A 57,671-nucleotide genomic window follows, 5' to 3' on the forward strand; every position below is an offset into this window, starting at 1 on the left:
GCGCGACGGTGTGACGGTGGTGATCTCTCCGCTGATTGCCTTGATGCGCGATCAGGTCCGAGGCCTGCAGGAGGCCGGGGTTGAAGCCGGTGCGCTGACCTCGGGCAACACACCCGAAGAAACCGATGCCGTGTGGGAGGCGCTCGAGGCCGGGCGGCTCAAGCTGCTCTACATGGCGCCCGAGCGTCTGGCGGCCGGTTCGGCACTGGGCATGTTGCGCCGGATCAATGTCAGCCTGATCGCTGTGGACGAGGCACATTGCGTAAGCCAATGGGGTCACGATTTCCGCCCCGACTACCTACGGATCGGAGAGCTGCGGCGCGCCCTGAACGTACCTCTGGCCGCGTTCACTGCCACGGCGGATGCCGAAACGCAGGACGAGATCGTCGAGAAACTGTTCGACGGCACCGCCCCGCGCAAATTCCTGCGCGGGTTCGACCGGCCCAACATCCATCTGGCCTTTGCCGCCAAGGATGGACCGCGCAAACAGATCCTCGATTTCGCCGCCGCGCGCAAAACCCAATCCGGCATCGTCTATTGTGGCACACGCAACAAGACCGAGGTGCTGGCTAAGGCTCTGCGCGACGAAGGGCATTCAGCCTGTCACTATCATGGCGGTATGGACCCCGAGGACCGGCGTATCGTCGAAACCCGTTTTGCGCGCGAGGACGGGCTGATCGTTGTCGCCACTGTGGCTTTCGGGATGGGCATCGACAAACCCGATATCCGCTGGGTCGCCCATGCGGACTTGCCGAAATCCATCGAAGCCTATTACCAAGAGATCGGCCGCGCCGGGCGCGACGGAGGCCCGGCTGAAACCCTGACTCTATTCGGCCCCGACGACATTCGCTTGCGTCGGTCTCAGGTGGATGAAGGCCTCGCCCCGCCCGAACGGCGCATGGCGGATCATGCGCGTCTGAACGCTCTGCTGGGTCTGGCCGAGGCGCTGGTGTGCCGTCGTCAGACTCTGCTGGGCTATTTCGGAGAAACGGCCGAGCCCTGTGGCAAGTGCGATCTCTGCGACACCCCGCCCGAGGTTTTTGATGGCACAACCCCTGTCCGCATGGCGCTGTCGGCGATCCTGCGGACTGAAGAATGGTTTGGCAGTGGCCATCTGATCGACATCCTGCTCGCCAATGAAACCGATAAGATCCGTGCGCGTCGCCACGATACGCTGTCGACCTGGGGTATCGGTAAGGACTGGTCGCGCCCGCAATGGCAGGCGATCTTTCGGCAAATGATGGGCCATGATCTGGTCCGCCCGGACCCCGAACGCCACGGCGCCCTGCGCATGACCGAGGCAGCTAAGCCGATCCTCAAGGGCGAGGCGCAGATCAATCTGCGCAAGGATACGATCCGCAAAGCCACACGCCGCCCCGCGGTCAAGGCGATGGTGGCCGAAGAAGACGCGCCGCTGCTCTCTGCCCTCAAGGCCAAGCGCCGGGCGCTGGCCGAAGCCCAGCGCGTTCCGGCCTATGTCATCTTCCCCGACCGCACCCTGATCGAAATGGCCGAGAACCGCCCGCAAACACTGGATGACATGGCCCGGATCGGAGGAGTCGGGGCCAAGAAGCTTGAACGCTATGGTGACACCTTCCTTGAGGTTATTGCCGGGGCCGTCGAAGCTGTCCACCCCGCCCGCCGGAAGCTGGCCGGGCGCGAGCAGGGCGAGATCTATGATCGCCTGCTTGAGGTGCAGTCGCAGTTGTCCCGCGGGCCAGAGGGGATCGACAAGCCGCTCAGTTGCACGGCCTCGCAACTGGCGAAGGTGGCGCAGTTGCAACCCGATGACTCGCGCGGGGTCGAACAGGTGTTGGGCGATCGTCGTCACGAAAGGTTTGGGGCGGCCTTTCTGGACGTGCTGCGGCAAGCAGGGTAGGTCGTTTCACGTTTCAAAGGCGTCAAAAGACGCGACCTCTCCCTACGGTCGACCTCGCCTTTTGACAAAATCTCTTTTGGTGAAACGTAAAACGACCTAGATACCCCAGGACAGGCAAGGAACGAGGGCGGATATGCTGGTAGTGATTTCCCCGGCCAAGCGGCTGGACTGGGCAGAACGGGATGTTGAGGCCACGCAGCCCGACTTTCAGGACGATGCGATCCGTCTGTCCAAGACCGCGCGCAATCTGACACTGGGCGACCTCAAGAAACTGATGGACCTCAGCGATGATTTGGCCCGGCTGAACCGGGACCGCTATCGCGCCTTCACCGACGCGCCCAAGCTTGAGGCCACCCGCCCCGCCGCATTGGCCTTTGCCGGTGACACCTATCAGGGGCTAGAGGCAGCCTCACTGGACGCTGATGAGATGGCATGGGCGCAGGACCACTTGCGGATCCTGTCCGGCCTCTACGGTGTACTTCGCCCTCTGGACGCGATTCAGCCCTATCGGTTGGAAATGGGCAGTAAGCTGAAAACTCGGCGCGGAAAGAACCTGTATGAATATTGGCGCGATCAGCTCAGCAAAGCACTGAATGCGCAAGGGGCCGAGGTTGGCAGCGAGGTCCTGGTTAACTGTGCCAGTCAGGAATATTTCGGGGCGGTCGATCTGAAAGCGCTGAACCTGAAGATTATCACTCCGGTCTTTATGGAAGACAAAGGTGGCACGCCAAAAATCGTCAGCTTTTTTGCCAAGAAAGCGCGCGGTGCTATGGCGCGGTACATCATTCAGAATCGCCTGACCGATCCGGCAGGGTTGTTGGATTTTGACAGTGGCGGCTATGAATACCGCCCCGATCTGTCCGAGGGCGACAAGCCCGTTTTCGTGCGTCCCTACACTTTGTAGAAGGTAGTAAGCGAGGGGCCAGCCCGCCGACATTGAGGCTTGAACCAATGGCGCACCAATGACGGCTCCCCGAGATATTTTTAGCTAGATGAAGTAGGGATCCCTTTTTAGGGCCTCCGCCGCTCCTTAATCGGGCTTGGGCGTTACAGGTTCAGCGCCCTCGGGGCAATGCTCCAGGATCATTTGCTGGATAAAGTTCTTGTGCAGCGGTTTGGTCAGGTAGTGATCCAGACCGGCCTCCAGAATGCCTTGATCATCCCCCGCCATGGCATGCGCCGTCAAAGCGACGATTGGTACGTGACGACCGGTTTCAACCTCGCGGCGGCGGATTTCGGCGGTGGCTTGTTTGCCATCCATCCGGGGCATCGAAATGTCCATGAAGATCAAATCGGGTGAAAACTCCTGATAGAGGTCAACGGCCTCTTGTCCGTTATCTGCGAAACGCAGGTCGATGTTCAGATCCTTAACCATTTTCTTCAGGATAAGCTGGTTGGTCCGATTATCTTCGGCCGCCAGAACGCGCATAACGCGGTTCCCGTTTGGGTGAGTCTCAGGCTCGGGCTGCGGTCGGGTATCTGGCTGCGATGCAGGGTCCCCCAAAGCAATCAGTCGGATGTATAGCTCAGACCGAGGAATGGGTTTTTGCAGAACACCTTCGATCAGGTGCCGTGCAGGGCTGGCGTGAATGACGCCCGGATTGGTAGACATGATGACCACTGGCAATTCAGTCCAGCCGCGGTCGTGCAGGATGGTCGCAAGTTCCATCCCGTCCATGTCGGGCAGGTCATGATCGCATAGCAACAGATCAATCGAGGGGTCCAGTTTCGACAGCGCTTCCCCTCCGGAAGCGCAGACCGTGACCTTTGCCCCAAGGCGCCTTAGTTGCTTGGCGAGGATGGCCCGGTTGGCGGCCATATCCTCGACCAGCATCACGTGTTTCAGGTGTCCTTGCAGTTCGGGCGGGGAGGGTTGTGGCCCGTCGGCAGTGGGCAGAGACACCCGGAAACCAAAACACGATCCTTGCCCAACTTCGCTTTCGACCCAGACATTGCCCCCCATCATGGTGATCAGGCGTTTGGTGATCGCGAGGCCCAGCCCTGTGCCTTCGAATTGGCGATTGCGCTCATCTTCGACCTGATTGAACTCACCAAAAATATGGTTGATCTTGTCGTCCTCAATCCCAATACCGGTGTCTTCGATGGCGATGTGAACGTCGCAATCCTGGCGGTCCGGGTGGGGAACACCGGTAACCCGGATCAGCACATGCCCCTCGCTGGTGAACTTGACGGCATTGCCCACTAGGTTGGTCAAAACCTGCCGCACGCGCCCCGGATCCCCCACGAACAGTGTCGGCAGGAAGAGATCATAATCCACCAGCAGCGTCAGGCCCTTGTCGCGCACGCTGGGCTGAAGCAACATCGCAACCTCAAGGATGCAGCGTTCGAGATCGAATTGCTCGGGGTGCAGGATCAGCTTGTCCGCTTCGATTTTGGAATAGTCCAGCACATCGTTGATGATGACCAGAAGCGCCTCGCCTGAGTTGCGGATCGTGTTGACATATAGACTCTGTTCTTCATCCATCGGCGTTTCGGACAGTAACTCGGTCATGCCAACGATGCCGTTCATGGGCGTGCGGATTTCATGGCTCATATTCGCCAGAAAGGCCGATTTGGCGCGGTTCGCAGCCTCGGCGCGGTCGCGTGCGGCCTGCAATTCGGCCTCATGCCGAACGGATGCGGTGATGTTCAGGGCAAGACTGACCACACCTCCGCCGCTGCCACGCTGGTCGATCAGGCGGATATATTGACCATTCCACAGTTGGATCACTTCGGGTGGCGGATTGGCCCGTGCCCAGCGTCTCTGCATGCGGGCCTGCCAGTCCCCGGTCTTTTCCGCGCCGGTGTCGACGATGCCTTCGTTGGTCAGAAGTTCGAGAATGCGCGTGTAAGGGATACCCGGCGCGACTTCATCCAGACCTTCGAACACGCTCAGATAGGCGGTATTGGCCCCGATCAGACAGCTGTCATCGTCGAAAAAGGCAAAGCCGTCCTGAATGGTCTGGATCGAATGCCACAGGCGGCGCTCGGCCACTTCGACCTTGGCATGGGCCTCGATCAGGTCGGATTTGACCTTTTCATTCTCATCCCGAACCGTTTCAACCTCGGCCTGGGTTTCACCAATGCGCTTGGTCAAAGCCATCGCGTGACGGCCCAGTTTGCGGTTGGCCGAGGACAGCTCGGCCTGTTTCAACGCCAACATCCGTTCCGCCGCCAGGCGCGCGCGCCGTTCCTGTGCCAGTTTTTGTGCGAGGCTCATGATGCGTGATTCCAGTCTGCTCTACCGTCAGCATCCGGGCAATCGGTGAAAAAGTGTTTAAGCCGTTGCCTGAGGGGCACCGCACGTGTCAAATTGACTCCAAACAGGAGGTCACAATGCACCGCTTTGTATTTTTTTCAATAACTTACATCATTTCCACTTTCGCCCTGACCCTGGGCGCTCTGGCCCAGACTGCCGTGCCCGAGTTCCGCTATATCACGACCCGAGATGCGGATTTTTACGGCTCGGATCTGGATGCGCTGTTCGATACGGATCTAAAGTCCTGTATCCGCGCGTGTTCGGCCAATCAGAGCTGCACGGCCTTTACCTATAACACTCGGTCGGATGCCTGTTTTCCCAAAAGCGGTGTGAACCGGCAGGAGCCTTATCAAGGCGCGGTGTCGGCACAGAAAGCATTCACCCCTGAACAGACCCTAATATTGGGGAAAACGCGCGCTGAGGCCCTCACATTCTTTAGCCAGAAAGACCTGAACGAAGCGTTTCAGCAGGCCCGCGATCTTGGGTTTCGTCACTCTGCCGGAGGGCGTGACCTGCAGACTTTGCTGGAGTCGGCACGGAACGCAGATACGGATCGGCTTGCGATGTTGTGGACTGGGGCGGCCGTGACCCTCAGCGATGCGTCCGACCTATGGGTTGAATACGCCCGCCTGCTGCTGCGCCTGAACCCGAACGGATATCAGGAGCAGCAGGAGTTCCGCACCCGCGCGTTGAACGCCGCCATCAACGGATATCTGCGCGCGGACACACAGGGGGCCCAAATCGCGGCGCTGATGGTGATGTCGGACGCGCTGGAAGCGGTCGAACGCGGGCGAGATATGGTATCGGCGCTGCGGCTGGCCGAACAGGTGCAACCGCGTGAGGATGTCCTGGCGGCTTTGGATGATGCCATCGGAAAATACGGCTTCCGCATCATCGACAGCACGGTGGAAAGCAACGCCGCCGCACCGCGTATCTGCGTTGAGTTCTCGGAACCCTTGGTCAAGGCGGGGGTCGATTACGACCCGTTTGTTCAGCGCAGTGACGATGGGCTGGTTGTGCAGGTCGATGGCAAAAGCCTTTGCCTTGACGGCGTTTCGCATGGTCAGCGCTATCGCTTTTCCCTGCGCGAAGGGCTTCCGGCGGCCTCGGGTGAAGCCCTGAACCGTACTGTCGAACTGACGCACTACGTGCGTGACCGTGCTCCGTCTGTCCGGTTTCCGGGGCGCAGCTATGTGCTGCCGAAATCGGCGGATGCGGCCTTGCCGGTTGAGACGGTCAACACGGGCTCTCTGGAGCTGACCTTGCGACGCGTCAGCGACCGCAACCTGATCCGGGCGGTCCAGCAGGATTTCTTTGGCCGCCCCCTCAGCGAATGGCAGGAACGTGAGTTTTCGGACGAGATTGCCGAGGATGTCTGGACCGGTACCGCCGAGATCGCAAACGAACTGAACCAGAGCATGACCGCCCGCCTGCCCATGGCGGAGGCGATTGCCGATCAACCCGCTGGGATCTACGCCCTGACTGCACGCGTCCCCGGGGCCGATCCCTATGATGAGCCTGGCGCAACACAGTGGTTTGTGCTGACCGACCTGGGGATCAGCACGGCTCTTGGCACCGACGGGCTGCATGTCACCGTACGCGGTCTGCACGATACTACCCCGCGCGAGGGGATCGAGGTCTCGCTGGTCTCAAATGCCAACGCGGTGATTGCCAACGCGCAGACAGATGCCAGCGGCTACGCGCAGTTCGAAGCGGGCCTGACCCGCGGCAAAGGCGCAAGCGCACCTGCTTTGGTGATGGTCGCTGATGGGGATTCCGATTTCAGCTTCCTCTCTCTGACAGACCCTGCTTTTGACCTGTCGGATCGCGGGGTCGAAGGGCGCGCGCCTGCGGGTCCTGTGGATGTGTTCCTGACCACCGACCGGGGCGCCTATCGCGCCGGAGAGGTCATCCACATCACAGCCCTGTCGCGCGACAACACGGCTCAGGCCATCGAAGGCCTGCCCCTGACCGCCATTCTCTATCGCCCCGATGGGGTGGAGTATCGCCGCGCGGTCTCGGATGGCGGTGTTGCGGGCGGCCATGTCTTCAGCCTGCCCGTCGCCCCGGATGTGCCGCGCGGAACGTGGAAGATCGAGATCAAGTCCGACCCCAAGGCCGACGCTCTGGCCCGTCAAACCGTGTTGGTCGAGGATTTCCTGCCCGAGCGCATCGACTTTGACCTCAGCCTGCCGGACGCCCCTCTGCGCCCCGGCGATACGCCGCCCTTGCGGATCGACGCGCGCTATCTGTTCGGCGCGCCGGGGTCGGATCTGAGCATTGACGGTCAGGTCATCGCCCGCCCAACCGACGCCGTTCCGGGCTTTGAAACCTATCGCTTCGGCCGCTACGATGCCGAGACCTCAACCAAAAGCACCTATTTCGGTGATGCGCAGACGGATGCCTCTGGGCAGGCCTCGATTGCCATCGAAATTCCTGTGCTAGAGACGAATGGCAAACCTCTCGAAGCCGAAATCATCGCCCGATTGACAGGCGGATCAGGCCGCCCTGTCGAACGCCGCCTGACGGCTCCGGTCCACCCTGCACAGTCGATGATCGGCATTCGGCCCCTGTTCGAGAACGTGATCCCCGAAGGCACCGAAGCCGCGTTCCAAGTCATCGGGCTGTCCCCGGACCTGACCGCTGAACCCATGCGCTTGCGTTGGACGTTGAACAGACTGGAAACCCGCTACCAGTGGTATCAGCTCTACGGCGATTGGAATTGGGAGCCGACCACACGCCGCACCCGTATTGCCACAGGCGAGATTGAAACAGGAGCAGAGCCTCTGAACCTGTCGCAACCGGTCGACTGGGGGCAATACGAACTGGTGGTCGAACGCCTCGATGGCACTTACGCGGAAACCGCCGTGGAGTTTAGCGCGGGCTGGTATCAGGCGGCGGATGCCTCAACCTCGCCCGACCGGCTGGAGATGTCGCTGGACCGCGACAGCTATCGCCCGGGTGAGACGGCGCAACTGCGGATCGTGCCGCGCATGGCGGGCGTGGCGCAGATCGAGGTCCTCTCGAACCGTCTGATCCACCGCCAAATGGTCGACGTGCCAGCGGGCGAAACCGTGATCCCGATCGACGTGACCGAGGATTGGGGTGCGGGGGCCTATGTCACCGCCACCGTGATCCGCCCCATGGATGTCGCAGCCGGTCAGAACCCGGCACGAGCGATGGGCCTGGCCCATGCAACGGTTGAGCCTGTCGGGCGTCTGTTGGATGTGAGCATTGACGTGCCGCAGGTGACCTCTCCCAGAACGACACAAAAAGCCCTTGTTAGGGTCGAGAATGCGCCCGAAGGTGAGCCTGTTTGGCTGACCCTGGCCGCCGTGGACGTGGGTATTCTCAACCTGACCGGTTTCGAAAGTCCCGATCCTCAGACGTACTATTTCGGCCAGCGCCGTCTGGGTGTGGACCTGCGTGATGTCTATGGCCGCCTGATCGACGGCATGAACGGTGCAATGGGCACGATCCGATCTGGTGGAGACAATTCGGGGATGCAGAGGCAATCCCCTCCGCCCACACAAGACCTGATGGCCGTTTTCAGCGGCCCGGTTCAGGTGGATGCAAACGGAGAGGTCGAGGTCGACATCCCTCTGCCCGCCTTCAACGGAACCGTACGGCTGATGGCGGTCGCCTGGTCGGCGGCAGCCGTCGGACAGGCCGAGGCCGAGATGATCGTGCGCGACCCCGTGGTCGTCACAGCCAGCCTGCCCCGGTTTCTAGCCCCCGGCGACCAAAGCCGGATGTTACTTGAGATCGTCCATGCCGATGGCCCATCAGGTGAGATTGGACTGGGGCTGACCACCTCATCCGGGTTGGAGTTGGGAACAGCCCCCGCCAGCTTTGTGCTGGAGGATGGCGGCAAGGCGGTGTTCGAAATCCCGCTTCGCGCGCTTGCCGTCGGAGACCCGGAAATCAGCGTGGCGATCACGACGCCGGATGGCCGCGACTTGTCGCAAACTCTTCGGATGCCAGTGCGCGTAAACGACCCTGTTGTGGCTCAAACACGGCGGTTTTCGCTGGGTACGGGCGACAATTTCCTATTCACCCAGGACGTGTTCGATGGCTTCCAGCCCGGCACCGCAAAGGCGATCCTGTCTGCAGGCGCTTTGGCAAAGTCCGACACGCCCGCCCTGCTGGATCAGCTGAATCGCTACCCCTATGGCTGCACCGAGCAAATCACCAGCAAGGCCCTTCCGCTGCTGTACCTGTCGTCCGTGGCGCAAGCGTCGGGGCTGGGTGACGGGCCAATTGTGGATCAACGCATCGGCGACTCGATCCGTAGTATCCTGACCCGGCAGGCCCCGAACGGAGCGTTCGGCCTCTGGCGTGCAGAAAGCGGGGATTTCTGGTTGGATGCCTATGTCACCGACTTCCTCTCGCGCGCCCGAGCGCTAGGCCACCCGGTGTCGGACCGCGCCTTCGCGCAGGCCATGGATAACCTGCGCAACCGCGTGAACTATGCCCCGGATTTCGACGAAGGCGGTGAAGATATCGCCTATGCGTTGATGGTGCTGGCCCGCGAAGGCGCAGCCTCGATGGGTGACCTGCGATACTATGCGGATACCAAGGGTGACGCTTTCGACACCCCTCTGGCCGCCGCGCAACTTGGGGCGGCGCTGGCGTCCTACGGAGATCAAACCCGTGCCGATGCCATGTTCGCCCGTGCGGCCCAACTGCTGCAGCGCCGACCCGCGCAGGAGCGCTACCTGTGGCGAGTCGACTACGGCACAGATCTGCGGGATGCCGCCGGTCTTCTGACCCTTGCGGTCGATGCGGGCAGTCAAGCCGTGGACCGGGACGCGCTGATCCAACGTGTCACCTCAGGCCACGCGCATTTGTCGACACAGGAGGCCTCATGGTCGCTGCTGGCCGCGCATGCGCTTGTATCAGACCCATCCGACTCGGGGTTGATGGTAAACGGCGCGCCGGTCTCGGGTCCTTTCGTTCAGGTGCGTGAGACAGGGTTTACAGATGACCTGAACATCTCGGCCACCGCAGCCAACCCAACCGATATCACGCTGACAGTGACGGGCATCCCAACCACTCCGCCCGAAGCCGGAGGCACGGGGTACGCCATAAACAGAGCCTATTATTCGCTGGAAGGCGAACCTCTGGACCTGTCCACCTTCACTGCCGGTGACCGCTTTGTAACCGTTCTGACCGTCACACCGTTCGAGAGCGGTGGAGCCCGGCTGATGATCAATGACCCACTGGCGGCGGGAATCGAGATCGACAACCCCAACCTGTTGCGATCAGGCGATGTGCGCGCGTTGGATTGGCTGGTCCTGTCCGACGCGACCCATACCGAGTTCCGCGCAGACCGCTTCCTGGCGGCTGTCGATCTGTCCGGTGGCGAGACGGTGACGCTGGCCTATGTGGCGCGCGCCGTCACGCCCGGCGCGTTCCACCAACCGGCCGCCTCGGTCGAGGATATGTATCGCCCGCAAAACCGCGCGCGAACGGAAACCGGGCGGGTTGAGGTGCGGTGATCCTTCGCCTTCCATATCGGCGCAAGGGGTTCGCGCCGGTGCTGCTGGCGTTGGCCTCTGCGCTCTACCTGACCGCCTTTGCGCGCGACCGGTTGGATGCGTGGGTAGACGAGACCGTCCTGCCACCTGTACTGGCCGAAACCTCAGTCGAAGTCAGGGACCGGGACGGAGCGCTTCTGCGGGCCTTCCCGGTCGAAGATGGCATCTGGCGCATGCGCCCCGGCCCGGTTGATCCCGCCTTTACCGAGATGCTGATCCGGTATGAGGATAAACGGTTCTGGTCGCATTCCGGCGTCGACCCTCTCGCATTCCTCCGCGCGGCTGGCCAAGCCCTATGGAACGGACGTACCGTTTCCGGTGGATCAACCCTAACCATGCAGGTCGCGAGACTGATCGAAGACGGCTCAACCGGGCGCTGGAAGGGCAAAATTCGCCAAGTTAGGGTTTCAATGGCGCTGGAACGGCGGCTGAGCAAGAAGCAGATTCTAAACCTCTACCTGACTCACGCCCCCTATGGTGGCAATCTGGAAGGCCTCCGCGCAGGCAGCCGTGCATGGTTTGGAAAAGACCCGGCGCGGCTGACCCCCGCGCAGGCAGCCCTGCTGATTGCCCTTCCCCAATCGCCCGAAGTCCGACGCCCGGACCGTGCCCCCTTGGCCGCCCGAAACGCGCGTGACCGGGTTCTGAAGCGGATGCAGTCTTATGGAGTTTTGACCGAATCTGAGATGCACAGCGCGCTGACGGAAGATATCCCGGATCAGATGCGCGCATTTCCCCGTTTGGCCCCTCACCTCACAGACCGAGCGCGGCGCGAAAACCCGGGATCAGAGGCTTTGGATCTGACACTGGATGCCGGGCTGCAGGAACGGCTGGAGCCTCTTGTGGCGCAGGCAGCGGCGCGAGCGGGACCGCGTATTTCGGGGGCTTTAATCGTGGCTGATCACCGCAGCGGAGAGATTCTGGCCTCGGTCGGTTCTTCGGGCTACCAGGACGCGCGGCAAGGGTTCGTGGATATGACCCAAGCGCTACGCTCTCCGGGGTCGACGCTGAAGCCTCTGGTTTATGGGTTGGCCTTCGATCAGGGGCTTGCCCATCCCGAAACGCTGATCAGCGACAGCCCGGTGATGTTTGGTCGCTACGCGCCACGCAACTTCGATGGCGTCTTTCGAGGCGATGTGCGGGTTCGGGACGCGCTGCAAATGTCGCTTAATATTCCAGTTGTACGCCTGACGGATGAGCTTGGGCCTGCGCGCGTGATGGCTGCCCTGCAGCAAGCCGGTGCAGCCCCACGGCTGAACGGAGGCACCCCGGGCCTTGCCGTTTCATTAGGCGGCATTGGACTGAGCTTGCACGATCTGGTGCAACTCTACGCCACGCTGGCCGCAGGTGGGCGACGGCCAACGTTGCGCCATGACGCCTTGGCGGACCGCACTGAGACGCCTCAGGTTCTGTCAGATGTCGCAGCATGGCAGGTGAGCGATATTCTGGCCGGTCTTGCCCCTCCACCAAGGGCCGCCGCGTTTGGCTTAGCGTATAAGACCGGCACGTCTTACGGGCACCGAGATGCTTGGGCGATCGGCTTTGACGGTCAGCACGTGATCGGCGTCTGGCTGGGGCGCGCGGATGGCACTCCGGTCCCCGGTGCCTTCGGCGGAGAGCTGGCGGCCCCTCTGCTGTTTGAAGCCTTCGGCCATCTGAAACCGGCTGCTACCCCGCTGCGCCCACCACCGCCATCGACCTTGATTGTGGGGGCCGCCGAACTGCCGCAACCCCTACAACGCTTTACGCCCCGAGGGGCAGTGTTCGACGATAACCCAAGCGCCCCGGACCTGATCTTTCCGCCCAATAACTCTGTGTTAGAGACGGGTGGAGGCCCAGTGACCGTCAAACTGCGTGGCGGAATTGGGCCGTTTTCGCTTCTAGCGGATGGCGTTCCGGTGTTGACGGGGCAACGGTATCGCGAGTTCGAAATTCCGAACCCGGGTCGCGGGTATTCCGCGCTCGTGGTGGTAGACGCCCACGGCGCATCGGATCGGGTGTTGGTTCGGATCGACTAAAGCGTTTCGGATTTTACCTCAATCATCAAGTGACACGAATGTCCCGAGAACGCTGAAAGCGTGGCAGAGTATTCGAGTCGCAGGTCTGACCCCAAGCGATCTAGCGACGGCCTTCGCGCAGCCATCCGCCCAGCAAGAACCCACCGGCCAACAGCAGAACCAGCCATGGCGGCAGCAGCCCGGCTTGAGTAACGTCCCGCGTCTCATAGGCCTCGCGCGGGGTCAGACCGATCCAGCCACGCCCCGCCGCCGGACGCCCAGCGCGGACGTTGCGGATTGAAGGTAAGCCCTCTTCCAGCCGGATCACACCACCGCGCATGGCGGCGATCACAGGTTCAAGCACGTCGCCGGTTGCGATAGTGCGCTCAAACTCTTTCGGGGCCGCAGGCCCAAGGCCTATCACGGCCATCAAATCGCCTTCCTGCAGCCGATAGAGGCCAATCTCCGGCCCGAAATACTGCGCCTCGAACCGTCCGGGTGAAACCTCTTCAAGGGTGATCTCAAGCGTTTCGCCATTGGGCCGGGTGATCGTGACTGGCCCGACCTCTTCTTCGAGAGTCTGGCGAATGATACGCATCGACTGGCCGTTGGCCTCGGCCCAAAGCGCCTCTTCTTCAAGCTCGGGCTCTTTCATCATCCAATGGGCCAGACGTCGCAGCAATTCCAACTGAGGCCCACCGCCTTCAAAACCGCGGCTCCACAGCCAGGCGTGGTCTGACGCGAGCAGGGCGACCCGCCCTTCACCCACCCGGTCCAAAACCAAAAGCGGCCGGTCCTCAAGGCCGGTCATCAAGACCTGGCCCGAGCGTTCGTTCACATCGATCTGGCGCAGCCACGCGCCCCAATCCTCGGAATCGCCCAGATTGGTGGTCACAGGGTGCCGATGCCCCAGATCACTAACCATGGGGACGTAGCGCTCTTCGATCACCCGTGCCGTCGGTTGCGCCGGAAGACTGCCCGCGAGAGGCGAGCGGAAGATGCTGTCCGCGGTGGCGAAATCGGGGCCAGCGGCAATCAGCACAGCGCCGCCACTGTCGATATATTCTGCCACGTTATCCAGATAGATCGCAGGCAGGATGCCCCGGCGTTTGTAGCGATCAAAGATGATCAGGTCGAAATCGTTGATCTTCTCCAGAAACAGCTCGCGCGTCGGGAAGGCGATCAGCGAAAGCTCATCCACCGGGACGCCGTCCTGTTTCTCGGGCGGGCGCAGAATGGTGAAATGCACCAGATCGACCGAGCTGTCGGATTTCAGCAGGTTGCGCCAGGTGCGCCCGCCGGGATGCGGCTCGCCCGACACCAACAGAACGCGCAGCCGGTCGCGCACGCCGTTCATCTGGATCAATGCAGTATTGTTGCGATCGGTCAGCTCACCATCGGCCTCCGGGACCGTGAATTGGATGACGTTCCGCCCGCCATGCGGCAGAGAAATCGGCAGTTCGACATCCACGCCAATGGGTATACGGAACTCCTCTGGCTCGCCCCCATCAACCGAGATCTCAAGCGGTGCGCTGGTGGCCCCGCCCGGAGCCGCGCCGCTGTCTTCAACGCGCAACGTCAGGGTTACGGGTTCACCGATGATGGCAAAGGCAGGTGCATTGCGGACGATGAGCCTGCGGTCCCAGTCGCTCTCACGCCCGGTCTGCAAAAGGTGCAGAGGCGCGGGCAGGTCGGGCGCTTGATCAATGTCATGTACGATCCCGTCTGAGACCACGAGGATACCGGCCACCCGCGCGCGCGGCTCCTCGGCCAGGGCCGCATTCACAGCGGCCATCACCTGTGTGCCTTCGTCGCCATCGCCGTCGCCCACGCTGATGCGGCGCAGTTCGGTATTGTCGCGCGACTCGATCTCGGCCGCCAAGGCCTCAGCCGCTTGGGCAGTTTGGTCGGCTCGGTCCGAGAGCGTCTGGCTTGCGCTTTCATCCTCGATCATCAGGACGATATCTGTCAGCGGCGCGCGGTCTTCGATCTGGTATACGGGACCGGCAAGCGCGGCGATCACGACCAAAGCGGCCAAGCCACGCAACGCCCAGCCGGACAAGCCGCGCCAAACGGCCAGTATTATCCCGCCAACCGCTATCGCGGCGACAACCGCCAGAATGGGCCACGGGACCAGCGGATCAAATATAACGGTTCCGGTCATTGTCCCAACCTGTCCAGCAGAGCAGGCACATGGACCTGATCGGATTTGTAGTTCCCGGTCAACACATGCATCACCAGATTGACCCCAAAGCGATTGGCCAACTCTCGCTGACGCTCCCCCGCATAGCCACGCCCTACCGGCAGCAGGGCCTGCCCGTTGCGATCCACCGCCCAGGCCCCGGCCCAGTCGTTGCCGCCGATCACCACGGGCGTCACGTTGTCGTTGAGGTTGCGGAAGGGCATACCTTCGATCTGTTCCGCATCCAGCGGGGCGGCCTCGACCCAGACATCGGTTCCGGCGTAGCGTCCGGGGAAATCCTGCAGAAGATAGAAAGTTCGCGTTAGCACGTGATCGTTCGGAATCGGCTCTAACGCGGGGATATTTAGCGGCGCAGCCAGTTGCTGCAGCTTGCGCCCATTGGGGCTGGAGGCACCGAAACCCGCGATATCCGCATCGCGCGTGTCAAACAGGATCATACCGCCCGACCGCAGATAGGCATTCAGCTTGGCATAAGCCTCATCCGACGGGCGCGGCTGATCCTGCGTGATGGGCCAATAAAGCAGCGGGAAAAAGGCCAACTCGTCCCGTTCCAGATCAACGCCAATCGGCGCAGCGGGTTCGACCGAGGTGCGGTAGTTCAACGTCTGAGCCAATCCTCGCAACCCAGCCTGTGCGATATCGTCCACCTGGCTGTCGCCGGTCAGCACATGAGCCAAAACCAGTTCATGGGTCGCGGCGAGGGCAAAGTCGGTCTCATCGGGCGACTGTGCCTGCGCCTCGGGCACGAGCAACACGGCCCCGATAGCAACCGCTGCCGCCTTGGCCAGACCCAATCGGCCCGACAAGGCCAGAGACGCGATTACGTCCACGGTCAATAGGATCAATGCGAGGCTCAGCAGTATTCCTCCCAAGGGCGTCTCGGTTGAGGCCTCCTGCCCACGGATCGGCACATCTGCGGGCCAGACAACGGGGCCGAGCGTCGTCTCCTCCGACAGCACATTCCGCGCCAGCTTTTGCTTCCCACTTTCATAGAGGCCAGGACGAAGGTCGGGCCCAATCTGGCCTGACACCAGTTCAACCCCATCCACGCCCGCCAGCGTACCGGCATCGGACAATGCTCCGAACCCATCCATGATCTGGACCGGCTCCCACGTGGTGCCCTCTAATTGCGCGACCTGACGCGATTTCGCGGCCGAGGCGACGGCCAGACGGTCCAGCATTTCCACGAACAGGCCAGACAGCGGCAGGCTGGACCATTCCGCATCGGCGGTCACATGGAACAGGACAACCTGCCCCAAGCCAAGCGCCTTGCGCGTGACCAGAGGTGTACCGTCCGACAGTGACGCAATCACGCGATCCGCCAAGTTAGGGTCTGGTTGCGCCATGACCTGAGTGGACACGGTCACGTCGTTTGGTATCTGCAACCCGTAGAAAGGCGAGTCCTCGGGGAAAGGCGCCAGCGTCTTGGATTCCCCCCAGCTCATCGCGCCGCCTACGGTACGCCCGCCGCTGCGCAGACGAACCGGTAACAGCGTATCCTCTTCATCGCGACCCAGATCGCTCGCCGCCATGCGGGGTCCTGCAAATCGTAGCAACAGACCGCCCTGTTCAACCCACTCGATCAGAGCAACCTCTTCCGGGCCCGAGATCTGGGCGACGTCCGACAGCACAATTACATCGGGATTTGCAGGTAGAACCTCGGGCAGGCCGCCCTCAACAAAATCGGCGGTGGGGATCAGAACCTGCGTCAGGTAGTGCAGCGGCGACAGCAGCTCCAACCCTTCGCGGTTGAGGGTTCCTGCAATCAGCGCGACTTCGCGGCGCCGCAGACTGTCATCAGTCAGCGTCACCGCCCCGGCCGAGCGCTGACCCTGCAACTCAAACCGTGTGATCCGGGCGCGCAGCTCAGACGGCAGGGCGAGGTCAATCTGGGCTTGGGTCTTTCCGGCTGCGAAAGTCATCTCGGCTGATTGTAATACCCGCGCCGTGCCGGCAGGGTCACGGCCTTGCGCCAGAACGGTCACACTCCCCTCCGGGCCCGGTTCGGCCCGCAATGCGGTCAATTGAATGATGCCGTCCTGATAAACGGCAGGCAAAAGCGCCAGCGCAGCCGCGTTCGAGCGGTAGACGGTGACTTGCCCTCGGGACTGCAGTTCAGACACTAACTCAGTGTGTTTTTCATAACCCAAGCGGTCGCTAAACCAATGCGTATCAAACCCGCCTTCGACCTGCTCCAGCGCGGCGATGACTTGATCAACCTGATCCTCGGTCGGCTGCCATGGGTTCGGAGCAAGGCCCGGCAAACGATTGCGCCAAGCTTCGGCCGCCTGAAACACGGGCGGTTCCGGCTCGGTCAGGCGCAGGATCGAAACGGGGCGGCCCGCGCGTCCGGCCTCGGTCAATTGCGCGTCGATCTGGTCCAGCGTTGACGACCAGCGCGTGGCCCCGGCCCAGCTTGCATCCAGCACCAGCATCAGGGGGCCAGTGCCCGTCTGATCGCGCGACGGGTTCAACACGGGACCGGCCAAACCGATGATGATCGCCGCCGCCGCCAGCATACGCAGCAAAAGCAACCACCAGGGTGTCCGGTCCGATACGCTCTCATCGTCCTTGAGGCCGAGCAGAAGTGTGACCGCCGGGAACATCCGACGGATCGGCGCGGGTGGGACAGCGCGCAGGATCAGCCACAGTATCGGCAGGGTCAGCAGACCCAACAACATCCATGGCGCTGTGAAGCCGATGCCCGCCAAAACGGTCATTGAACACCCCCGTCTAACACGCGATAGAGCCACAATAGAGCCGATTGCGCGCTTTCTCCGGTGTGGTGCAGACCCAACTGCCAGCCGGTCGCGCGGCACAGATGTGTCAGCGCATCCTTGCGCGCAGCGAGGCAGTCCAGATACCGGTCGCGCAGCTCTCCGGCCTTCAGCGTTTCATGCCGAACGGTGCCGCCGACGCTTTCAAAAATGGTGCGGCCCGCGAAGGGGAATGTCTCCTCCCCCGGATCGAGGACTTGCAACAAAACGCCCCGAACGCCGCGATCTGCGGCTTTGGTCAGGGCCAGCTCAACCTCATCCATCGGGCCAAGAAAGTCCGAGATGAAAACCGCACGGGCGTGAGGGATCATCGCGCGGTGTTCCGGCGGGGCGTAGTCGACCTCCGAGTCCTCGGACCATGCCTCGGCCAGCCTAATGATCTGCGCATTCCCGCGTCGGGGTGGCAGGGTTGTACCCGTCAGGCCAACACGCTCACCCCCGCGCACCAGAAGGATCGCAGTCGCCAGACCCAACAGCCTGGCGCGATCCGCCTTGGAGGGCAGCGCCTTATCCGACGTAAAGCGCATCGAGGCCCCCTGATCGACCCACAGCATGACCGATTGCGCGATCTGCCACTCGCGTTCGCGCACGAATTGCTGATCCCCGCGTGCCGAGCGGCGGTGGTCGATCATCCGGCGGCTGTCTCCTATCTGGGCGGGACGATATTGCCAGAAGTCGTCCCCCATGCCGGATCGCCGCCGACCATGGTCACCTAGTAGAACAGTGCCGGCCAGATGCTCGGCACGCGCCAAAAGCGGCGGCAGCCGGGACGCCTCGGCCTCGGATCGTTGACGAAGGGTCAGCGCAGCATTCACGCCGCAGCCTCAGTGCGGATCAGGCCAGCAGCTGTGCTGTCGATCAGGTCGGCAAGGCTGTCGCCCCGCGCACGTGCCGCAAAGTTCAGAGCCATCCGGTGGCTGAGAACCGGGCGCGCCATATCCAGAACGTCCTCGGCATTCGGGGCAAGACGCCCCTGCAGCATCGCCCGCGCCCGCACGGTCATCATAAGCGCCTGCGCCGCACGCGGACCGGGACCCCAAGCAACGGTTTCAGCGACACGAGCCGAGACGCCCGCTTCCTCGGGACGGAACGCGCGGACCAGATCGAGGATCAGTTCCACAACGGAATCCCCGACAGGCATCCGGCGCAACAGGACCTGAGCTGCCAACAGCTCTTCCTTGCTGAAAATCTGATGCGCCTCGTCCTCGGCCACGCCGGTGGTGGCCAACAGGATATCCCGCTCGGTCTGACGATCGGGGTAATCTACGTCGATCTGCACAAGGAAACGGTCCAGCTGAGCTTCGGGCAGCGGATAGGTGCCCTCTTGCTCAATCGGGTTCTGCGTTGCCAACACGTGGAACGGCGTGCCCAGCACGCGGTCTTCGCCCGCCACGGTCACTGTGCGCTCCTGCATCGCCTGCAGCAAGGCCGACTGTGTCCGGGGGCTGGCGCGGTTGATCTCATCCGCCATCAGCAACTCGCAGAAGATCGGCCCCGAAATAAACCGGAAATGACGGCTGCCATCATCGGCTGTATCCAGAACCTCGGACCCCAAAATATCGGCGGGCATCAAGTCGGGCGTGAACTGAATACGGTTGCCATGCAGGCCCATAACGGTCGACAGCGTCTCGACAAGTCGGGTTTTTCCCAGACCCGGCAAACCGATCAGCAAGGCATGCCCCCCGCACAGCAGCGCCGTCAGGGTCAGGTCCACAACCCTCTCCTGCCCGATGAAGCGGCGAGTGATCGAGGATTTCGCCTCTTGCAGCTTGTTTTCCAACGCTTCGATCTCGGACACGAGGTCGGCAGGTTCGGACATGACTTTCCCTTCCGTGGACTATTATAGATGAAGTCTATCGCGCTGAGAGGAAATGGCAAAAGCAATGAGCGGACAAAAACCTGTGAAACCTTCCCTTGACGGTCTTGCGGCCTCGATCAAAGCGACCAAAACCAAGGGTTTACCCCCCGTTCACCTCTGGAATCCCCCTTTTTGTGGTGATCTGGACATCCGGATCGCCAAAGATGGCACTTGGAGTTATTTAGGCTCGCCCATCACCCGTTTCGAGCTTGTGAAGCTTTTTTCCTCGATTCTTAAGCTGGAGGACGGGAAATACTATCTGGTGACCCCGGTCGAGAAGGTGGGAATCACTGTCGAGGATGCGCCGTTCATCGCGGTCGACGTCGATGCCTCGGGCGAGGGTGAGGCGCAGGCTCTGACTTTCACCACCAAAGTTGGCGATATCGCGGTGGCCGGGCCGGATCATCCGATCCGCGTTGTCATGGACCCGCAGACCCAGGAACCCTCTCCATACATTCTGATCCGCAACGGGCTTGAGGCCCGGATTGACCGCAAGAGCTTTTACCGGCTGGTCGAGATGGGTACCCATCATGAGGACTGGTTCGGAGTTTGGTCCGAACAGCGCTTCTTTCCGTTGATCAAGTCAGAAGACCTGCCGGACTAAGCCGCCTTTGCAAATTTCCGATCCTGCGCCAGCACTACGGCCACCGCAACGACCCCTGCGCCCAAAGCGCGGGTCCAGTTCCACTCTTCCCCCAGCACCAGCATGATCAGCATCACGTAGAACGGTGCGATGTTGATGTGGAACGAGGCCAAAGCAACGCCCAGTTTCCCAACGGATCCGACAAACAGAACTTGGCTGAGGCCCATAGACACCAGAGCATAGATCCCAAGCATTCCGATCTGTTGAACATCAATCTGCGCCGTTGGCATGACATCCATACCCACTTGGCGTGCCCCGAAAAACAGCAGCAAAGCGACGACTAAGCCGCCGAAGAACGTAATTGTGCTGCGCCCGGTCTGGCTCAGCTCGGGAAAATCCCTCGCCGTTGCCATAGTCGCCCAGCAGAACAACCCGGTGGACACGATGGCGCAGATCGCGCCCAAACCCAATTGCGCGGGCGCCACTGCACTGGTCGCGATCAGACCGCCAATGATGGACACCACAACGCCCAGCGCGAAATTCCAGCGCAACCGTCGTGCCCCGGTTGCCAGTTCGATCAGAGTGGCAAACAATGGCGCGCAGGAGGCAATGATGGCGACGGTCACAGGATCTGTCAGTTTTTGCGCCACGATGATCAGGAACATACCGGCCCCGAGTGTCCCGCCAACAAGCATCGCATGACCCCAACGGGCGCGTAAAACCCGGCTTGGCCCGTCGATCAGAAACCACAAAGGCACCATGACCGCCACTGCTAGCGCCAGGCGCGCCACGAACAGCGCGACCGGAGGCCAGGTCTGCAGCAACACTTCGGCCGCAGGAAACCCCGCTGCCCAGGTCAGCATGGACGCCACAGCCAAACCGTTTCCAGACAAGGCCGAGCTGCGGCCAGTGGACATAGGAAGAGTGTTCCCGCGCACAGGATCAGGGCTCATCGCCATGGGATCGGACCTTCTGTTGGAACGGCGCAGAAAAATGATTCGCCGTGTTAGCCCAAACATCTCTGGATTTGAGCCTGCCTTCTTGTCGATTTTCGACAATCTGTCGTTTTCAATCCCTTTCCTCGAAAATCGGTGGAGACTAAGCTTGGGCGGATCACCGACCCAAAGGCCTCTCATGCCCAAATTCGCCGCCAATATCTCTCTGCTCTTTACCGAACTCCCATATCTGGAGCGGTTCCAGGCCGCGGCCGAGGCGGGTTTCAAGGCCGTCGAAATCCTGTTCCCCTATGAGCTGGCCGCGAAAGAGACCCGCCGTGCCCTTCTGGCCAACGGGCTGGAGCTTGTACTGATCAACGCGCCTCCGCCAAACTACACGGGGGGTGAGCCGGGCTATGCCGCCGTGCCCGGCGGTGAGGCGCGGTTCCAATCCGATATCCGCCGCGTCTTGCGCTATGCCGAGGTGCTCAAACCCGGCCTGATCCACATCATGTCCGGCTATGCATCGGGGCCTGAGGCGCTGGATTGCTTTGTTCGCAACCTGCAATGGGCCGCCGATACAGCCCCCGGCCAGACCTTCACCATCGAGCCGCTGAACCAAGTGTCCCAACCCGACTATTTCCTCAACGACTACGATTTGGCCGCGGAGGTTTTGGACCGCGTGGATCGCCCCAACCTGGGCCTGCAATATGACAGCTTTCACGCACAGATGATCCACTCGGATCCGCTGGAGATTTGGGACCGCTTTCACAATCGCGTCATCCACGCCCAGATCGGCGCAGCACCCCACAGGTCCGAACCGGGTAGCAGCGAACTGGATTTTCAGACCCTGTTCAGGGCGATGGAGGTCTCTGGCTATGAAGGATGGGTCAGTGCGGAATATACTCCCTCAACAGCTTTGACGAGCTCATCCCTGGATTGGATGCATAAGGCAGTTCTTGCCAATGCAGATCTCTGAACCGCAGATGGGGTCGTCTGTTGTACCGTAGATACCAAGGAAGCGCCTTATGATCCCTGCCCGCTATGCCCGCGCCGTGTTCAGCCTGATCATGTCCGGGTTGATGTCCTGCATCGTCACCGGGATCGCAACAGTCAAAGCCATCGGATTTGGCCCGTCCACTCTTAGCGATTGGATGGCCTCATGGGCCTTTTGCTGGCCCATCGCCTTCACCGTAATCTTGCTGTTTGGCCCAACCGTGCAACGGTTCGTCAACCGCATGGTCAGGCCACAGGACTGACCCGCTGCGAAGAGGGTCCGCCGGGCCTGATGAGCAGCGCCTTTTAATGCGCTTCGGCCCAGTTCGCCCCCTGACCGGCATCCACAACCAGTTTCACATCTAGCTTCACGGCAGGGTCCGAGGCACCTTCCATCACATCCCGCGCAACGCCAATCACCTCATCCACCGCTTCATCGGCGACTTCGAACAGCAATTCGTCGTGGACTTGCAGCAGCATTTTGGCCGGCAGCCCATTGATCGCCTCAGGCATCCGCACCATCGCGCGCCGTATCACATCTGCCGCCGTCCCCTGAATCGGAGCGTTAATCGCCGCCCTACGCGAGAATCCAGCATGAGGCCCCTTCGCGTTGATCTCAGGCGTATGGATCTTGCGTCCGAACAAGGTTTGCACATAGCCATTCTCTTTGGCGAAAGCGACCGTGTCGTCCATATAGGCTCTAATACCTGGGAAACGCTCAAAATAGCGGTCGATAAACCCTTGCGCCTCGGCCCGCGGGATACGTAGGTTTCGCGCCAGGCCAAAGCCCGAGATGCCATAGATCACACCAAAGTTGATCGCCTTGGCCTGACGGCGGATATCCGGCGTCATCTCATCCAACGGTACATCAAACATCTCGGACGCCGTCATAGCGTGAATGTCCAACCCGTCGGCAAAAGCCTGTTTCAATGCCGGTATCTCAGCGATATGCGCCAGAATCCGCAGTTCGATCTGGCTGTAGTCGAGGCTGACCATCACATTGCCCGGCTCGGCGATGAACGCCTCACGAATGCGGCGGCCTTCCTCGGTCCGGACGGGAATGTTCTGCAGGTTTGGATCGGTCGAAGCCAAGCGGCCCGTGTTTGCCCCAGTGATCGAATAAGACGTATGCACGCGGCCCGTATCGGGGTTGATATGGGTCTGCAGCGCATCCGTGTAGGTCGACTTCAACTTCGACAGCTGCCGCCAGTCCAACACCCGGCGGGGCAACTCATGCTCAGTCGCGAGGTCCTCAAGAATATCGGCCCCGGTCGAGTACTTCCCGGTCTTCCCCTTCTTGCCGCCCTCAAGGCCCATCTTGTCGAACAAAATTTCACCCAACTGCGCGGGCGAGCCGACATTGAAGTTCTCACCGGCCAATTCGTGAATTTCAGCCTCTAAACCGGCCATTTTCTGCGCAAAGGCGTTCGACATCCGACTGAGGACATCGCGATCCACCTTGATACCGTGCATCTCCATTTCTTTTAGAACCGGCACCAGCGGGCGTTCGAGCGTTTCATAAACTGTCGTCACCTGAACCTGATGCAGCTGCGGCTTGAACAACTGCCAAAGGCGCAGCGTGATATCCGCATCCTCAGCCGCGTAGGCCGTGGCCTCATCAATTGCGACCTTGTCGAAGGTGATCGCCGATTTGCCCGACCCCAGCAACGGTTTGATCGGGATCGGCGTGTGGCTCAGATAGCGCTCGGACAGAGTATCCATCCCATGCCCATGCTCACCGCCATGCATGGCGTAGGACATCAGCATCGTGTCATCGATCGGAGCGATCTCGATGCCATAGCGCGCAAAGATCTTGGCATCGTATTTCATGTTCTGCCCGATCTTGAGGATCGAGGGGTCTTCAAACAGCGGTTTTAACAGTGTTAGAACCTCATCCAACGGCATCTGCCCCTCGGCCAGCGCATCCGAGCCGAACAGATCATCCGCCGATCCGTCGCGGTGGGTCAGTGGAATATAGCAGGCCTTTCCGGCTTCGATACAAAGCGAAATACCGACCAGATCGGCGATCATTTCGTTCAACCCGGTAGTCTCGGTATCTACGGCAACCCAGCCGCGTTCATAAGCCTGATCAATCCACTTCTGCAAAGCGCCTGCGTCCCGCACGCACTCGTATTTCGACGCGTCAAACGGGATCGCCTCGGCAATAGTCTCTTCCGCGACTGGCGCGGGCGCATCGGCGATGACTGGAGCCTCGGCCCCCAGCTTGTCGGCAATCCGTTTGGTGAGGGTGCGGAACTCCATTTCCGCCAGAAAGCCCAGCAAGGTGTCGGGGTCAGGGTCCTGAACCTCAAGGTCGTCGAGAGTGAAATCCAGCGGCGTGTTCTCATCCAACTGCACCAACCTCTTCGACAGCTCGATCTGATCCCGCTTTTCGATCAGCGTCTGGCGGCGCTTGGGCTGTTTGATCTCTTCCGCGCGGTCCAGCAGTGTTTCCAGATCACCATATTCGTTGATCAAAAGGGCCGCCGTCTTGACGCCGATCCCAGGGGCCCCCGGCACGTTGTCAACGCTATCCCCAGCCAACGCCTGTACATCAACCACGCGATCCGGGCCAACGCCAAATTTCTCGACCACGCCATCTGTGTCGATGCGTTTGTTCTTCATGGCGTCCAGCATCTCAACGCCGCCGCCGACCAACTGCATCAGATCCTTGTCCGAGCTGACGATGGTCACGCGCCCACCAGCCTCACGCGCCTGAACGGCCAGCGTCGCGATGATGTCGTCGGCCTCATAGCCCTCAAGCTCTTTGCAGGCGATGTTGAAGGCCTTCGTCGCCTCACGGGTCAGGGGCATCTGCGGGCGCAAATCCTCGGGCATCGCCTCGCGGTTGGCTTTGTAGAGGTCATAGAGATCGTTGCGGAAGGTATGCGAGCCCTTGTCGAAAATCACCGCCACATGGGTCGGCGCGTCAGGGCCTGAATTTCCTTCGACATATTTCTGCAGCATGTTGCAAAAGCCCGACACAGCGCCAATCGGTAAACCATCCGACTTGCGCGTCAGCGGAGGTAGCGCGTGATAGGCCCGAAAAATAAAGGCCGATCCGTCGATCAGATGCAGGTGACATCCTTTTCCGAAATTGCTCATGCGCGTGCTCCCTGTCGGTCAGGGATGGTTCTGCCACAGGGCCGCGCGACTGACCAGTGAGGAACGTCAGTTAACCGCCAAAGAGGCCGCCAAACACATCCGAGAAACTGTGAAGCAGCGCCATGATGACCAGCGCGCCTAGGAAAGCAAAAAACGCCATCGCGAAGAACTGAAACAGGATAGCGCCGACGCCAATACTCACTCCGGCGATGGCAGGCCGCATCCGTTCATGGCGCAAAATGCCAATAACAGAGACGACAATGGCCAAACCGCCCAGCATGGCGACACCGATTTGCAAGAAATCGTCCAGATCGCGGGTTTGGGCGACAGGTTCGGGCTGCTCGAGACCTGCAGCGGCGCGCAGGGTGGATTTCCCAAGCTCGGCTGCCAGCTCCCCCAGTGACACGCCGGTGGATTGCTGCGGCGCGAAAGGCCCGGCCCAAAATACGAACAGCGCGGCGAACAAGGCCATCGCTGCAAGACAAAACCCGGTCCAGCCGAACACTGGGTTGGCAGTCTCAGTTGCAGTCATGTCGGTCATCACAATCACCTGCGTTGGTCTCAGCGAGAGTTACCATGACAAACGCGGCGAGATTGGGGCGGCACCCGTTTGGGCGAGCAATCAGTTTTGCTCTGTGCCCTTCAAGACATATTTGCAATCGCAATAGGGGCATTCGACCCATCCGGTGTCTTCCGGAATCTGCAGCCACACCCTCGGGTGTCCCAAAGCGCCTTCGCCGCCATCACAGGCAACACGAGAAGTTTCCACGATCTTCGTTTCCGGCGCTTCGATTGTCACGGCTGGCGATCCTTCACTGGTTGTCGGCCTCGCGGGCATGCATTAGGTGCGTTTATGAGCGATGAGCAAACCGGGGGCAAGAGCCACATGAGCAATGCGGCAATCAGGATCGAAGGGCTGCGCAAGACCTATCGCGGCGGCAAAGGCCAGCCCGAGAAACACGCGCTGAAGGGCGTTGACCTGACCGTGCCACGCGGGTCGGTCTTTGGCTTGCTGGGTCCCAACGGGGCGGGGAAATCGACCCTGATCAACATCCTTGCCGGGTTGGTGGTAAAATCTTCCGGCCATGTTTCGATCTGGGGATATGATCAGGACAAGAACCCACGCTCGTCCCGTGCCGCCATCGGTGTCATGCCGCAAGAGCTGAATCTTGACCCCTTTTTCACCCCCCGAGGCGCGTTGGAGGTTCAAGCCGGTCTCTACGGTGTGCCCAAGGCCGAACGCCGCAGTGATGAGATTCTGGAGTTGGTGGGCCTCAGCGACAAGGGCGAGGCCTATGCCCGCACACTGTCCGGCGGGATGCGGCGTCGACTGTTGCTGGCCAAGGCACTGGTGCATCATCCCAAGATTCTGGTGCTGGACGAGCCGACAGCGGGCGTGGATATCGAGCTACGCCAGATGCTTTGGGCCAATGTGCGCAAGCTGAACGAACAGGGCATGACCATCATCCTGACCACGCATTACCTGGAAGAAGCGCAAGAGATGTGCGACGAGATCGCCATCATCAATCACGGTGAAAAGATCACCCAGGACAGCACGGCCAACCTGCTGGGCCGCATGGACAGCCGGACGATGGTGATCGCCCCTGACAGCCCCGTCACCGCTTTGCCCACGACAGATGGTGTCGAGGCCACGCTGCGCGACGATGGCAGCCTTGTGCTGCAGTATCGCAGCGCCCAGACCAGCGCCGAACAGGTTCTGGAATCAGTTCGTGCCGCCAATATCCGCATCCGCGACGTCCGAACTGAAGAAGCAGACCTCGAGGATGTGTTCCTTGCGCTGACCTCTTCGCGTGCGGATGACACCCCGGCCGAGGATCAGGATCAGCCGCGCCGGGGCATGCACCGGGTCAAGCTCTAGGCCCGGTCGATCCGCGCTTGATAGCAATTGTTCCGCGCTGATCGAACGTGAATATAAGCGATGTCCGGTCTGGCAAAGATATCAGCGATTTTGGCTCCGATCTGGTCGGTTGGCGTGATGACACCCGTGCCGTAGACGATCCGATCATCCTCACCATAGCCCTTTATCAGGTAGTCGGGGGAAGAGGTCAGAATCTCGGGCAATTCATCGCCTTCGTAGCGCTCGCATGGTTTGGCGCACAGGAAGATCGGGCCGGTTTCTGCATAGGGATGTGGCTCTAAAAAGGGTCTGTGCGCTAAAATCAGCATGTCCTGCCCCTCAGGGATGTTCTGCAAGCAATGGCGACAGGGGTTGCCTGCGCCGGTGGAAATAGCCCGCTCAGGCGTGGCACCGTAGGCATCTGGCCCACCCGCCTGCAGGGCGCGGACTTCTTCAGTGGGGAGTGCGGTGATCTTGAACATTTCGGGTCTCCTTTTTTCCCGACCATGCCCTCCTGATCTGCCGCAAGCGACCCGGTTCCTGCGCAAAGGACTCGAAAAAGAACAAAACGTGAATATAATAGTGAATCGCCATGTATGCCGAGCTGTCGATCACGTCAAACTTCACCTTCCTCACCGGGGCCTCTCACCCCGAGGAGTATATGGAACGTGCCGTGACCCTGGGCCTGCCCGCCATCGCCATTGCCGATGACAACTCGGTCGCCGGGATCGTCCGTGCCCATACAAGGGCGCGCGAGATTGCCCGCAAGGTGCGTGAACGGCTGGAGTGGGAGGCGCAGAACACGAGCCTAGGCCCGCCCTGCCCCGATCACATCCCCAAACCGCCGTCCTATCCGATCCACGCGGTCCCCCGCCTGATCCCGGCAGCGCGGCTGATCTTCACCGACGCGCCCACCGTCACCGCTCTGCCCCTGAACCGGCAAGGCTGGGGAAACCTGTGCCGCATCCTGTCCAAAGGCCGCCTGCGTGCGGAAAAGGGCGATTGCATCCTGCACCTGTCCGACCTGCTGGAGTTTTCCGACGGCCTCCACCTGCTGCTCTGGCCACAAGCAGACCGGTCAAAGAGCGGCGCGAGCGCGTGGCGGACACAGGCGCAACAGTTGACGCGCCGCTTTGCTGGGCGAATGCATCTGCTGATGCACCCTCGATATGATGGTGCAGATAGTGCGTATTTCTCTTTGTTAGATACTGAATCAAAGCAACTCGATATCCCCACCCTCGCCAGTGCCGCGCCGATGATTCACCACGGCGCACGCCGCAAGCTGGCCGACGTCCTGACCGCCATCCGCCTGCGCCGCAAGGTGGATGAGCTGGGTCGCGACGCGCTGGCCAATGGCGAACAGCGGTTGCGCTCCGAGGGGGAAATGCTGCGTATCTTCAAAGGTCATGAAGGGGCTGTCACCCGCGCCCATGACCTCAGCGAACAGCTCGCCTTCTCGCTGGATGAACTGCGTTATGAATATCCCAGCGAAGGCAGCGAACAGGAAACCCCGACCGAACGCCTGCACCGCCTGGCGCATGAGGGGTTGAAATGGCGCTATCCGGCAGGTGCGTCCGAGAAGGCGAAAAAGATGCTGGCCCATGAACTGACGCTGATCGGCAAGCTGAAATACGAACCCTATTTCCTCACCGTCCGAGATATCGTCCATTTCGCCCGCTCGCGCGACATCCTGTGTCAGGGACGCGGTTCGGCGGCCAATTCGGTGGTCTGTTTCTGCCTCGGCATCACCGAGGTCAGCCCCGAGATGGGCACGATGGTTTTTGAGCGCTTTGTCTCCGAGGCCCGCGACGAGCCGCCCGATATTGACGTCGATTTCGAACACGAACGTCGCGAGGAGGTGATCCAGCATATCTACGACCGCTACGGCCGCGAACGCGCGGGCCTCTGCGCCACGGTTATTCACTATCGCGGCAAGCGTGCCATTCGTGAGGTCGGCCGCGCCATGGGTCTGACCGAGGACACGATCTCGGCCCTGTCTTCACAGCTCTGGGGCTTTTTCTCGACCAAAGGGCTTGAGGCGCATCGGATGCGCGAAATCGGCCTCGACCCTGAAGATCGACGGCTAAAACAGACTCTAATGTTGGTCTATGAGATCGACGGCTTCCCCCGTCATCTGTCACAGCACGTGGGTGGCTTCATCATTACCGAGGGGCGGCTGGACGAGCTTGTCCCCATCGAAAACGCCACGATGGAGGGGCGTACGGTCATCTGCTGGGACAAGGACGATATCGACTCCTTAGGTATACTGAAGGTCGATGTCCTCAGCCTCGGGATGCTCACTTGTATCCGAAAGGCGTTCGATCTGATCGGACAGCATCATCAGACCAGCTATACCCTCGCCACCCTGCCGCCCGAGGACCCCGAGGTCTACGATATGCTGTGTAAAGCAGACTCTATTGGGGTGTTTCAGGTAGAAAGCCGGGCGCAGATGAACTTCCTCCCCCGGATGCGGCCACGCAATTTCTACGATCTGGTGATCGAGGTTGCTATCATCCGCCCCGGCCCGATTCAGGGCGACATGGTCCACCCCTACATCCGCCGCCGGAACGGAGAGGAGGAGGTCAGCTTCCCCTCGGATGCACTGGGTGATGTGTTGGGCAAAACACTAGGCGTGCCGCTATTTCAGGAACAGGCGATGCAGATCGCCATTGTCGGCGCGGGCTTCACCCCGGAACAGGCGGACCGGCTGCGACGCTCACTGGCGACCTTCAAGAAACATGGCAATGTCAGCGAGTTCCGCGCTCTCTTTTTACGCGGGATGAAACGCAACGGTTACGAACAGGATTTCGCGGAGCGCTGTTTTTCCCAGATCGAAGGGTTCGGATCTTATGGTTTTCCCGAAAGCCACGCGGCCAGCTTTGCGCTGCTGGTCTATGCCTCGGCTTGGATCAAATGCCACCATCCGGGCATCTTCGCCTGCGCGCTGCTGAACTCGCAACCGATGGGCTTCTACGCGCCCGCCCAGATCGTGCGGGATGCCCGCGAACACGGGGTTCAGGTGCGGCCAGTCTGCATCAATGCGAGTTTCTGGGACAATGTGATGGAACCTGATGGCCATGGTGGGCTGGCCCTACGGCTGGGGTTCCGCCAGATCAAGGGCCTCAGCGAGGAAGACGCCAGTTGGCTGACCGCCGCACGGGGCAACGGCTACACCCAAGTGGATGACGTCTGGCGTCGCGCAGGGTTGGGGCCATCGGTGATCGAACGTTTGGCCGAGGCCGATGCCTTCGCTGCCTGCGATCTGACCCGGCGCGAGGCTCTGTGGCAGGCCAAGGCGATTGCGACCGCGAAGCCTCTGCCGCTGTTCTCACAGGATCTGGAAGGCGAGACGCTGGATGAACCCGAAGCCTACCTGCCGCAGATGACATTGGGCGAACAGGTGGTCGAGGATTACGTCGCCACCCGCCTCAGCCTGAAGGCACACCCAGTGGCCCTGATCCGGCACCTGCTGACGCCCGAGCCGCGCGACAAAACCACACCTGTTGCCTGACCTCCGCCCCAGATATGTCTCGGGCTAGAGTCGAAATCCGAGACCATTATGACCAGACCCATCTTGCCCCCGCGCTTTCCCGCGACACCGGACCAGATCAACGCGCAGGTCCACGCCTTCTATGCCCGCGTGCGCGAGGATGCTGTTCTGGGACCGGTGTTCAACAAGCACGTCCATGACTGGCCCGCGCATGAGGACAAGATCGCCGCCTTCTGGCGCAACGCCATCCTTTTTGAGCGCAGCTACAACGGCAATCCGCAGCGCGTCCACAGCGAAAGACCCGACGTGCAGCCCGAGATGTTCGCGCACTGGCTGGACCTGTTCGAGGAGGTCGCCACCCAAACCCTACCCGCTGAGATCGCCACCCCTTGGGTCGCGCTGGCACGGCGGATCGGTGTGGGGATGAAAGCGGGCGTGCAATCCGCCCGACAGCCGAAGGACGCGCCGCCGATCCTGCGTTGATCTCACGACATGGCGGCTTTGCCGTGTTAGCGGTAAAATAGGGGCTATGCGGTCCGGGAAAATGCGTCTACTCAGGGAAAAGACAGCCCATTTGGCTGCGCCGGCTTAAAGCCACCACACCGACATCGCCTGAGGCCAGATCATGAGCACTCAAAACACCACCCTCCGGGGACTTGGTTTCGCGTTTCTGGGATTCGCGGTTTTTGCCAGCCATGACGCGCTGATCAAAGTGCTGGGCGGCACCTATTCGGTGATGCAGATCATCTTCTTCGCCACGTTGTTTTCCTTTGTGCCTATGGCGGTGACGATCCTGACAGACCGCACGACCGGGAATTTCCTGCCACACCACCCATGGCTGGTCCTGCTCCGGTCGGCACTGATGGTTACATCCATGGTGTGCGCTTTCTATGCCTTTTCGGTCCTGCCTCTGGCCGAGGTCTACTCGCTGCTGTTTGCCTTCCCCCTGTTCGTCACAGTGCTATCGATTCCGATTCTAGGAGAGGTCGTGCGTTTCCAACGTTGGGCCGCGGTTGGCGTCGGCCTGATCGGCGTTCTGATCGTCCTGCGCCCTGGCGCAACGGATATCACCCTTGGCCACATGGCCGCCCTGACAGCCGCGTTTTGCAGCGCGTTAGGCTCTGTCTTGGTGCGCAAGATCGGGAATGAGGAACGCTCGGCCGTGCTGATCCTCTACCCGATGCTGCTGGCCATCGTGGTCATGAGCTTGATGCAACCGGCAGTCTATCAACCGCCATCGCTCCTACATCTGGCGATGATGGCGCTGGTCGGCGTGTTCTCGGTGATCGCGCAACATCTGATCATCCTGGCCTATCGTGCCGCGCCAGCGGGCGTTGTGGCCCCCAGCCAGTACAGCCAGATCATCTGGGCCACCTTGTTCGGCATGATCTTCTTTGGCGAACACCCGGACGGCTGGGTCGCGGTCGGCGCAAGCGTCATCATCGCCTCGGGCATCTTCGTCGTCTGGCGCGAAAGCCGGTCGAACACCACCTCGGCTAACACGCCGGTTCTGCGCGTGCGATCACCAAGGTCAGATACGGGCGCATCGCGACCCGGCGAATGAAAAACGGCGCGCCAGACAGCGCGCCGCTTTGGCGAATTCAACTGGTTTAGAGCCTTAGTAGACAACCACCGAGCGGATGCTCTCGCCTTTGTGCATCAGGTCGAACCCATGGTTGATGTCGTCCAGACCCATGGTATGGGTGATCATCGGGTCGATCTCGATTTTGCCTTCCATGTACCAATCGACGATCTTCGGCACATCGGTCCGGCCCCGCGCGCCGCCAAAGGCGGTGCCGCGCCAGGAACGGCCCGTGACCAGCTGGAACGGACGGGTCGAGATCTCAGCCCCCGCAGGTGCCACGCCGATGATGATCGACTCACCCCAGCCCTTATGCGCCGCTTCCAGAGCGGTCCGCATCACGCCGACGTTGCCGGTCGCGTCGAACGTATAGTCTGCTCCGCCTTTGGTCAGGTTGACCAGGTAGGGCACCAGATCATCTTCGACCTCGGTCGGGTTAACGAAATCCGTCATGCCGAATTTGGTGGCCATTTCGACCTTCGACGGGTTCAGGTCGACACCGACGATCTGGTCAGCTCCGGCCAGGCGCAGGCCCTGGATCACGTTCAGGCCGATACCACCCAGACCGAACACGATGGCACGGCTGCCGATTTCCACTTTGGCGGTGTTGATCACAGCGCCGATGCCGGTGGTGACGCCGCAGCCGATGTAGCAGATCTTATCGAAGGGTGCGTCCTCACGCACTTTGGCCAGCGCGATCTCAGGCAGGACTGTGTGGTTGGCGAAGGTCGAGCAGCCCATGTAGTGCAGGATCGGATCGCCATCCAAGGTCGAGAAGCGCGAGGTGCCATCGGGCATCAGGCCCTTGCCTTGAGTCTCACGGATTGCCTGACACAGGTTGGTCTTTGGATGCAGGCAGTATTCACACTCCCGACATTCGGGTGTGTAGAGCGGGATCACATGGTCGCCCGGCTTCAGGCTGGTGACGCCCGGGCCGACCTCGACCACGACGCCTGCACCTTCATGGCCCAGAATGGCCGGGAAAAGGCCTTCGGGATCTGCGCCGGACAGGGTGAATTCATCGGTATGGCAGATGCCGGTGGCCTTCACTTCGACCAAAACCTCGCCCGCCTTGGGGCCTTCGAGGTTCACCTCCATCACTTCCAAAGGTTTGCCAGCCTGAACGGCGACGGCTGCACGGGTGCGCATGGTGCTTGTCTCCCAGTCTTGTTTGACCCGACCCTGCGTCAAATGCAGGGTGTTTTCAACTGCACTTTCATGGCAGATTGGCTAAACATTTGATATTGCAGAAACGACATTGTCATACTGGGGAACGCCAATGCACCGATTTATCCCGATCCTGATCCTTCTGGCCGCCTGTGCCGAAACCTCTACCTTGGACGGAGCAGACCTTGAGCCCGAGGCTGCGCCTGTCGATCTGGCCTTCTGCAAAGGCGATCCGTTTGCCGATTCCATCGGCCAGCCGGTTTCGACCATTCAGGCCAGCCTGCCCGAGCGCGCGCGGGTGTTAGGACCCAATGACATTGCGACACAAGACTACCGCATCGACCGGCTGAATGTCTTCGTAAACGGGGCGGGCATCATTCAGCGCCTGACCTGCGGGTAAGCGTGGACTCCGGCGCTGATTCTCGGATAAGAACAAAATGGGAACATTTTGATGTCTGCCGATGCCAAAACGCCGAATACTTTCACTCTGGTTTCCCCGTCTGGGGGCTGAACGGCTGATCCGCGCCGCGCGGGGGCTGCATGTCGGGCCTTTGGCCGTAGTGGCTGAGCAGTCGAACATGCAGGTGATCACTTCACTGAACGCTGAGGCTCAGGCCGCCGGGCTGCAGGTGGGCCAGCCGGTGCGCGATGCCCATGCCATGTGCGCGTCCCTGATCACGCGGCACCGCAATGCCCCGGCCGAGGCCGCGTTCCTGACCGCTTTGCGCCGCTGGGCAGGCAAGTTCAGCCCTTGGGTCGCCGAAGAGGCTCCGGACGGGCTAATCGTTGATCTCTCGGGCTGCGCGCATCTGTTTGGCGGGGAAGAGGCCTTGCTGCGCGTGCTTGAGGTCGACTGCGCCGATATGGGCCTGAGCGTGCAGATGGGCATTGCCGACACGCTGGGCGCGGCCTGGGCGCTGGCGCGCTATGCCGGGCAAGAGGCCATCTCCGACCGCAACGGCGACGCCATCAGCCAAGAGGCCCGCGCCACCCGTGCCCGAGCCAGCAAGCGACGACACTGGACCAAGGGCGGGGTCGCGCCGCAGGTGGTGGCCTTGGGCGGCGGGGCGCGGATCGCCGCGCCGGGGCAGTCTTATGGCGCGCTCAGCCCACTGCCCATCGCGGCGCTGCGGCTCGAGGATCAGGTGGTCGCGCAGCTGAACCGTCTGGGCCTGCGGCGGATCGGGGATCTGCTGGGTCAACCGCGCGCCTCCCTCGCCCGCAGGTTTGGGCGGGGGCTGGTCTTGCGGCTGGATCAGGCGATGGGCAGCGCGCCCGAGCCGGTTTCTCCGGCCCGTCCGCCGCATCACTTCGCGGTGCGGATGACTCTGCCCAACCCGATTGGGCTGGTCGAGGATGTGATGGCTGCCATCGACCGGGTTCTGCCGACGCTGTGTGCCAAGCTGGAAGAAAAGGGCCGTGGCGTCCGGACCCTACGGCTGGAGGCCCATCGTGCCGATCAGGCGGCCGAGGTCATCGAGGTTGGGCTGGCCCGGCCAACTCATAACAAACATCGCATTCGTCCTTTGTTAGAGATGAAAATCGACAAGATCGACGCGGGCTATGGCATTGACATGCTGCGGCTTGAGGCGGTGCAGACGGAACCCATCCACGCCCGCACCATCGCCGGTCATGCCGAGGCCCGCCGTGTGGCCCGCAACCGGCTTGAGGGCAACACCGCCGTCGAAGACCTTATGGCCAAACTGGGCGCACGGGTGGGGCTGGAGGTCATTACAAGGCGTCACCCCGCTGCTTCACACATTCCCGAGAAAACCGCGCAAGTGCTAGCAGCGGCATGGTCCGAACCGGCGCGAGACTGGCCTGCGCCACCACGCCCGCGCCCCCTGCAGATGTGGCAGCCCGAGCCGGTGATGGCCCCGGAAACCCCGGATGTGCCCTCCGCCTTTCGCTGGCGCGGGCGTGATTGGCAATTGGCACAAGCCACCGGTCCGGAACGGATCGCGCCGGAATGGTGGCTGGATGATCCCAACTGGCGCAGCGGTGTGCGCGATTACTGGGTTGTGGTGACCGAACAGGGGGAGAGGCTCTGGCTGTTTTATGGCCACGGCGGCACCATGTCCGCAGGCTGGTTCTGCCAGGGGCAATTTGGCTAGAAGCCCAAATTAGGGTCTATTTTCCGCGATAAATCAGGATGTCGGGCAGATAGTCCAGCAACCGGATCACCCAGGAAAACGGAGCTGGAAAATCGGTGCGGAACCGGCGGCGCGCCATCGCTTTGATCACACGCTCTGCCGCATCCTCGGCCGACATCAGCATGGGCATCTTGAAGTTGTTCTTCTCGGTCAGGCGGGTTTTGATAAAGCCGGGATTGACGATCCGAACCGTCACGCCCGTACCCGCCAGATCAAACCGCATGGTCTCGGCCAGCGAGACCAAGGCCGCCTTGCTGGCCGCATAGCCCACCGCCGCAGGCAAACCGCGATAGCCGGACAGAGAACCGATCAGAGTGATATCCCCGCGTCCGGCGCTCACGAAGCCCGGCACGGTTTCACCCAACACCCGAAGGGCACCGGTGTAGTTCACGTCGGTCATCGACAAAACCGCCTCGGTATCCCAATCACCGGTCCGCATCGGCTCATAGGCTCCGGCGTTGTAGACAAGACCATCGACCTCTCCGACTTCAGCCACGGCACGGCGCACGGCCTCAAGATCGGTCACGTCAAAAGGCACCGCACGCGCATTGGGAAGGGTTGCGCAGATCTCGGCCAACCGATCCGCATTGCGCGCAGACAGGACAAGATGCGCGTCGCGCTCGCTGAGCGCTTGCGCCAAAGCGCACCCGAGCCCTTCGCTCGCGCCTACAATCCAATACGTCTTTCCTTCGAAACCGGTCATGCCTGCCCTATCGTGGAACCATGAAACGACGCCTCACGCGCGGTTTCGGTTCTGCTTCAGCTATCATGTATATTTTACGACCAAGCCAACCGGTCGGATCATCCTCAGCTGAGGGAATTTTGCCACGAAGTCACAATATAGTGCGTTGGGAAATATAATCTAACCTGATTGATCCGCGTCAGAACCTGCTACGTATCCCTAGATAGATGTCGCACTTAAGGGGATCACATGTTCGACGAAACGCGAGGCGAGCGCAAGAAAATCGCAGTCATAGGTGCAGGCATTTCAGGACTTTCCGCAGCTTACTACCTTTCAGAACAGCACGATATTACCGTTTACGAGGCCGAGCCGCGCCTTGGCGGGCATGCCCGAACAGTGATGGCGGGTAAGAACGGAGACCAACCGGTCGATACCGGCTTTATCGTCTTCAACTACGCGACCTACCCCCACCTGACCAAGCTGTTTGATGAGCTGAACGTCCCCGTTGAGAAAAGCGAGATGAGCTTTGGCGCGACCATCGACAATGGTCGTATTGAATACGGGTTGAACACGCTGCGCACTCTGACAGCCCAGAAACGCAACCTGCTGCGCCCGTCTTACTACAAGATGATCTCGGACATTCTGCGCTTCAGTAAAGAGGCCCCGGATGCCGCGAAGGATGATGACACAACCATCGGAGAACTGGTGGACCAGATGCGTCTGGGTCATTGGTTCCGCCACAACTACCTCATGCCGATGTGCGGCGCGATCTGGTCTACGCCGGTTGAGTTTGTGGATCAGTTCCCGGCCCGCTCGCTGGTGCAGTTCTTCCGCAACCATGCACTGCTGGCCAGCGGCCGCGCCAACCAGCATCAGTGGTACACAGTCAAAGGCGGAAGTATCGAGTATGTGCGCCGAATCGATGCCGCGCTGCGGTCGCGCGGATGCGACATCCGTCTGGCGGCTCCGGTAGATAACGTACAGCGGAATGAGACCGGCGTAACGGTGACTAGCCAGGGCCACGCCGATCAGTTTGACGAGATCATCCTTGCGACCCACTCGGACCAGTCGCTGGCCATTCTGGGCGACAATGCCACGGCGGATGAGGCCGCGGCCCTTGGCGCGATCCGCTATCAGCACAATCACGCGATCCTGCATTGTGACGAAAGCCAGATGCCAAAGCGGCGCGCCTGCTGGTCCAGCTGGACCTATCGCTCGCAAGCCGGGGATGTCGGCGTGACCTATTGGATGAACCGCTTGCAGAACATCCCGGACAGCGATCCGCTCTTTGTATCGTTGAACGCGTCTTCGCAAATTGCCGAGGACAAGATTTATGACCAAGTCGAGTTTGCCCACCCGGTTTTCGATAGAGCCGCGCTGAAAGCGCAGGGGCAAATTCGCGACATGCAGGGACAAAATCACACCTGGTACGCCGGAGCTTATAACCGGCACGGGTTCCACGAAGACGGGATCGCCAGCGCGATGCATGTCGTCGACCGCTTGCGCGGCGCCCCGCACATAACCGGAGCTGACAATGGCATTCTTGAAAAAGATCCGGCCATCCATGTGGCCGCCGAATAGACCTACTTTCCGCGCAGCACTACTGTCTCTCGCCTTGCTTTCGTCAGGTGAGGCAGTGGCATCGCCTCTGTCCAGCGAACTGAGCGATCCCAAGCTTTTGGGCAGCTCGACGTTTAGGTTCTTGGGCCTGCCTGTCTATGACGCCAAGCTATTCACGCCTGCTGGAGCGGCATTCAATTGGACCGAGGATTTCGGGTTGCAACTGACTTATCGAAAAAACCTCGCACAAAAGGCTCTTGTAGAGTCGACGCTGGATGAGATGGCAAGGCAAGGCAATCCCGCGCCGACAAAAGCCCAGCTAGAGACCTGTTTTCAGGCGGTCAGCAAAGGTGACAGCTATCTGGCCATATCTGAAGGACCTAACAAAGTTGGGTTTTGGCGCAATGGTGCACAAACCTGCACACTAACCAACACCGGCATCAAGAAATCGTTCATGTCGATTTTTCTTGGCGACAACACTCGGTCCGCCAGTTTTACACGGCAGTTGAAGGGACAGTGATGCTGTATCCCCGGGTCAGCCTTTATGCGCTGATGCTCGCTGCGGCGGGTATCCCGCTCTATATTCACCTGCCGCGCTTTGCGGCGGTGAATTTGGGCATTGGCCTTGGGGTGATCGGAACCGTGCTGTTGGTGATCCGGCTGGTCGATCTGGTGCAAGACCCGCTGATCGGCTGGGCCATCGACCGCTGGCCAGGTGGGCAGCTGCTGTTTGCCGCTCTGGCGGCGCTTGGGCTGGCAGTTGGGTTTCCGCTGCTATTCGGCCTGCCGGACGGGGCCAGCGTCGGCGCGCTGGTCGCCATCCTCGTCCTGCTATTTTCGGCCTACAGCCTTGGCACCATCCTGCTTTATGGCCGTAGCGCAACTTTGGCCAAACAGGCCGACCCGCAAGAGCTGATGCGCCTCGCCGCCTTCCGCGAAGGCGGGCAACTGACCGGAGTCGTTCTGGCCGCCAGCGCTCCGGCCCTCTTCGTTGCCTTCGGCGCGCAGGGACAGGGCTATCCCGCTTTTGGCCTGTTTCTGGGCGCGCTGGCGCTCCTAACCCTGATCGTCACCATCCCGATATGGCGACGCACACCCATCACGGGCGAGGGCATCTCATTCACCGCGCTCGGACAATCCGGCGCCCTCCGCCTGTTGGTTCTGGCGCTGATCAACAGCCTGCCGGTCGCCCTGACAGCCACGCTGTTTCTGTTCTTCGTCGAGGACAAACTGCAACTTTCCGGTATGGCCGGCCCATTACTGATCCTGTTCTTCCTGAGCGCCGGGGCTAGCGTGCCCCTCTGGGCGCGACTCAGCAATCGGATCGGCCCGAAACAGACCCTGATGATAGCCATGCCGCTTGGCATCGCTTCCTTCATCGGCGCGGCCACCCTCTCGGCTGGAGAGCTGACCGCCTTTGCCGTGATCTGCCTGGCCTCGGGCGCAGCCGCAGGAGCGGATATCGTGATCCTGCCCGCCATGTTTTCCGTGGTGCTGACACGCGCGGGGCTGAATGCCTCGGCCGCATTTGGCATCTGGTCTTTCGCTGGCAAGCTGGGCCTCGCGCTCGCTGCCTTTTTCACCCTGCCCCTGCTGGAACGCAGCGGTTTTTCACCCGGTCAAGCCAACTCGGCACAGGCTCTAAACACGCTCACATTCGCCTATGCCCTGCTGCCCTGCATCCTAAAGCTGGGCGCATTCGGGATGGTCTTGACCCTGCCTACGGAGGTCCCAGCCAAATGAATACGCTTGTTGTGATTTTGCTCGCCATCCTCGTTATCGTGGCGGTCAAAAGACGGTTCCTGAGCTTTCGCTCACAATCCCCGGCTGACTATTCGGGAACGGGGCCAGAGTTTTCCCTGACCAAACACCTGAACGGAGATATCCTGTCCGAGGGGCTGATCTATGGCCCCAACGGCAAGATGTCGAACAGCTTTGTTGCCCGAATGGTCGGTGAATGGGATGGAAACACGGGCACTCTGGCAGAGTGGTTCACCTATTCCAACGGTAAACAGATGACCCGAAAGTGGTATCTGACATTGGGCACCGGCAACACGTTCACGGCCACGGCAGACGATATCGTCGGTGAGGGCAAAGGCGTGATCTCGGGCTCGACCGTCAAGCTGTCCTACCGGATCATCCTGCCCGAAGACGCCGGAGGGCACACGCTGGACGTCACCGACTGGATGTACCTGACCGAAAACGGAGCGATTATGAACCGCTCAGAGATGCGCAAATTCGGCCTCAAGGTGGCGGAACTGGTGGCAACCATGCGACCCGCTCCCGAGGTGCAGACCGCACATGTACCCGGCGCAAACGGGTATGATGCGGACGCTGAAAACAGGCCGCTGCAATGACCCGGTTGCGTTTTCTGATCTCTCTGATCGCAATCGCCAGCCTGACACTGCTTGCGGCCTGCTCGGCCAAACCGCGGGTACCCAAAAGCTTTCTGTCCGATCGGCAGCTGAACCTCGAGGAGTTCTTCGAAGGCAAGACCGTGGCCTATGGTCAGTTCCAAGACATTCTGGGCAATGTACCGCGTCGTTTCACGGTTGAGATCGACGGCACCTGGGACGGAGAAACCCTGACCCTGGTCGAGGATTTCGTCTACGATGATGGCGCAACCGAACAGCGCATCTGGACCCTGACTAAAACCGGCGACGACACCTGGACCGGCACCGCGCCGGGCGTGTTGGGTGTTGCTGACGGGATTGAGCGTGGAGATACGTTCAACTGGAAATACAAGATCGACCTGCCGATCAAAGAGGGCACCATGCGTGTGAACTTTGACGACTGGATGTGGCTTCTGGAAGATGACCGTCTGCTGAACCGCGCCTATGTTTCGCGTTTTGGCGTCCGTATAGGCGAGGTTATCCTGTTTTTTGAGAAACTGTGACGGCCCGACGGGGCCTCGGCGCGCTGATCCGGCTGCTCCGCCCTGTCGCGTTCATAGAAGATAAACTCGTCAACCCAACCGAATATCTTGTTCGACTCGGGCTGACGCGCCTCAGAGGGCGGTGGCGCGGCCTTGGCCTCCACCTGAGCACGCTCAACCTCGGCCCACAAGAAAAACAACCCGCGCCGAGTGCCATTGAGATGCTCGGGTATTTTGACCCACACCACCTGTGAAGATTTGCCTGATTTCTGCTCGATTTTTGCCCCCGGGTTTTTTTTGACACCCTTTGGCTAAAGGATAGCAAATCTAGCTGAATCTGCCAATTTTTTCGAATCGCGCAGGCGGAAATCCACTAAGAAGTCGCCAATTAACACGTTTGAATATAAGTGAAATTCTCGCAAGCAACCAAAGGTGGTGCTACTGACGGACACCGCCACCTCGGGCGCCTTCCGTTTTGCGTGAGTTAAAGCCGATCCTCAAAAACCTGGTATTGACGCACAAGTGTTTCGCTTGGGTGCTAGCCTCCCGTCCGAGACCAAAAGCACTCTCATCCATTCCTTCGATCGTTCTGAAAAAGTGGTGAGCCGTGCAGGATTCGAACCTGCGACCCACTGATTAAAAGTCAGTTGCTCTACCAACTGAGCTAACGGCCCACTTTTTTGTCTGGATCTTTGCGATCCGTGGCGCTCTTTAAGGCATTTTCCCGACCGGGTTCAAGACCTTATTTTGCACCTCGTTTCGCCAGAGTAATCAGTGTTTCCGGCGACCCGATAGGCGGCCTAATTAGGCAGGTGACGCAGGGGGGTCAAGCCCTTTTTTCACGAATCGTCACCACAGGGTGGATTCATCGCAGGACCAACGTTATATGCCCGCCATGCAACAGAGACTCGATACCAGTTTGCCCTTCATGAAGATGCACGGGCTGGGCAATGACTTCGTTATTGTCGACGCGCGCGCGCAGGCGACGTCGATCAGCGCTGCATTGGCAAAGGGAATCGGGCACCGCCAGTTTGGTGTGGGATTCGATCAGTTGGCCGTGATCGAAAACGGAGCGGCTGACGCGCATCTCGTGTTCTACAACGCGGACGGGTCGACCTCGGCCGCTTGCGGGAACGCCACACGGTGTATCGCCCGTTTCCTGATGAAAGAGAGCGGCAAAACAGACCTGACACTGACGACCGAACGCGGCACGTTATGCGCGCAGGATGCAGGCAACGGCCTGACCTCGGTCAATATGGGGCAGCCCCAGCTAGATTGGCAGGAGATACCGCTGGCTGAAGAGATGGACACGCTGGAACTGCCGATTGAGGGCACACCCTCGGCAACAGGCATGGGCAACCCCCATTGCACGTTTTTCGTGGACGACGCCGAAGCGATTCCCCTGGCCGAGTTTGGCTCGCGATACGAACACCACCCTCTTTACCCCGAACGCACCAATGTGCAGGTGGCGCAGGTGATCGGGCCGGACCACATCCGTATGCGCGTCTGGGAGCGTGGGGTGGGCATCACGCTGGCCTCAGGGTCCTCGTCCTGCGCTACAGCCGTCGCCGCGGCCCGGCGCGGTCTGACGGGGCGCAAGGTTCAGATCAAGCTGGACGGCGGCACAATCTGGATCGACTGGCGCGATGATGGCGTCTGGATGACCGGGCCGACCTGCCATGTGTTCTCAGGCAATTTGACCCCGGAATTCCTGAGGTCACTGGGATGAGCGCCCCCAAATTCACCACTCTGGGCTGTCGCCTGAACGCCTATGAGACTGAGGCAATGAAAGAGCTGTCTCAGCAAGCGGGTCTGCAAGATGCGGTGATCGTGAACACCTGCGCCGTGACAGCCGAGGCAGTTCGCAAGGCCCGGCAAGAGATTCGCAAGCTCCGCCGCGAAAACCCCAACGCGCGCCTGATCGTAACCGGATGCGCCGCGCAGACGGAACCGCAGACCTTCTCGGCCATGGACGAAGTTGATGCGGTGATCGGCAATACCGAGAAGATGCAGCCCGACACCTGGAAAGGCATGGCGGCTGATTTCATCGGCGAAACCGAAACCGTTCAAGTCGATGACATCATGTCGGTCACCGAAACGGCAGGGCACCTGATCGACGGGTTCGGCACCCGCTCACGCGCCTATGTGCAGGTTCAGAATGGCTGCGACCATCGCTGCACCTTCTGCATCATCCCCTATGGCCGCGGGAACTCTCGCAGTGTGCCGGCTGGAGTAGTCGTGGATCAGATCAAACGGCTGATCGACAAAGGCTATAACGAGGTTGTCCTGACCGGCGTTGACCTGACCTCATGGGGCGCGGATCTGCCCGCTCAGCCCAAACTGGGCGATCTGATCATGCGCATTCTGAAACTTGTGCCCGATCTGCCGCGACTGCGCATCAGCTCGATCGATTCGATCGAGGTGGACGAAAACCTGATGCAGGCCATCGCGACCGAGCCTCGACTGATGCCGCATCTGCACCTGTCACTGCAGCATGGCGACGACCTGATCCTGAAGCGGATGAAACGCCGCCACCTGCGCGATGACGCCATCCGTTTTACTGAAGAGGCACGCAGCCTGCGCCCCGACATGACCTTTGGCGCCGACATCATCGCTGGCTTCCCTACGGAAACCGAGGCGCATTTCGAAAACTCCTTAAAACTGGTCACGGACTGCAACCTGACCTGGCTGCATGTCTTTCCCTACTCCAAACGCGAAGGCACGCCAGCGGCGCGAATCCCACAGCAGGTCAACGGCAAGATCATCAAGGACCGCGCCGCGCGCCTGCGCATGGCCGGAGGGGCGCAGGTCGCCAAACACCTATCAGCCCAGATCGGCCAAACCCATCACATCTTGATGGAAAACCCGCATATGGGTCGCACCGAACAATTCACCGAGGTCAGTTTCTACACCCCCCATCCCGAAGGTCAGATCGTGACCGCGACGATCACAGGGCAAACAGCAACCCAGCTTCAAGCCTGATCCACTCTTCATCTGGCCAAAAATATCTCGGGGTGAATTGGCCGTAGGCCAAGAGGGGCTGGCCCCTCTGCTCCTTCAAAAAGAAAAACCCCCGCAACCTGAAAGGCGCGGGGGTTTTCAATTTCAAAAGCTCAAAAGCTTCACTGCTCGCGCAGCTTGCCCTTGTGCGGCGCCCACAGGCGCTTGTTTACCAGATATAGCAGCACCGACAGGACGGTCAGGAAGATCACGCCGACGAAACCAGCGTTCTTGCGGTCGGTCAGCTTAGGCTCCGCAGCCCACATCAGGAAGGCTGCGACGTCTTCGGACATCGCTTCGACGGTGGCCGCGTGGCCATCGGCGAATTCAACCTGATCTTCGGACAGCGGCGGGCCCATCGAAATCCAGCCTCCGGGGAAGGCCTTGTTTTCGTAAAGGATCGTGCCTGCCTCTTCCTTCTCCTCACCAGTGTAGCCGTCCAGCAGAGAAGCGATGTATTCCGCGCCACCCATGCCTTTGACCAGCTGGTTGATGCCCAGACCGTAGGGGCCGTGGAAGCCCGCGCGGGCTTTGGCCATCAGGCTCAGGTCTGGCGCGCCAACGCCGTTATTCGCCGGGAAGTGGTCAGTCGGGATCGCCGGGCGGAAATCGTCCAATTCGGGGTCGAAAACCTCGAAATTGTCCGCCGCATAAGTGATCACCTGCTCTTCACTGTAACCCAGCGCTTCCAGATCGCGCAAAGGAACGTATTGCAGGCCGTGGCAGGCCGCGCAGACTTCGGTATAGACCTGAAGACCGCGTTGCAGCTGGTTCTGATCCCAAGTTCCGAACGGACCCTCAAACGAGAAGTCGAAATCCTCGATATGAGTGTCATAGTCGCCTGCCGCAAAAGAGGCGGCAGGGGTAAGGGCCAGGGCAAACGCAGCGCCGATTGCAAGTTTCTTGAACATGTTTCCGGTCCCTCTTCTTACTCGGCCGGCGTGGCGTCGGCGTCAGCCTTGCCATAATGCGCGTTGAAGTCTTCTTCGATGGTCTCAGGCGGAGCCAGAGGTTTCTCGATCACGCCAAGCAGCGGCAGGATTACGAGGAAATACGCAAACCAGTACGCAGAGGCGATCAGCGAGAAGGTCGCGTAGGGTTCTTCCGCGGGCATCGCACCCAGCCACATCAGGGCAAAGAAGTCGATGATCAGCAGGTAGAACCACCATTTGAACATCGGACGATACCGACCCGAACGCACGGTCGAGGTGTCCAGCCAAGGCGCCAGCGCCATGGCCAGGATCGCACCGAACATCGCCAGAACACCGAAGAATTTCGCATCAATGATGCCGCCGGTGATGAAGCTGGCGAACTGAACAACCCAGACCTCGCCGGTGAAGGCGCGCAGGATCGCGTAGAACGGCAGGAAGTACCATTCGGGCACGATATGTGCAGGCGTCACAAGCGGGTTGGCCTCGATATAGTTATCGGGGTGGCCCAGATAGTTCGGCATGAAGCCCACGATGGCCCAGAACACGACCAGGATGACCGCCAGAGCGAACAGATCCTTGATCACGAAATACGGCCAGAAGGGCAGCGTGTCTTTCTCGGCCTCGGCTTTCGAACCGCGACGTACTTCAACACCCGTGGGGTTGTTGTTGCCGGTGGTGTGGAAGGCCCAGATATGCACGATAACCAGCGCCGCAATGATGAACGGCAACAGATAGTGCAGCGAGAAGAAGCGGTTCAGCGTGGCGTTATCCACTGCGGGTCCGCCCAGCAGCCATGTCTGCAGCGCATCACCCACAAACGGGATCGCACCAAACAGACCGGTGATCACGGTCGCACCCCAGAAGGACATCTGACCCCAGGGCAGAACGTAGCCCATGAAGGCGGTGCCCATCATCATCAGGTAGATCAGCATACCGATGATCCACGTGATCTCACGCGGGGCTTTGTATGAGCCGTAATAGAGTCCACGGAACATGTGAATGTAGACCGCGACGAAGAACAGCGACGCGCCGTTCATGTGCAGATAGCGGATGAAATAACCACCATTCACGTTACGCATGATGTGTTCGACGCTGGCAAAGGCCAGATCGACATGCGGCGTGTAGTGCATAACCAGCATGATGCCGGTAACGATTTGCAGCACCAGGCAGAAGGCCAGAACGATGCCCCAGATCCACATCCAGTTCAGGTTCTTGGGTGTGGGAATCATCAGGGTGTCGTACATCAGGCCGACGATAGGCAGGCGGCTATGCAGCCACTTTTCGCCGTTTGACTTCGGCTCGTAGTGATCGTGGGGAATGCCGGACATAAGTTAGGTCTCCCTTAGCCGAGTTTAATGGTTGAAGCGTCGACCCACTCGACCGGAGGGATCGGCAGGTTCTCAGGCGCGGGGCCTTTGCGGATCCGGCCTGCCAGATCGTAGTGCGAGCCGTGGCAGGGGCAGAACCAGCCGCCAAAGTCGCCTGCATCACCCAGAGGCACGCAGCCCAGGTGGGTACAAACGCCCATCTGAACGATCCACGCGCCCTCTGCCTCGCCTTCGGGCGATGGCATGACGCGGTTGGCGTCGGTCGCGGGTGCATCTGCGTTGATGTTGAAGTTCCGGGCCAGCGGGTCAGGCAGGTTACCTACCGCTTCTTCGTCCTGCTGCTGCGCTTCAGCGATTTCAGCACCGGTGCGGTGACGGATGAAGACCGGTTTACCCAGCCACTTGACCGTCAGCTGTGTACCCGGCTCAACCCCGCTTACATCCGTACGGATCGAGGACAGTGCCTGCACATCCGCCGACGGGTTCATCTGATTGATCATAGGCCATACCGCAGCACCGGTCGCTACGACCCCTGCGCCGCCCGCGACGTAGTACAGGAAATCTCTGCGGGTGCCTTCGTGGTCTTCTACGTGGGACACGAGGTTTTCTCCGATTGTCTAGCGCCCGTGCGAACGGGCCAATAGCTGGAACCCGGCACGGATGCCGGGTCTTAGCGGAATTCTCTACCGAGCAGAATAGTATTCGTCCAGCGGTGTTGAATGCGCAATACGCCGCATCTGCGTAATTTATCATCGCGCAGGGCAGTCTTTTTGATGTTTCTCGCCCTCATGTTTCAACGGCGCGTCGAATCAGCCCCATTTGATTCGCGCCCAATGACTCCGATCTGACCAGGGACCCCGCCAAAGGCGAAAAGCTCTACAACCGCTGCTCGGCCTTCCACGCGATCATCAAAGATGGCGAGGTTCTGGTCAAAGGCGGCATCACAGGCCCCAACCTATACGGGGTCGTGGGCCGCACCGCCGGATCCGAGAACGACTATCGCTATGGCAGCGAACGCCTGCCCATCGGCATGTTCACCGACGACATGATCCGCGCCGGTGACGCAGGTCTGGTCTGGACCGAGGAAAACATAGCCGCTTACTCCGAGGACCCGATCGGGTTCATCAAAGAGTTCCTGCAAGACGATACCGCCCGCCCGAACATGAGTGTGAAGCTCAAGAAAGGCGCGGACGACATCGCAGCCTATCTGGCGACATTCAGCCAGTAAGGTTTACGTCACAGGCTGCGTGGCGACCATGCTCGGACGCGCGTCAAACTCGGCAAACCAGGTTGCGAGGGCATCATTGCCCTTGCGCCAGCCCCGCGCGTCATGGCGCAGATCCAGATAACCCAGCGCGCAACCCACGGCCACCTGCCCCATGTCCAGCGGACCCGACAGATGTGCCATCCAGCGCTGGTTCAACACGGCACAGGCGCGCTCGACCTTGACCCACTGCGAATCCACCCACTCATCCCATTGCTTGTCTTCGGGACGCAGCCGGCTTTCATAGGTCATCAGCAGCGCGGCATCCAGAATGCCATCTGCCAGCGCCTCAAGCGTCAAAACATCCCAGCGCCGCGCACCTTCGGGGTAGAGCTGTCCCCCGGCGCGGTCATCCAGAAAAGCGCAGATCACGCGACTGTCGAACAGGGTCGGGCCATCGGGGCGCTCTAGCGCAGGAACCTTGGTCAAAGGGGCCTTGCCTATCAAGGGCGCGGCCGGGGCCAAAGGCGTACCTGCCACCGTTTCCAACTCAACATCCTCTAGCTGTTCTGTTTCATGCAACAAAACCATGACTTTACGGACATAGGGCGAAGTCAGACTGTGATAGAGTTTCATGCGCGCGCTCCTTTGTTTGGGCCGAACTTACAACAGGGTACAGAAAACAAAAGCCGTCATTTGCCTGAGGGCTCCACAGCGCGCATCAGCGCCTGCAGGGCCTGCACTTCCGAGCCGATTCCAAACGTCCCGACCTGCTCTGCCGCCCGCATCCGAACGTCATCAGGTTTGTTCTGGTTCAGCTTCCACGTGCCCTGAATATCCTCAACCCGCATCCGGCAGGGCAGAATCATCCGCATCATCCGCTCCAGCGCGTCGCCCTCCATCTTGCTGCTGTGCCAGGGCGGCTTCGGGCGCAGCCTTTCTTCGAAAAACGCCGACTGCCGGTCCAACAGGTCCCGCATCTCCTCCGCCGGGCGCAGTTCCAGAATGCCGGTTAGGTGAACGGCGACATAGTTCCATGTCGGCACCTGATCGCTCACCTCATACCAATCGGGCGACACATAGCTGTCGGGCCCCGAAACTGCGATCCGGGCTGCCTGCGGCGCCTTCAGCAGCCGAACAATCGGATTCGACCGGACAAGATGCAACTCAACCACCAAGCCATCCTCAGACAGTAAAAACGGTACGTGGCTGATCAAAGGCGCGGCCTCAGTAGACACAGCCAAAACGCCAAAGGCGCGTTCGCGGGCAAACGCAATATGTCGGCTGATCTCCTCAGCGCGAAATGCGGGATTCGGGTGCATGAGATTCCTCCTGCCAAATCTCTTGCAGAGGAGGCCCAATCTATGCAAGGTCCGCCTCGTTCTCAGGGCGGGGCGAAATTCCCCACCGGCGGTATGCGGGCGATGACCTGTAAGCCCGCGAGCGGCCTCGCCGTGTTCACGAAGGGGTGTCAGCAGATCTGGTGAGAGGCCAGAGCCGACGGTTAAAGTCCGGATGAAAGAGAACGTGCCAGATGCGTCGGTGAAACGGCGTGTCTGCTCGTGATCGCCTTGGGTGAAGTGTCTGTTTTGCTAAGGAGATCATGATGACACACACCCGCTATGCTTTCGTCAAAGCCAACTGGCATTCCGATATCGTTGACCGCGCGCTCGAAGGGTTTCTGGAGCTCATCCCCGCCGATCAGGTTGACGTGTTCGACGTCCCCGGCGCGTTTGAAATGCCCCTGATTGCACGCGATCTGGCCCAAACCGGCCAATATGCAGCTGTCGCCTGTGCCGCCTTCGTGGTTGATGGAGGCATCTACCGGCACGATTTCGTGGCCCAGGCCGTGGTTGACGGCCTGATGCGCGCAAGCCTCGACACCGGCGTACCCGTCCTGTCGGTCTCGCTGACCCCACATCAATATCAGGAAACCGGCCACCACAACGCCATCTACCGCGACCACTTCGTGCAAAAAGGGCGCGAGGCCGCCAACGCCGCCCTCAACATCACGAAAACCCGTCAAGCGATCAACGCAACCTGATCCTTCTTCTGTTTGAAAATACCTCGGGGGAGGCGCGCTTGCGCGACGGGGGCAGAGCCCCCTCCCCCAATATCAAATGCAAATTCGCTTGAGGCCAAAGGCTCTCCCCGCTAATCACAACCCCGCAAAGGAGCCCGCCCCATGTCGATGAACAGCTTTGGACACCTCTTCCGCGTCACCACCTGGGGCGAAAGCCACGGGCCCGCCTTGGGCGCGACGGTCGACGGCTGCCCTCCGGGCGTGCAGATCGACGAGGCGATGATCCAGCACTGGCTGGACAAGCGCAAACCGGGGCAAAACAAGTTTACCACCCAGCGGCGCGAACCTGATCAGGTCAAAATCCTCTCTGGCGTGTTCGAACGCCAAACCACCGGCACGCCCGTTCAGCTGATGATCGAGAACACCGACCAGCGCTCGAAAGACTACGGTGATATCATGGAGAAGTTCCGCCCGGGACATGCCGATATCACCTACTGGCAGAAATACGGCATCCGCGACTATCGCGGCGGAGGGCGCAGCTCGGCCCGTGAAACCGCGTCACGCGTCGCGGCTGGAGGACTGGCGCGCGAAGCAATCAAACAGATCGCGCCGAATGTGCAGATCACCGGCTACATGACCCAGATCGGCCCGCACAAATTCGACCGCGCCAATTTCGACTGGTCGCAGATCGAACAGAATCCCTTCTGGACGCCTGACGCCCAAGCCGCCGAGGACTGGGCCGCCTATTTGGATGACCTGCGCAAGTCCGGCAACTCGGTCGGCGCGATCGTCGAAGTCGTCGCGCGCGGCGTCCCCGCCGGGCTTGGCGCACCGATTTACGCCAAGTTAGACACTGATCTCGCCGCCGCGATGATGTCGATCAACGCCGTTAAAGGCGTCGAGATCGGCGAAGGCATGGCCGCCGCTGAACTGACCGGTGAGGCCAACGCGGATGAGATTTTCATGGGCCAGAACGGCCCGCAATACAGCTCGAACCACGCCGGTGGCATCCTTGGCGGGATCTCCACGGGGCAGGATGTCGTGGTGCGCTTTGCCGTCAAACCGACTTCGTCAATTCTGACCACGCGCAAGACGATCACCAAATCCGGTGAGGAAACCGAGATCATTACCAAAGGCCGCCACGACCCTTGCGTCGGTATCCGCGCTGTGCCTGTGGGGGAGGCAATGATGGCCTGCGTGATCCTTGACCATCTGCTGCTGCACCGAGGCCAGATTGGCGAGAACCGTGGACATATTGGCTGATCTGCGCACACGCCTGCGCGGCATCGTCGCGCAGCGTATGCAAACCGATCCCGCACATGATCTGGCCCATCTGGACCGTGTCTGGCGAAACGCGCAAGCGATTGCAGGCGATAAGGAGGACATGGCCGTGCTGCTGGCCGCCAGCTATCTGCATGATCTGATCAACCTGCCAAAGAACGACCTCAACCGCCACTTGGCCTCACGCCGATCCGCGCAGGAATCAGAGCCTATTCTGGAGGAATTGGGCTTTTCTGACGGACAGATCCAAGCCACCCAACATGCGATCGAGGCCCACAGCTTCTCGGCCAACATCCCGCCCCGCACATCCGAAGCCCGCATCCTGCGAGATGCGGACCGGCTTGATGCACTGGGGGCCATCGGTATTGCGCGCACTTTTGCGGTCGCGGGTGCGTTGGGCCGGGATCTCTACGACCCCGAGGATCCATTTGCTGAAGAACGCGATCTGGACGACCTGAGGTTTTCAATCGACCACTGGAAAGTGAAACTGCTGAGCCTGCCCGACGATATGCTGACCGAGGCGGGCCATGCTCTGGCGCAAGAACGCCGGGCGCAGATGCTTGAATTCCTCAAGGCCTTCGCAGATGAAATCGGCCACCCCGTGCCCGCGCGATGGGAAACCCCCTGATTGGTACAATCCCGTCGTTGATCTTTCCGCGCCAAAAGCGCAGGTTCCCGGCCAATGGCACAATCCTTGACATCGCACCGCCCCGCTCTTGCTGTGGGCCTGAAATTGACCGCCTTGATGCTGTTCACTTTGATGTCGGCCTTGGTCAAAGCGTTGTCCGAAGATTTTCCACCGGGTGAGCTGGTCTTTTTCAGGTCTCTCCTGGCGATTCCCGTCATCATCGCCTGGCTGATCTGGCGCGGGGAGCTGTCGCAGGGCTTTGTCGTCAAGAAACCCATGGGCCATTTCTGGCGCGGCGTTCTGGGCACCAGTGCGATGGGCCTGACCTTTACCGGCCTCAGCCTGCTGCCTTTGCCCGAGGTCACCGCCATAGGCTACGCGACCCCGATTTTCACCCTTGTCCTGGCCGCCCTGCTGTTGGGCGAGCGCATCCGCATGATCCGCATCGGTGCGGTGATGCTGGGGCTGGTGGGGGTTCTGATCATGCTCTGGCCACGGCTCGGCAGCACTGAGATGGAGGTGGCGGCAACGATTGGCGCCCTTTGCGTTCTGGCTGCAACCATCGCGCGGGCTTTTGTGCAAATCCATATCCGGCAATTGGTCAAGGTAGACCACCCCGCCGCCATCGTGTTCTATTTCTCGATCACGGCAACGCTGCTGTCATCGCTGACCGTGTTTTGGGGTTGGACCATGCCGACACTGGATCAGGCTCTGTTATTGGTCGTTGTAGGCCTGATCGGTGGGGTTGCGCAGATCCTTGTCACCTCGTCCTATCGGTTTGGTCAGGCGTCAATGCTGGCGCCCTATGACTACACCACAATGCTATTTGCCATTGCGATCAGCTATTTCTGGTTCGATGAGCTGCCGACGCTGACGATCTTGCTGGGTGCGGCACTGGTGATCGCGGGCAATGTGGTCGTGGTTTGGCGCGAACATCAGCTGGGGTTGGAGCGCGGCAAGGCGCGGTCTCTGACCGACCACAAACCGTGACTTTACCTTTCGCCAACTTCGCTTAGTTTGAGCGCAACAATCAATGAGGGCTCCGCATGAGTGACGCACAAGACCACAAGGAAAAGATGCAAGAAGTGCAGGCCAAGCACCGCAAGAAAGTGTCCGAAGCGGTCGACCCTGACCGCGGCCTGGTGCTGATCAATACCGGCAAGGGCAAGGGTAAATCCTCGGCCGCTTTTGGAGTGGTGATCCGTGCGCTTGGTTGGGGCCAAAAGGTTGCCGTTGTTCAGTTCATCAAGGGAAAATGGAAAACCGGCGAGCGGCGCTTTTTCGAAGAACGCGATCTGGTGACGTGGCACACGATGGGCGAAGGCTTCACCTGGGACACTCAGGATCGAGACCGCGACATCGCCGCCGCAACCGCCGCGTTCGACAAGGCCTGCGTCCTGATGGCCAGCGGGGACTACGATCTGGTCGTACTGGATGAGATCAACATCGCGCTGCGCTACGAATACCTGTCAGTTGAGCGTGTGATTGAGGGGCTGAATGGCCGTTCCGACAAGACCAGCGTATTCCTGACCGGCCGTGATGCCCCGCAAGAACTGCGGGACTATGCCGATCTGGTCACTGAGATGACCGAAGAAAAGCACCCGTTCCAAGCCGGGATCAAAGCCCAGCGCGGCGTGGACTACTGATCGCGCGCCCTTTTGGGTGTTTCTCTGACAACGTCGTCCGAGGGCTGTTGACTCAGCTCTCGACATTTTTCTGCGTCGCAGGTTTTGCGATCCAGATATGCCTCGACATCCGAGGCCAGCGCGTCGCAATCGCAGGACGCGCAACACGGGTCGGATAGCAGCTCTTCAAATCTGGTACGCATCGGTGCCCTCGGTCGTTCCCGGAACGGTGGCAGGCCATCACGACTGAACTTGCTGAGCCCACAGACCGCCCCGGAACCATGTGCTTGATCGGTTCATCTGGCGTTGATTTTTTCTGACTGTTTTTGTCGGTTTTTGCAAGGGAAAACGACTGGGCAAGCCAGCGAGACTGTTTTTCCCAAAAAACAGAGCCTAAAAAAGGGAGAAGCCGCGCAGAACAGCGCGACTTTGAGCAGTGGGAGACAGGTTGGATTCAGGCCGCTGCGGTCTGTTCAGGCGCGCTGAGCGAGATCACAGCGACAACAGCGGCCCCGTTCAGCCAGTAGAACAGCGCGTCGATTCCCGAAAAGCCGAGCAAGCTGGGGGCCAACAGGAAGGTCACGCCAACGGCCAGATCGACCGCGAGGTGCAGTTTGTAAGGCAACACCCGCCAGATCCCCAGGTGATGGTCGGTGAGTACCGTCAGGACGAAAGCGGCAACGCCAGTGACAACGGACAGCCAAAGCGCCAGCGGGTTGGATTGGCCCAGCCCAAGCACAAAGGGCAGCACCATCAGCGCAATGGCAACGGGATAGTCGAGATAGGCGTGAATATTGCGGGTGACAAAACGGAGGGACATTTGGATTTCCTTTCCTCAATCAGAGACAGATCAAGAATAGGACCTGCATTGGGAACGCAGCAGCCCAGATCGTTTGCAAAACATTGCAGATCGTTCAGAAGTAACGGTGGATCAGTGCATCTCGCGATAAGCGGCCGGGGACACTCCGACCTGTTTCTTGAACACCCGCGAAAACGCCGCCTCAGACGCATATCCGGCCTCGGCTGCGGCATCGGCCACGTTCCAACGCCCCTCGGTCAGACCGTGGCAGGCGATCTGCATCCTCCAGTCCGTCAGATATTGCATCGGGGTGGTTCCCATCTTCTCAGCAAAAAGCTGGGCAAAGGCCGTGCGCGACATCGCGGCCTCATTGGCAAGGCTGGCCACGCTCCATTCCTGCGCGGGGGCTTGGTGGAACGCTGTCAAAGCGCGAGAGATTCGCTGATCGGCAAAACCAGCCAGGGCGTCATCGTCAGGGCTTTGATGTTCCAGATAGGCCCGGATCGCCTGCGCAAACAGCACTTCGGACAGTTTCAGGGCAATCAGGTCGCCGCCAATCCGCGCGCCGGACACTTCTGAGCCGATCATGCGCAGGGTGGCCTCGATCCACGATCCCGCCTCTTCTCCGTAGTTCTGGATCAGGATGTAGGGCGGCAGCCGGTCGATCAGCATATGACCGGTGCCATTCCGGCCAGCCGGTCCTGTGAACGAAAAATGTCCGCAGATCAGTTGGGTATCGCGTTCTTCGTCCCCGCCGCCATAGACTAGAACGCCGTCACCGGTATAGCCCGCGATGTCGAGGACTTGCTCTAACGGCAGAGCGTCAAACGGCCTGACCTCGTTGCACAACAGCGCATGTTGCGCGCCATGCGGGATCACGATCAGGTCGCCCTGTTTCAGACGCACGGTCTCGCCAGTTGCCGGGATGTGGACCTTCAGCTCACCGCGCTGGACGAAATGAAACCGGGCCACGTTTTCAAAGCCGGGCACCTGAATCCCGAAAGGCGGGGTGAAGGAGGTCCGGAAATAGAACGTGCCTCGCAGGGACAGGCGGGTGAGGATATCGCTGAGAAGGTCCAACATAGGACAAAGATACAGCGCAGCACGCCAAGGTCCATGCTGTTGAACAATCTGCAAAACACTCTGCACGATCTGCAACAAAAACCCCCGCCGGAGCGGGGGTTTCAGGTCTTATCAGGCGCGGACGAGTTTCTCGTAGTCTTCCGCGATTTCGCGGGTCAGATCGCCCACTTCAAAGGTGTAGCCGCCAATCTGCCCGACCGGAGTAACCTCGGCCGCCGTGCCGGTCAGCCAGCATTGTTCGAAATCAGCCATTTCCTCGGGCTTGATGCGGCGCTCATGCACGGTAATGCCCTTGTCTTTCAGCATCTGGATGACGGTCTGGCGGGTGATGCCGTTCAGGAAGCAATCCGCCAGCGGAGTGTGGACCTCACCATCCTTGACAAAGAAGACGTTGGCCCCGGTGGCCTCGGCCACATAACCGCGCCAATCCATGAACAGCGCATCCGAGCAGCCCTTAGCCTCGGCCTTGTGCTTGGAGATGGTGCAGATCATGTAGAGGCCCGCCGCCTTGGCGTGAACCGGAATGGTCTCAGGGCTGGGGCGTTTCCATTCGGCGATGTCCAGCTTGGCACCTTGCATCTTGGCGTCGCCGTAGTAGGCCCCCCACGGCCAGACGGCGACAGCCATCCGCACGGGGTTCTTGGCCGAGGCCACGCCCATATCCTCGCCCGAACCACGCCAGACCAGCGCGCGGACATAGGCGTCCTTCAGGCCGCTGGCTTTCAGGGCCTCTTCCTTGGCGGCCTCGATCTGATCCACATCGTAGGGCATCGGCATGTCCAGCGCCTCGGCCGAGGCGATCAGACGTTCGGAATGTTCCCGGCTTTTGAAGATCTTGCCGTTATAGGCGCGCTCGCCTTCGAACACGGACGAGGCGTAGTGCATCGCATGTGTCAGGATGTGGACAGTGGCCTCGCGCCATGGGACCAGCTTGCCATCCAACCAGATGGTGCCATCACGATCATCATACCCCGCCATGCGAAACCTCCTGAACCGGGTTGAATTTGCGAATGTTGCGCTAGTTAGGACCGGAGCGGACACAATCTTGCGCAAAAACTGCGATTCGATACCTGTCTGCCCTTGGAATGTCAATAAGGCTGACTTAAACTGTAGATCGAGTAACGCATGAGGCATGATATGTCCGAAATCCGCCCCGCCCCGATATATGGGGGTGAAAGCCTGTTATTCCTAACCGATGAGCAGTTGCGGCAGGGGATTGAGGCGATGTTTTTCGCCTATCGGGGGTTTACGGCGGATCCGGATCGTATCCTCGCGGACATGTCTTACGGGCGGGCGCATCACCGGGCGATCCACTTCATCAACCGCGCCCCCGGCACGACGGTCAACAACCTGCTGGCCATTCTGGGCGTGACCAAACAATCCCTGAACCGGGTGCTGCGGACCCTGATCGAAGACGGCATGGTCGAAAGTCGGGTTGGGACCGTCGACAAGCGCGAGCGGCATCTGTTTTTGACGGAAAAAGGCCGCGCGCTTGAGGCGACATTGTCCGACGCCCAGCGCGCGCGCATGCGGGCCGCTTACAAGGATGCAGGCCCCGAGGCCGTGGCCGGTTTTCGCAAAGTACTTGAAGCAATGATGGATGCTGATATGCGTCATGCTTACAAGAAGTTGCGGGATACGACCTCATGAGCGATATGGATGCCCACCTGCTGATCGTCGACGATGACGAGCGCATTCGCGACCTGCTGAAGAAGTTTCTGATGCGGAACGGGTTTCTGGTAACCGCCGCGCGCGACGCGGCGCACGCGCGTCGGGTGCTGTCCGGGCTGGACTTCGACATGATCGTTCTGGATGTGATGATGCCCGGCGAGGATGGCGTGAGCCTGACCAAAGCGCTGCGCGAAACCCACAGCACTCCGATCCTTCTGCTGACGGCGCGTGGCGAGACCGAGCATCGGATTGCGGGCCTTGAGGCCGGGGCTGATGACTATCTGGCCAAACCGTTTGAGCCGAAAGAGCTGTTGCTGCGTATCAACGCCATTCTGCGGCGGATGCCCGAAGCTCCTGCTCAGGATGCGGCGGCGAAAATCCTGACCCTTGGCCCGATCCGCTATGACATCGAGCGGGGAGAGATGTGGCAGGGCGAGGACCCGGTGCGTCTGACCGCGACGGAAAGCCAGTTGATGAAGATCTTCTCGGCCAAACCGGGGGAGCCGATCAGCCGGGCAAAACTGGTCGAAGATCTGGGACGCGACAAGGGGCAGGCGCAGGAACGGGCAGTCGACGTGCAGATCACGCGATTGCGTCGCAAGATCGAACAGGACCCCAAGCAGCCCCGATACCTGCAAACCGTTCGCGGAGCAGGGTATATGCTGGCACCGGATTGACCGGGCCGCTGCGCGGCGATTTTATGCCTTCGGCGAGGATATTTTTAGCCAGATGAAGAGGGGATCCCGATGAAGACGGCCTTGTTCACCCATGCAGATTGTCTGGGCCATGTGACCCCCGAAGGCCATCCTGAGCGGGTGGCGCGGCTGGAGCATATTCTGCACGCGCTGGAGGCTTTGGATCTGGATCGCAGGACCGCTCCGATGGTGGCGGATGACGATTTGCTGCGGGTTCATGCCGAGGATTACATCCGCGATATCCGGGCCGCGCGGCCTGAAGAAGGGTATGCGCAGATTGATGGGGATACGTTTATGTCTCCAGGCTCGGTCGATGCCGCGTATCGCGGCGCTGGGGCCGTTATTCGGGCGGTAGATCTGGTGCTGTCCGGCGAAGTCTCGAACGCATTCTGCGCCATTCGACCACCGGGGCATCACGCGGAAACCGACAAGGCGATGGGGTTTTGTCTGTTCGGCAATGCCGCGCTGGGCGCCAAACATGCGCTGGACCATCACGGGCTGGACCGTGTCGCGGTAGTGGATTTCGATGTGCATCACGGTAATGGCACGCAGGACCTGTTATGGGACGAGAAACGCGCGCTTGTGATCACCAGCCAGCAGATGCCCTTGTGGCCCGGCTCCGGTCGCCCCGACGAAACTGGGGCCTATGACACGGTTCTGAACATCCCCCTGCCACCTGCAAGCGGTGGAGCCGAGATGCGCGCAGCCTATGAGGCTCAGGCCTTTCCGCGCCTGAGAGCCTTCAAGCCTGAACTGATCATTGTCTCGGCCGGGTTTGATGCCCATCAAGACGATCCACTGGCTAGTCTCAACTGGTCCACGGGCGATTTCGCCTGGATCACCGCCGAGCTGTGCAAGATCGCCGATGAGGTTTGTGAGGGCCGTATCGTCTCGACTCTGGAA

General features: G+C 60.5%; 50 protein-coding genes, 1 tRNA gene and 1 riboswitch (2 of these 52 only partly in view). Of the genes, 29 read left to right on the forward strand and 22 right to left on the reverse strand.

Going from position 1 to position 57,671, the window contains the following annotated elements; genetic code table 11:
• Together recQ and yaaA are read left to right on the forward strand one after the other, a co-directional pair.
• Positions 1-1,879, forward strand: the 3' portion of a protein-coding gene (recQ, locus tag ACR0JF_RS17870) for a DNA helicase RecQ (protein WP_170661826.1). 161 nt of this gene lie to the left of the window's left edge; only the last 1,879 of its 2,040 coding nucleotides appear in the window; its start codon lies beyond the left edge, outside the window; it ends in the stop codon at positions 1,877-1,879.
• A 133-nt stretch (positions 1,880-2,012) separates the two neighbouring features.
• A complete protein-coding gene (gene yaaA, locus ACR0JF_RS17875; protein ID WP_170661824.1) occupies positions 2,013-2,783 on the forward strand; it encodes a peroxide stress protein YaaA in 771 nt (256 codons plus the stop codon).
• A gap of 126 nt (positions 2,784-2,909) precedes the next feature.
• Here yaaA and ACR0JF_RS17880 read toward each other — a convergent pair whose 3' ends face one another.
• Positions 2,910-5,099, reverse strand: coding sequence for a response regulator (locus ACR0JF_RS17880; protein WP_170747465.1), 2,190 nt, complete (start codon positions 5,097-5,099; stop codon positions 2,910-2,912).
• A gap of 116 nt (positions 5,100-5,215) precedes the next feature.
• On the opposite strand from ACR0JF_RS17880, the gene ACR0JF_RS17885 reads away from it, so the two are divergent.
• Complete coding sequence (locus ACR0JF_RS17885) at positions 5,216-10,639, forward strand: alpha-2-macroglobulin family protein (RefSeq protein WP_170661820.1); 5,424 nt, start codon at positions 5,216-5,218, stop codon at positions 10,637-10,639.
• Positions 10,636-12,696 carry a penicillin-binding protein 1C gene (pbpC, locus tag ACR0JF_RS17890; RefSeq protein ID WP_480669595.1) on the forward strand — a complete coding sequence of 687 codons (2,061 nt, stop codon included), beginning with the start codon at positions 10,636-10,638 and terminating at the stop codon, positions 12,694-12,696. Before ACR0JF_RS17885 ends, pbpC begins: the two co-directional genes overlap by 4 nt.
• A 100-nt stretch (positions 12,697-12,796) precedes the next feature.
• Here pbpC and ACR0JF_RS17895 read toward each other — a convergent pair whose 3' ends face one another.
• Genes ACR0JF_RS17895 through ACR0JF_RS17910 form a run of 4 tightly spaced genes read right to left on the reverse strand, consistent with a single transcriptional unit; the run spans position 12,797 to position 19,474 of the window.
• Positions 12,797-14,839: a hypothetical protein gene (locus ACR0JF_RS17895; RefSeq protein WP_170661818.1), complete on the reverse strand. Its 2,043-nt coding sequence runs from the start codon at positions 14,837-14,839 to the stop codon at positions 12,797-12,799.
• Positions 14,836-17,598 carry a DUF4159 domain-containing protein gene (locus tag ACR0JF_RS17900; protein ID WP_170661816.1) on the reverse strand — a complete coding sequence of 921 codons (2,763 nt, stop codon included), beginning with the start codon at positions 17,596-17,598 and terminating at the stop codon, positions 14,836-14,838. The genes ACR0JF_RS17895 and ACR0JF_RS17900 overlap by 4 nt, the downstream gene beginning before the upstream one ends.
• Positions 17,595-18,470, reverse strand: coding sequence for a DUF58 domain-containing protein (locus ACR0JF_RS17905; protein WP_170661814.1), 876 nt, complete (start codon positions 18,468-18,470; stop codon positions 17,595-17,597). Before ACR0JF_RS17905 ends, ACR0JF_RS17900 begins: the two co-directional genes overlap by 4 nt.
• The gene (locus ACR0JF_RS17910) at positions 18,467-19,474 is read right to left on the reverse strand and encodes an AAA family ATPase (protein WP_170661812.1); all 1,008 of its coding nucleotides are present in this window, start codon (positions 19,472-19,474) and stop codon (positions 18,467-18,469) included. The genes ACR0JF_RS17905 and ACR0JF_RS17910 overlap by 4 nt, the downstream gene beginning before the upstream one ends.
• Positions 19,475-19,538: 64 nt before the next feature.
• On the opposite strand from ACR0JF_RS17910, the gene ACR0JF_RS17915 reads away from it, so the two are divergent.
• On the forward strand, positions 19,539-20,117 hold the full coding sequence (locus ACR0JF_RS17915) for a DUF1285 domain-containing protein (RefSeq protein WP_170661810.1): 579 nt from the start codon (positions 19,539-19,541) through the stop codon (positions 20,115-20,117).
• On the opposite strand, the gene ACR0JF_RS17920 is transcribed toward ACR0JF_RS17915, so the two are convergent.
• Entirely contained in the window at positions 20,114-21,013 is a 900-nt protein-coding gene (locus ACR0JF_RS17920; RefSeq protein WP_480669596.1) for a DMT family transporter, read from the reverse strand. The genes ACR0JF_RS17915 and ACR0JF_RS17920 overlap by 4 nt on opposite strands.
• Before the next feature lie 217 nt (positions 21,014-21,230).
• Here ACR0JF_RS17920 and ACR0JF_RS17925 point away from each other — a divergent pair, with 217 nt between their 5' ends.
• Complete coding sequence (locus ACR0JF_RS17925) at positions 21,231-22,010, forward strand: TIM barrel protein (protein ID WP_170661808.1); 780 nt, start codon at positions 21,231-21,233, stop codon at positions 22,008-22,010.
• Between the two features lie 49 nt (positions 22,011-22,059).
• On the forward strand, positions 22,060-22,290 hold the full coding sequence (locus tag ACR0JF_RS17930) for a DUF2798 domain-containing protein (RefSeq protein ID WP_170661806.1): 231 nt from the start codon (positions 22,060-22,062) through the stop codon (positions 22,288-22,290).
• Between the two features lie 43 nt (positions 22,291-22,333).
• Here ACR0JF_RS17930 and polA read toward each other — a convergent pair whose 3' ends face one another.
• The 3 genes from polA to ACR0JF_RS17945 form a co-directional block, all read right to left on the reverse strand.
• Complete coding sequence (gene polA, locus ACR0JF_RS17935; RefSeq protein WP_170661804.1) at positions 22,334-25,132, reverse strand: DNA polymerase I; 2,799 nt, start codon at positions 25,130-25,132, stop codon at positions 22,334-22,336.
• A 70-nt stretch (positions 25,133-25,202) separates the two neighbouring features.
• Complete coding sequence (locus ACR0JF_RS17940) at positions 25,203-25,673, reverse strand: hypothetical protein (protein ID WP_170661802.1); 471 nt, start codon at positions 25,671-25,673, stop codon at positions 25,203-25,205.
• 81 nt (positions 25,674-25,754) lie between these two features.
• Positions 25,755-25,931, reverse strand: coding sequence for a zinc-finger domain-containing protein (locus ACR0JF_RS17945; RefSeq protein WP_170459503.1), 177 nt, complete (start codon positions 25,929-25,931; stop codon positions 25,755-25,757).
• 87 nt (positions 25,932-26,018) lie between these two features.
• On the opposite strand from ACR0JF_RS17945, the gene ACR0JF_RS17950 reads away from it, so the two are divergent.
• Positions 26,019-27,011 carry an ABC transporter ATP-binding protein gene (locus ACR0JF_RS17950; RefSeq protein ID WP_170662012.1) on the forward strand — a complete coding sequence of 331 codons (993 nt, stop codon included), beginning with the start codon at positions 26,019-26,021 and terminating at the stop codon, positions 27,009-27,011.
• Here ACR0JF_RS17950 and ACR0JF_RS17955 read toward each other — a convergent pair.
• Complete coding sequence (locus ACR0JF_RS17955; RefSeq protein WP_170661800.1) at positions 27,008-27,472, reverse strand: DUF1203 domain-containing protein; 465 nt, start codon at positions 27,470-27,472, stop codon at positions 27,008-27,010. The two genes, ACR0JF_RS17950 and ACR0JF_RS17955, sit on opposite strands and share 4 nt — an antisense overlap.
• A 110-nt stretch (positions 27,473-27,582) precedes the next feature.
• Between ACR0JF_RS17955 and ACR0JF_RS17960 the strand changes: the two genes are divergently transcribed.
• From ACR0JF_RS17960 to ACR0JF_RS17970, 3 genes are all read left to right on the forward strand, one after another.
• The gene (locus ACR0JF_RS17960) at positions 27,583-30,501 is read left to right on the forward strand and encodes an error-prone DNA polymerase (RefSeq protein ID WP_170661798.1); all 2,919 of its coding nucleotides are present in this window, start codon (positions 27,583-27,585) and stop codon (positions 30,499-30,501) included.
• A gap of 48 nt (positions 30,502-30,549) precedes the next feature.
• Positions 30,550-30,963: a group III truncated hemoglobin gene (locus ACR0JF_RS17965; protein WP_170661796.1), complete on the forward strand. Its 414-nt coding sequence runs from the start codon at positions 30,550-30,552 to the stop codon at positions 30,961-30,963.
• Between the two features lie 142 nt (positions 30,964-31,105).
• Positions 31,106-32,044 (forward strand): DMT family transporter, encoded by a 939-nt coding sequence (locus ACR0JF_RS17970; RefSeq protein ID WP_170661794.1) that lies wholly within the window; start codon positions 31,106-31,108, stop codon positions 32,042-32,044.
• Positions 32,045-32,098: 54 nt separating this feature from the next.
• On the opposite strand, the gene ACR0JF_RS17975 is transcribed toward ACR0JF_RS17970, so the two are convergent.
• Positions 32,099-33,211: an S-(hydroxymethyl)glutathione dehydrogenase/class III alcohol dehydrogenase gene (locus ACR0JF_RS17975; RefSeq protein ID WP_170528655.1), complete on the reverse strand. Its 1,113-nt coding sequence runs from the start codon at positions 33,209-33,211 to the stop codon at positions 32,099-32,101.
• 130 nt (positions 33,212-33,341) lie between these two features.
• Between ACR0JF_RS17975 and ACR0JF_RS17980 the strand changes: the two genes are divergently transcribed.
• Positions 33,342-33,629, forward strand: a complete 288-nt coding sequence (locus ACR0JF_RS17980) for an I78 family peptidase inhibitor (protein WP_170528653.1) — start codon at positions 33,342-33,344, stop codon at positions 33,627-33,629.
• 61 nt (positions 33,630-33,690) lie between these two features.
• Entirely contained in the window at positions 33,691-35,343 is a 1,653-nt protein-coding gene (locus tag ACR0JF_RS17985) for a Y-family DNA polymerase (protein WP_170661792.1), read from the forward strand.
• A 16-nt stretch (positions 35,344-35,359) separates the two neighbouring features.
• Here the strand turns inward: ACR0JF_RS17985 and ACR0JF_RS17990 are convergent, their stop codons facing one another.
• Complete coding sequence (locus ACR0JF_RS17990; protein ID WP_170661790.1) at positions 35,360-36,085, reverse strand: SDR family NAD(P)-dependent oxidoreductase; 726 nt, start codon at positions 36,083-36,085, stop codon at positions 35,360-35,362.
• Between the two features lie 228 nt (positions 36,086-36,313).
• Between ACR0JF_RS17990 and ACR0JF_RS17995 the strand changes: the two genes are divergently transcribed.
• The 5 genes from ACR0JF_RS17995 to ACR0JF_RS18015 all read left to right on the forward strand — a co-directional run bounded on the left by ACR0JF_RS17995 (position 36,314) and on the right by ACR0JF_RS18015 (position 40,520).
• On the forward strand, positions 36,314-37,645 hold the full coding sequence (locus ACR0JF_RS17995; RefSeq protein ID WP_170661788.1) for an FAD-dependent oxidoreductase: 1,332 nt from the start codon (positions 36,314-36,316) through the stop codon (positions 37,643-37,645).
• Positions 37,646-37,841: 196 nt separating this feature from the next.
• The gene (locus ACR0JF_RS18000; RefSeq protein WP_480669597.1) at positions 37,842-38,144 is read left to right on the forward strand and encodes a hypothetical protein; all 303 of its coding nucleotides are present in this window, start codon (positions 37,842-37,844) and stop codon (positions 38,142-38,144) included.
• Positions 38,144-39,367 carry an MFS transporter gene (locus ACR0JF_RS18005; RefSeq protein WP_170661784.1) on the forward strand — a complete coding sequence of 408 codons (1,224 nt, stop codon included), beginning with the start codon at positions 38,144-38,146 and terminating at the stop codon, positions 39,365-39,367. Before ACR0JF_RS18000 ends, ACR0JF_RS18005 begins: the two co-directional genes overlap by 1 nt.
• A complete protein-coding gene (locus tag ACR0JF_RS18010) occupies positions 39,364-39,981 on the forward strand; it encodes a DUF3833 domain-containing protein (RefSeq protein ID WP_170661782.1) in 618 nt (205 codons plus the stop codon). The genes ACR0JF_RS18005 and ACR0JF_RS18010 overlap by 4 nt, the downstream gene beginning before the upstream one ends.
• Positions 39,978-40,520, forward strand: coding sequence for a DUF3833 domain-containing protein (locus ACR0JF_RS18015; RefSeq protein WP_170472846.1), 543 nt, complete (start codon positions 39,978-39,980; stop codon positions 40,518-40,520). Before ACR0JF_RS18010 ends, ACR0JF_RS18015 begins: the two co-directional genes overlap by 4 nt.
• Before the next feature lie 577 nt (positions 40,521-41,097).
• Here ACR0JF_RS18015 and ACR0JF_RS18020 read toward each other — a convergent pair.
• A tRNA-Lys gene (locus ACR0JF_RS18020) sits at positions 41,098-41,173 on the reverse strand.
• A 212-nt stretch (positions 41,174-41,385) separates the two neighbouring features.
• On the opposite strand from ACR0JF_RS18020, the gene dapF reads away from it, so the two are divergent.
• Together dapF and mtaB are read left to right on the forward strand one after the other, a co-directional pair.
• Positions 41,386-42,228 (forward strand): diaminopimelate epimerase, encoded by an 843-nt coding sequence (dapF, locus tag ACR0JF_RS18025; RefSeq protein WP_170661780.1) that lies wholly within the window; start codon positions 41,386-41,388, stop codon positions 42,226-42,228.
• Complete coding sequence (gene mtaB / locus ACR0JF_RS18030) at positions 42,225-43,481, forward strand: tRNA (N(6)-L-threonylcarbamoyladenosine(37)-C(2))-methylthiotransferase MtaB (protein ID WP_170661778.1); 1,257 nt, start codon at positions 42,225-42,227, stop codon at positions 43,479-43,481. The genes dapF and mtaB overlap by 4 nt, the downstream gene beginning before the upstream one ends.
• A 140-nt stretch (positions 43,482-43,621) precedes the next feature.
• On the opposite strand, the gene ACR0JF_RS18035 is transcribed toward mtaB, so the two are convergent.
• Genes ACR0JF_RS18035 through petA form a run of 3 tightly spaced genes read right to left on the reverse strand, consistent with a single transcriptional unit; the run spans position 43,622 to position 46,358 of the window.
• On the reverse strand, positions 43,622-44,410 hold the full coding sequence (locus tag ACR0JF_RS18035; RefSeq protein WP_170644066.1) for a cytochrome c1: 789 nt from the start codon (positions 44,408-44,410) through the stop codon (positions 43,622-43,624).
• A 17-nt stretch (positions 44,411-44,427) separates the two neighbouring features.
• A complete protein-coding gene (gene petB / locus ACR0JF_RS18040) occupies positions 44,428-45,759 on the reverse strand; it encodes a cytochrome b (protein WP_170379706.1) in 1,332 nt (443 codons plus the stop codon).
• Between the two features lie 14 nt (positions 45,760-45,773).
• Complete coding sequence (petA, locus tag ACR0JF_RS18045) at positions 45,774-46,358, reverse strand: ubiquinol-cytochrome c reductase iron-sulfur subunit (RefSeq protein ID WP_170379708.1); 585 nt, start codon at positions 46,356-46,358, stop codon at positions 45,774-45,776.
• A gap of 368 nt (positions 46,359-46,726) precedes the next feature.
• Here petA and ACR0JF_RS18050 point away from each other — a divergent pair, with 368 nt between their 5' ends.
• A complete protein-coding gene (locus ACR0JF_RS18050) occupies positions 46,727-46,987 on the forward strand; it encodes a c-type cytochrome (protein ID WP_480669598.1) in 261 nt (86 codons plus the stop codon).
• Positions 46,988-46,990: 3 nt separating this feature from the next.
• On the opposite strand, the gene ACR0JF_RS18055 is transcribed toward ACR0JF_RS18050, so the two are convergent.
• Positions 46,991-47,599 (reverse strand): glutathione S-transferase, encoded by a 609-nt coding sequence (locus tag ACR0JF_RS18055; RefSeq protein ID WP_170661776.1) that lies wholly within the window; start codon positions 47,597-47,599, stop codon positions 46,991-46,993.
• A 56-nt stretch (positions 47,600-47,655) separates the two neighbouring features.
• On the reverse strand, positions 47,656-48,285 hold the full coding sequence (locus ACR0JF_RS18060) for an FMN-binding negative transcriptional regulator (protein WP_170661774.1): 630 nt from the start codon (positions 48,283-48,285) through the stop codon (positions 47,656-47,658).
• A 54-nt stretch (positions 48,286-48,339) separates the two neighbouring features.
• Positions 48,340-48,494, forward strand: a riboswitch (FMN riboswitch).
• 75 nt (positions 48,495-48,569) lie between these two features.
• On the opposite strand from ACR0JF_RS18060, the gene ACR0JF_RS18065 reads away from it, so the two are divergent.
• From ACR0JF_RS18065 to cobO, 5 genes are all read left to right on the forward strand, one after another.
• A complete protein-coding gene (locus ACR0JF_RS18065) occupies positions 48,570-49,007 on the forward strand; it encodes a 6,7-dimethyl-8-ribityllumazine synthase (protein ID WP_170661772.1) in 438 nt (145 codons plus the stop codon).
• Positions 49,008-49,148: 141 nt separating this feature from the next.
• Positions 49,149-50,249 carry a chorismate synthase gene (gene aroC / locus ACR0JF_RS18070; RefSeq protein ID WP_170661770.1) on the forward strand — a complete coding sequence of 367 codons (1,101 nt, stop codon included), beginning with the start codon at positions 49,149-49,151 and terminating at the stop codon, positions 50,247-50,249.
• Entirely contained in the window at positions 50,233-50,895 is a 663-nt protein-coding gene (locus tag ACR0JF_RS18075) for an HD domain-containing protein (RefSeq protein ID WP_170661767.1), read from the forward strand. Before aroC ends, ACR0JF_RS18075 begins: the two co-directional genes overlap by 17 nt.
• 54 nt (positions 50,896-50,949) lie before the next feature.
• Complete coding sequence (locus ACR0JF_RS18080) at positions 50,950-51,885, forward strand: DMT family transporter (protein WP_170661765.1); 936 nt, start codon at positions 50,950-50,952, stop codon at positions 51,883-51,885.
• A 56-nt stretch (positions 51,886-51,941) separates the two neighbouring features.
• Entirely contained in the window at positions 51,942-52,541 is a 600-nt protein-coding gene (gene cobO, locus ACR0JF_RS18085; protein ID WP_170661763.1) for a cob(I)yrinic acid a,c-diamide adenosyltransferase, read from the forward strand.
• On the opposite strand, the gene ACR0JF_RS18090 is transcribed toward cobO, so the two are convergent.
• The 4 genes from ACR0JF_RS18090 to ACR0JF_RS18105 all read right to left on the reverse strand — a co-directional run bounded on the left by ACR0JF_RS18090 (position 52,535) and on the right by ACR0JF_RS18105 (position 55,380).
• Entirely contained in the window at positions 52,535-52,723 is a 189-nt protein-coding gene (locus ACR0JF_RS18090; RefSeq protein WP_170555244.1) for a hypothetical protein, read from the reverse strand. The two genes, cobO and ACR0JF_RS18090, sit on opposite strands and share 7 nt — an antisense overlap.
• A gap of 251 nt (positions 52,724-52,974) precedes the next feature.
• Complete coding sequence (locus ACR0JF_RS18095) at positions 52,975-53,340, reverse strand: SPW repeat domain-containing protein (RefSeq protein WP_170459394.1); 366 nt, start codon at positions 53,338-53,340, stop codon at positions 52,975-52,977.
• Between the two features lie 111 nt (positions 53,341-53,451).
• Positions 53,452-54,402 (reverse strand): AraC family transcriptional regulator, encoded by a 951-nt coding sequence (locus tag ACR0JF_RS18100; RefSeq protein ID WP_170661761.1) that lies wholly within the window; start codon positions 54,400-54,402, stop codon positions 53,452-53,454.
• A gap of 111 nt (positions 54,403-54,513) precedes the next feature.
• Complete coding sequence (locus ACR0JF_RS18105) at positions 54,514-55,380, reverse strand: branched-chain amino acid aminotransferase (protein WP_170661759.1); 867 nt, start codon at positions 55,378-55,380, stop codon at positions 54,514-54,516.
• Positions 55,381-55,539: 159 nt separating this feature from the next.
• Between ACR0JF_RS18105 and ACR0JF_RS18110 the strand changes: the two genes are divergently transcribed.
• From ACR0JF_RS18110 to ACR0JF_RS18120, 3 genes are all read left to right on the forward strand, one after another.
• Complete coding sequence (locus ACR0JF_RS18110) at positions 55,540-56,052, forward strand: MarR family winged helix-turn-helix transcriptional regulator (RefSeq protein WP_170661757.1); 513 nt, start codon at positions 55,540-55,542, stop codon at positions 56,050-56,052.
• Entirely contained in the window at positions 56,049-56,750 is a 702-nt protein-coding gene (locus ACR0JF_RS18115) for a response regulator (RefSeq protein WP_170379735.1), read from the forward strand. The genes ACR0JF_RS18110 and ACR0JF_RS18115 overlap by 4 nt, the downstream gene beginning before the upstream one ends.
• Positions 56,751-56,819: 69 nt before the next feature.
• A protein-coding gene (locus ACR0JF_RS18120; protein ID WP_170661755.1) for a histone deacetylase family protein crosses the window boundary here: on the forward strand, positions 56,820-57,671 show its 5' portion. Its footprint extends 75 nt past the window's final position; the window shows 852 of its 927 coding nt (coding positions 1-852); it begins with the start codon at positions 56,820-56,822; the stop codon falls past the right edge of the window.

This window comes from Ruegeria sp. BG11 (assembly GCF_056538565.1).

Excerpts from the sequence above, each read along its gene's own strand:
- yaaA (WP_170661824.1), top strand. The coding sequence starts at position 2,013 with ATGCTGGTAGTGATTTCCCCGGCCAAGCGGCTGGACTGGGCAGAACGG.
- ACR0JF_RS17880 (WP_170747465.1), bottom strand. The coding sequence starts at position 5,099 with ATGAGCCTCGCACAAAAACTGGCACAGGAACGGCGCGCGCGCCTGGCG.
- ACR0JF_RS17885 (WP_170661820.1), top strand. The coding sequence starts at position 5,216 with ATGCACCGCTTTGTATTTTTTTCAATAACTTACATCATTTCCACTTTC.
- ACR0JF_RS17895 (WP_170661818.1), bottom strand. The coding sequence starts at position 14,839 with ATGACCGGAACCGTTATATTTGATCCGCTGGTCCCGTGGCCCATTCTG.
- ACR0JF_RS17900 (WP_170661816.1), bottom strand. The coding sequence starts at position 17,598 with ATGACCGTTTTGGCGGGCATCGGCTTCACAGCGCCATGGATGTTGTTG.
- ACR0JF_RS17910 (WP_170661812.1), bottom strand. The coding sequence starts at position 19,474 with ATGTCCGAACCTGCCGACCTCGTGTCCGAGATCGAAGCGTTGGAAAAC.
- ACR0JF_RS17915 (WP_170661810.1), top strand. The coding sequence starts at position 19,539 with ATGAGCGGACAAAAACCTGTGAAACCTTCCCTTGACGGTCTTGCGGCC.
- ACR0JF_RS17920 (WP_480669596.1), bottom strand. The coding sequence starts at position 21,013 with ATGTCCACTGGCCGCAGCTCGGCCTTGTCTGGAAACGGTTTGGCTGTG.
- ACR0JF_RS17925 (WP_170661808.1), top strand. The coding sequence starts at position 21,231 with ATGCCCAAATTCGCCGCCAATATCTCTCTGCTCTTTACCGAACTCCCA.
- ACR0JF_RS17930 (WP_170661806.1), top strand. The coding sequence starts at position 22,060 with ATGATCCCTGCCCGCTATGCCCGCGCCGTGTTCAGCCTGATCATGTCC.
- polA (WP_170661804.1), bottom strand. The coding sequence starts at position 25,132 with ATGAGCAATTTCGGAAAAGGATGTCACCTGCATCTGATCGACGGATCG.
- ACR0JF_RS17940 (WP_170661802.1), bottom strand. The coding sequence starts at position 25,673 with ATGACCGACATGACTGCAACTGAGACTGCCAACCCAGTGTTCGGCTGG.
- ACR0JF_RS17950 (WP_170662012.1), top strand. The coding sequence starts at position 26,019 with ATGAGCAATGCGGCAATCAGGATCGAAGGGCTGCGCAAGACCTATCGC.
- ACR0JF_RS17955 (WP_170661800.1), bottom strand. The coding sequence starts at position 27,472 with ATGTTCAAGATCACCGCACTCCCCACTGAAGAAGTCCGCGCCCTGCAG.
- ACR0JF_RS17960 (WP_170661798.1), top strand. The coding sequence starts at position 27,583 with ATGTATGCCGAGCTGTCGATCACGTCAAACTTCACCTTCCTCACCGGG.
- ACR0JF_RS17965 (WP_170661796.1), top strand. The coding sequence starts at position 30,550 with ATGACCAGACCCATCTTGCCCCCGCGCTTTCCCGCGACACCGGACCAG.
- ACR0JF_RS17970 (WP_170661794.1), top strand. The coding sequence starts at position 31,106 with ATGAGCACTCAAAACACCACCCTCCGGGGACTTGGTTTCGCGTTTCTG.
- ACR0JF_RS17975 (WP_170528655.1), bottom strand. The coding sequence starts at position 33,211 with ATGCGCACCCGTGCAGCCGTCGCCGTTCAGGCTGGCAAACCTTTGGAA.
- ACR0JF_RS17980 (WP_170528653.1), top strand. The coding sequence starts at position 33,342 with ATGCACCGATTTATCCCGATCCTGATCCTTCTGGCCGCCTGTGCCGAA.
- ACR0JF_RS17985 (WP_170661792.1), top strand. The coding sequence starts at position 33,691 with ATGCCAAAACGCCGAATACTTTCACTCTGGTTTCCCCGTCTGGGGGCT.
- ACR0JF_RS17990 (WP_170661790.1), bottom strand. The coding sequence starts at position 36,085 with ATGACCGGTTTCGAAGGAAAGACGTATTGGATTGTAGGCGCGAGCGAA.
- ACR0JF_RS17995 (WP_170661788.1), top strand. The coding sequence starts at position 36,314 with ATGTTCGACGAAACGCGAGGCGAGCGCAAGAAAATCGCAGTCATAGGT.
- ACR0JF_RS18005 (WP_170661784.1), top strand. The coding sequence starts at position 38,144 with ATGCTGTATCCCCGGGTCAGCCTTTATGCGCTGATGCTCGCTGCGGCG.
- ACR0JF_RS18010 (WP_170661782.1), top strand. The coding sequence starts at position 39,364 with ATGAATACGCTTGTTGTGATTTTGCTCGCCATCCTCGTTATCGTGGCG.
- ACR0JF_RS18015 (WP_170472846.1), top strand. The coding sequence starts at position 39,978 with ATGACCCGGTTGCGTTTTCTGATCTCTCTGATCGCAATCGCCAGCCTG.
- dapF (WP_170661780.1), top strand. The coding sequence starts at position 41,386 with ATGCCCGCCATGCAACAGAGACTCGATACCAGTTTGCCCTTCATGAAG.
- mtaB (WP_170661778.1), top strand. The coding sequence starts at position 42,225 with ATGAGCGCCCCCAAATTCACCACTCTGGGCTGTCGCCTGAACGCCTAT.
- ACR0JF_RS18035 (WP_170644066.1), bottom strand. The coding sequence starts at position 44,410 with ATGTTCAAGAAACTTGCAATCGGCGCTGCGTTTGCCCTGGCCCTTACC.
- petB (WP_170379706.1), bottom strand. The coding sequence starts at position 45,759 with ATGTCCGGCATTCCCCACGATCACTACGAGCCGAAGTCAAACGGCGAA.
- ACR0JF_RS18055 (WP_170661776.1), bottom strand. The coding sequence starts at position 47,599 with ATGAAACTCTATCACAGTCTGACTTCGCCCTATGTCCGTAAAGTCATG.
- ACR0JF_RS18060 (WP_170661774.1), bottom strand. The coding sequence starts at position 48,285 with ATGCACCCGAATCCCGCATTTCGCGCTGAGGAGATCAGCCGACATATT.
- ACR0JF_RS18065 (WP_170661772.1), top strand. The coding sequence starts at position 48,570 with ATGACACACACCCGCTATGCTTTCGTCAAAGCCAACTGGCATTCCGAT.
- aroC (WP_170661770.1), top strand. The coding sequence starts at position 49,149 with ATGTCGATGAACAGCTTTGGACACCTCTTCCGCGTCACCACCTGGGGC.
- ACR0JF_RS18080 (WP_170661765.1), top strand. The coding sequence starts at position 50,950 with ATGGCACAATCCTTGACATCGCACCGCCCCGCTCTTGCTGTGGGCCTG.
- cobO (WP_170661763.1), top strand. The coding sequence starts at position 51,942 with ATGAGTGACGCACAAGACCACAAGGAAAAGATGCAAGAAGTGCAGGCC.
- ACR0JF_RS18090 (WP_170555244.1), bottom strand. The coding sequence starts at position 52,723 with ATGCGTACCAGATTTGAAGAGCTGCTATCCGACCCGTGTTGCGCGTCC.
- ACR0JF_RS18095 (WP_170459394.1), bottom strand. The coding sequence starts at position 53,340 with ATGTCCCTCCGTTTTGTCACCCGCAATATTCACGCCTATCTCGACTAT.
- ACR0JF_RS18100 (WP_170661761.1), bottom strand. The coding sequence starts at position 54,402 with ATGTTGGACCTTCTCAGCGATATCCTCACCCGCCTGTCCCTGCGAGGC.
- ACR0JF_RS18105 (WP_170661759.1), bottom strand. The coding sequence starts at position 55,380 with ATGGCGGGGTATGATGATCGTGATGGCACCATCTGGTTGGATGGCAAG.
- ACR0JF_RS18110 (WP_170661757.1), top strand. The coding sequence starts at position 55,540 with ATGTCCGAAATCCGCCCCGCCCCGATATATGGGGGTGAAAGCCTGTTA.
- ACR0JF_RS18115 (WP_170379735.1), top strand. The coding sequence starts at position 56,049 with ATGAGCGATATGGATGCCCACCTGCTGATCGTCGACGATGACGAGCGC.